Source organism: Mesorhizobium sp. Cs1299R1N1, from assembly GCF_037179655.1.
GTDB classification, from domain to species: domain Bacteria; phylum Pseudomonadota; class Alphaproteobacteria; order Rhizobiales; family Rhizobiaceae; genus Mesorhizobium; species Mesorhizobium salmacidum.
In genome coordinates, this window is sequence record NZ_JAPYKR010000012.1 from 1 (window position 1) to 53,683 (window position 53,683).

The 53,683-nt window shown below is 63.2% G+C and carries 66 protein-coding genes, 1 tRNA gene and 1 riboswitch (1 of these 68 cut by a window edge); of the genes, 47 read left to right on the top strand and 20 right to left on the bottom strand.

The window, feature by feature from the left end:
- The first annotated feature begins 438 nt into the window (after positions 1-438).
- The 5 genes from O7A70_RS24250 to O7A70_RS24270 all read left to right on the top strand — a co-directional run bounded on the left by O7A70_RS24250 (position 439) and on the right by O7A70_RS24270 (position 4,601).
- Complete coding sequence (locus O7A70_RS24250; protein WP_337142663.1) at positions 439-1,398, top strand: AraC family transcriptional regulator; 960 nt, start codon at positions 439-441, stop codon at positions 1,396-1,398.
- Positions 1,399-1,503: 105 nt separating this feature from the next.
- Positions 1,504-2,061, top strand: coding sequence for a GNAT family N-acetyltransferase (locus tag O7A70_RS24255; protein ID WP_337142664.1), 558 nt, complete (start codon positions 1,504-1,506; stop codon positions 2,059-2,061).
- Between the two features lie 222 nt (positions 2,062-2,283).
- A complete protein-coding gene (locus tag O7A70_RS24260) occupies positions 2,284-2,799 on the top strand; it encodes a hypothetical protein (protein WP_337142842.1) in 516 nt (171 codons plus the stop codon).
- Between the two features lie 81 nt (positions 2,800-2,880).
- The gene (locus O7A70_RS24265; protein WP_337142665.1) at positions 2,881-3,498 is read left to right on the top strand and encodes a C39 family peptidase; all 618 of its coding nucleotides are present in this window, start codon (positions 2,881-2,883) and stop codon (positions 3,496-3,498) included.
- A gap of 23 nt (positions 3,499-3,521) precedes the next feature.
- Positions 3,522-4,601 carry a D-alanine--D-alanine ligase family protein gene (locus O7A70_RS24270; RefSeq protein WP_337142666.1) on the top strand — a complete coding sequence of 360 codons (1,080 nt, stop codon included), beginning with the start codon at positions 3,522-3,524 and terminating at the stop codon, positions 4,599-4,601.
- Between the two features lie 54 nt (positions 4,602-4,655).
- Here O7A70_RS24270 and O7A70_RS24275 read toward each other — a convergent pair whose 3' ends face one another.
- Both O7A70_RS24275 and O7A70_RS24280 read right to left on the bottom strand, forming a co-directional pair.
- Positions 4,656-5,657 (bottom strand): aldo/keto reductase, encoded by a 1,002-nt coding sequence (locus tag O7A70_RS24275; RefSeq protein ID WP_337142667.1) that lies wholly within the window; start codon positions 5,655-5,657, stop codon positions 4,656-4,658.
- A gap of 87 nt (positions 5,658-5,744) precedes the next feature.
- On the bottom strand, positions 5,745-6,053 hold the full coding sequence (locus tag O7A70_RS24280) for a hypothetical protein (RefSeq protein WP_337142668.1): 309 nt from the start codon (positions 6,051-6,053) through the stop codon (positions 5,745-5,747).
- 263 nt (positions 6,054-6,316) lie between these two features.
- On the opposite strand from O7A70_RS24280, the gene O7A70_RS24285 reads away from it, so the two are divergent.
- Both O7A70_RS24285 and O7A70_RS24290 read left to right on the top strand, forming a co-directional pair.
- Positions 6,317-6,559, top strand: coding sequence for a hypothetical protein (locus tag O7A70_RS24285; RefSeq protein WP_337142669.1), 243 nt, complete (start codon positions 6,317-6,319; stop codon positions 6,557-6,559).
- Between the two features lie 92 nt (positions 6,560-6,651).
- Positions 6,652-7,728: a sensor histidine kinase gene (locus O7A70_RS24290; RefSeq protein WP_337142670.1), complete on the top strand. Its 1,077-nt coding sequence runs from the start codon at positions 6,652-6,654 to the stop codon at positions 7,726-7,728.
- A 63-nt stretch (positions 7,729-7,791) separates the two neighbouring features.
- On the opposite strand, the gene O7A70_RS24295 is transcribed toward O7A70_RS24290, so the two are convergent.
- The 7 genes from O7A70_RS24295 to O7A70_RS24325 all read right to left on the bottom strand — a co-directional run bounded on the left by O7A70_RS24295 (position 7,792) and on the right by O7A70_RS24325 (position 11,115).
- Positions 7,792-8,037: a DUF982 domain-containing protein gene (locus tag O7A70_RS24295; RefSeq protein ID WP_140510650.1), complete on the bottom strand. Its 246-nt coding sequence runs from the start codon at positions 8,035-8,037 to the stop codon at positions 7,792-7,794.
- Positions 8,038-8,145: 108 nt separating this feature from the next.
- Positions 8,146-8,352 (bottom strand): hypothetical protein, encoded by a 207-nt coding sequence (locus tag O7A70_RS24300; protein ID WP_337142671.1) that lies wholly within the window; start codon positions 8,350-8,352, stop codon positions 8,146-8,148.
- 270 nt (positions 8,353-8,622) lie between these two features.
- Positions 8,623-8,913: a hypothetical protein gene (locus O7A70_RS24305; protein WP_140510654.1), complete on the bottom strand. Its 291-nt coding sequence runs from the start codon at positions 8,911-8,913 to the stop codon at positions 8,623-8,625.
- Between the two features lie 170 nt (positions 8,914-9,083).
- Positions 9,084-9,329 (bottom strand): hypothetical protein, encoded by a 246-nt coding sequence (locus tag O7A70_RS24310; protein WP_337142672.1) that lies wholly within the window; start codon positions 9,327-9,329, stop codon positions 9,084-9,086.
- Positions 9,330-9,547: 218 nt separating this feature from the next.
- Positions 9,548-9,621: transfer RNA gene (locus tag O7A70_RS24315), tRNA-Gln, on the bottom strand.
- A gap of 35 nt (positions 9,622-9,656) precedes the next feature.
- Complete coding sequence (locus tag O7A70_RS24320; protein WP_337142673.1) at positions 9,657-9,953, bottom strand: hypothetical protein; 297 nt, start codon at positions 9,951-9,953, stop codon at positions 9,657-9,659.
- 253 nt (positions 9,954-10,206) lie between these two features.
- Entirely contained in the window at positions 10,207-11,115 is a 909-nt protein-coding gene (locus O7A70_RS24325) for an alpha/beta fold hydrolase (RefSeq protein ID WP_337142674.1), read from the bottom strand.
- 196 nt (positions 11,116-11,311) lie between these two features.
- On the opposite strand from O7A70_RS24325, the gene O7A70_RS24330 reads away from it, so the two are divergent.
- Complete coding sequence (locus O7A70_RS24330) at positions 11,312-11,608, top strand: hypothetical protein (protein ID WP_337142675.1); 297 nt, start codon at positions 11,312-11,314, stop codon at positions 11,606-11,608.
- A 115-nt stretch (positions 11,609-11,723) separates the two neighbouring features.
- Here O7A70_RS24330 and O7A70_RS24335 read toward each other — a convergent pair whose 3' ends face one another.
- From O7A70_RS24335 to O7A70_RS24350, 4 genes are all read right to left on the bottom strand, one after another.
- Positions 11,724-11,969 carry a DUF982 domain-containing protein gene (locus tag O7A70_RS24335; RefSeq protein ID WP_337142676.1) on the bottom strand — a complete coding sequence of 82 codons (246 nt, stop codon included), beginning with the start codon at positions 11,967-11,969 and terminating at the stop codon, positions 11,724-11,726.
- An 11-nt stretch (positions 11,970-11,980) separates the two neighbouring features.
- Positions 11,981-12,217, bottom strand: coding sequence for a DUF982 domain-containing protein (locus tag O7A70_RS24340; RefSeq protein WP_337142677.1), 237 nt, complete (start codon positions 12,215-12,217; stop codon positions 11,981-11,983).
- 118 nt (positions 12,218-12,335) lie between these two features.
- Positions 12,336-12,779, bottom strand: a complete 444-nt coding sequence (locus O7A70_RS24345; RefSeq protein WP_337142678.1) for a GFA family protein — start codon at positions 12,777-12,779, stop codon at positions 12,336-12,338.
- Positions 12,780-13,009: 230 nt separating this feature from the next.
- Positions 13,010-13,189 carry a DUF3606 domain-containing protein gene (locus O7A70_RS24350; protein ID WP_015317039.1) on the bottom strand — a complete coding sequence of 60 codons (180 nt, stop codon included), beginning with the start codon at positions 13,187-13,189 and terminating at the stop codon, positions 13,010-13,012.
- A 593-nt stretch (positions 13,190-13,782) separates the two neighbouring features.
- Between O7A70_RS24350 and O7A70_RS24355 the strand changes: the two genes are divergently transcribed.
- Complete coding sequence (locus O7A70_RS24355; RefSeq protein ID WP_140713693.1) at positions 13,783-14,211, top strand: DoxX family protein; 429 nt, start codon at positions 13,783-13,785, stop codon at positions 14,209-14,211.
- Between the two features lie 98 nt (positions 14,212-14,309).
- Here the strand turns inward: O7A70_RS24355 and O7A70_RS24360 are convergent, their stop codons facing one another.
- Together O7A70_RS24360 and O7A70_RS24365 are read right to left on the bottom strand one after the other, a co-directional pair.
- Positions 14,310-14,615, bottom strand: coding sequence for a hypothetical protein (locus O7A70_RS24360; protein ID WP_027141487.1), 306 nt, complete (start codon positions 14,613-14,615; stop codon positions 14,310-14,312).
- A 90-nt stretch (positions 14,616-14,705) separates the two neighbouring features.
- Positions 14,706-14,975, bottom strand: a complete 270-nt coding sequence (locus tag O7A70_RS24365; RefSeq protein WP_140510672.1) for a hypothetical protein — start codon at positions 14,973-14,975, stop codon at positions 14,706-14,708.
- Between the two features lie 453 nt (positions 14,976-15,428).
- On the opposite strand from O7A70_RS24365, the gene O7A70_RS24370 reads away from it, so the two are divergent.
- The 13 genes from O7A70_RS24370 (at position 15,429) to O7A70_RS24430 (ending at position 24,138) form a co-directional block, all read left to right on the top strand.
- Positions 15,429-15,821 (top strand): hypothetical protein, encoded by a 393-nt coding sequence (locus tag O7A70_RS24370; protein ID WP_337142679.1) that lies wholly within the window; start codon positions 15,429-15,431, stop codon positions 15,819-15,821.
- Entirely contained in the window at positions 15,814-16,209 is a 396-nt protein-coding gene (locus tag O7A70_RS24375; RefSeq protein WP_337142680.1) for a hypothetical protein, read from the top strand. Before O7A70_RS24370 ends, O7A70_RS24375 begins: the two co-directional genes overlap by 8 nt.
- The gene (locus tag O7A70_RS24380; RefSeq protein ID WP_337142681.1) at positions 16,166-16,873 is read left to right on the top strand and encodes a terminase large subunit domain-containing protein; all 708 of its coding nucleotides are present in this window, start codon (positions 16,166-16,168) and stop codon (positions 16,871-16,873) included. The genes O7A70_RS24375 and O7A70_RS24380 overlap by 44 nt, the downstream gene beginning before the upstream one ends.
- Positions 16,874-16,939: 66 nt before the next feature.
- Complete coding sequence (locus tag O7A70_RS24385; RefSeq protein WP_337142682.1) at positions 16,940-17,293, top strand: hypothetical protein; 354 nt, start codon at positions 16,940-16,942, stop codon at positions 17,291-17,293.
- A gap of 126 nt (positions 17,294-17,419) precedes the next feature.
- Positions 17,420-17,815, top strand: a complete 396-nt coding sequence (locus O7A70_RS24390; protein ID WP_337142683.1) for a hypothetical protein — start codon at positions 17,420-17,422, stop codon at positions 17,813-17,815.
- On the top strand, positions 17,725-20,043 hold the full coding sequence (locus O7A70_RS24395) for an SGNH/GDSL hydrolase family protein (protein ID WP_337142684.1): 2,319 nt from the start codon (positions 17,725-17,727) through the stop codon (positions 20,041-20,043). Before O7A70_RS24390 ends, O7A70_RS24395 begins: the two co-directional genes overlap by 91 nt.
- A gap of 81 nt (positions 20,044-20,124) precedes the next feature.
- Positions 20,125-21,207, top strand: a complete 1,083-nt coding sequence (locus O7A70_RS24400; RefSeq protein WP_337142685.1) for an acyltransferase family protein — start codon at positions 20,125-20,127, stop codon at positions 21,205-21,207.
- 521 nt (positions 21,208-21,728) lie between these two features.
- Complete coding sequence (locus O7A70_RS24405; protein ID WP_337142686.1) at positions 21,729-22,460, top strand: glycoside hydrolase family 108 protein; 732 nt, start codon at positions 21,729-21,731, stop codon at positions 22,458-22,460.
- Positions 22,461-22,462: 2 nt separating this feature from the next.
- Complete coding sequence (locus O7A70_RS24410; RefSeq protein WP_027141494.1) at positions 22,463-22,663, top strand: hypothetical protein; 201 nt, start codon at positions 22,463-22,465, stop codon at positions 22,661-22,663.
- A complete protein-coding gene (locus tag O7A70_RS24415; RefSeq protein WP_337142687.1) occupies positions 22,660-22,899 on the top strand; it encodes an ABC transporter permease in 240 nt (79 codons plus the stop codon). Before O7A70_RS24410 ends, O7A70_RS24415 begins: the two co-directional genes overlap by 4 nt.
- A complete protein-coding gene (locus O7A70_RS24420) occupies positions 22,884-23,078 on the top strand; it encodes a hypothetical protein (protein ID WP_337142688.1) in 195 nt (64 codons plus the stop codon). Before O7A70_RS24415 ends, O7A70_RS24420 begins: the two co-directional genes overlap by 16 nt.
- A gap of 103 nt (positions 23,079-23,181) precedes the next feature.
- On the top strand, positions 23,182-23,499 hold the full coding sequence (locus tag O7A70_RS24425; RefSeq protein WP_337142843.1) for a hypothetical protein: 318 nt from the start codon (positions 23,182-23,184) through the stop codon (positions 23,497-23,499).
- 168 nt (positions 23,500-23,667) lie between these two features.
- Positions 23,668-24,138, top strand: a complete 471-nt coding sequence (locus O7A70_RS24430; RefSeq protein ID WP_337142689.1) for a GNAT family N-acetyltransferase — start codon at positions 23,668-23,670, stop codon at positions 24,136-24,138.
- A gap of 148 nt (positions 24,139-24,286) precedes the next feature.
- Here the strand turns inward: O7A70_RS24430 and O7A70_RS24435 are convergent, their stop codons facing one another.
- Positions 24,287-24,994, bottom strand: a complete 708-nt coding sequence (locus tag O7A70_RS24435) for a hypothetical protein (RefSeq protein WP_140510677.1) — start codon at positions 24,992-24,994, stop codon at positions 24,287-24,289.
- Between the two features lie 231 nt (positions 24,995-25,225).
- Between O7A70_RS24435 and O7A70_RS24440 the strand changes: the two genes are divergently transcribed.
- The gene (locus tag O7A70_RS24440; RefSeq protein ID WP_337142690.1) at positions 25,226-26,740 is read left to right on the top strand and encodes a glycosyltransferase family 39 protein; all 1,515 of its coding nucleotides are present in this window, start codon (positions 25,226-25,228) and stop codon (positions 26,738-26,740) included.
- A 186-nt stretch (positions 26,741-26,926) separates the two neighbouring features.
- Positions 26,927-27,445 carry a peptide-methionine (S)-S-oxide reductase MsrA gene (gene msrA, locus O7A70_RS24445; protein ID WP_337142691.1) on the top strand — a complete coding sequence of 173 codons (519 nt, stop codon included), beginning with the start codon at positions 26,927-26,929 and terminating at the stop codon, positions 27,443-27,445.
- 190 nt (positions 27,446-27,635) lie between these two features.
- On the opposite strand, the gene O7A70_RS24450 is transcribed toward msrA, so the two are convergent.
- Positions 27,636-27,935: a hypothetical protein gene (locus O7A70_RS24450; RefSeq protein WP_337142692.1), complete on the bottom strand. Its 300-nt coding sequence runs from the start codon at positions 27,933-27,935 to the stop codon at positions 27,636-27,638.
- Between the two features lie 278 nt (positions 27,936-28,213).
- A riboswitch (TPP riboswitch) is annotated at positions 28,214-28,327 on the top strand.
- On the opposite strand from O7A70_RS24450, the gene O7A70_RS24455 reads away from it, so the two are divergent.
- The 8 genes from O7A70_RS24455 (at position 28,318) to O7A70_RS24490 (ending at position 35,110) form a co-directional block, all read left to right on the top strand.
- Positions 28,318-28,926 (top strand): YkoF family thiamine/hydroxymethylpyrimidine-binding protein, encoded by a 609-nt coding sequence (locus O7A70_RS24455; RefSeq protein ID WP_337142693.1) that lies wholly within the window; start codon positions 28,318-28,320, stop codon positions 28,924-28,926. (Overlaps the previous riboswitch by 10 nt.)
- Positions 28,927-29,032: 106 nt before the next feature.
- On the top strand, positions 29,033-29,788 hold the full coding sequence (locus tag O7A70_RS24460; protein WP_442921212.1) for an ABC transporter permease: 756 nt from the start codon (positions 29,033-29,035) through the stop codon (positions 29,786-29,788).
- Positions 29,785-30,552 carry an ABC transporter ATP-binding protein gene (locus O7A70_RS24465; protein ID WP_337142695.1) on the top strand — a complete coding sequence of 256 codons (768 nt, stop codon included), beginning with the start codon at positions 29,785-29,787 and terminating at the stop codon, positions 30,550-30,552. The genes O7A70_RS24460 and O7A70_RS24465 overlap by 4 nt, the downstream gene beginning before the upstream one ends.
- The gene (locus tag O7A70_RS24470; protein ID WP_337142696.1) at positions 30,545-31,561 is read left to right on the top strand and encodes an ABC transporter substrate-binding protein; all 1,017 of its coding nucleotides are present in this window, start codon (positions 30,545-30,547) and stop codon (positions 31,559-31,561) included. Before O7A70_RS24465 ends, O7A70_RS24470 begins: the two co-directional genes overlap by 8 nt.
- A gap of 243 nt (positions 31,562-31,804) precedes the next feature.
- Complete coding sequence (locus tag O7A70_RS24475; protein WP_337142697.1) at positions 31,805-32,440, top strand: methyltransferase family protein; 636 nt, start codon at positions 31,805-31,807, stop codon at positions 32,438-32,440.
- Between the two features lie 284 nt (positions 32,441-32,724).
- Positions 32,725-32,889, top strand: a complete 165-nt coding sequence (locus tag O7A70_RS24480; protein ID WP_023768317.1) for a DUF3309 family protein — start codon at positions 32,725-32,727, stop codon at positions 32,887-32,889.
- 533 nt (positions 32,890-33,422) lie between these two features.
- Positions 33,423-34,673, top strand: coding sequence for an aconitase X (locus O7A70_RS24485; RefSeq protein WP_337142698.1), 1,251 nt, complete (start codon positions 33,423-33,425; stop codon positions 34,671-34,673).
- Positions 34,670-35,110 carry an aconitase X swivel domain-containing protein gene (locus tag O7A70_RS24490; RefSeq protein ID WP_337142699.1) on the top strand — a complete coding sequence of 147 codons (441 nt, stop codon included), beginning with the start codon at positions 34,670-34,672 and terminating at the stop codon, positions 35,108-35,110. Before O7A70_RS24485 ends, O7A70_RS24490 begins: the two co-directional genes overlap by 4 nt.
- Positions 35,111-35,118: 8 nt before the next feature.
- Here O7A70_RS24490 and O7A70_RS24495 read toward each other — a convergent pair whose 3' ends face one another.
- Positions 35,119-36,147, bottom strand: coding sequence for a LacI family DNA-binding transcriptional regulator (locus tag O7A70_RS24495; protein ID WP_337142700.1), 1,029 nt, complete (start codon positions 36,145-36,147; stop codon positions 35,119-35,121).
- Between the two features lie 350 nt (positions 36,148-36,497).
- Here O7A70_RS24495 and O7A70_RS24500 point away from each other — a divergent pair, with 350 nt between their 5' ends.
- The 14 genes from O7A70_RS24500 (at position 36,498) to O7A70_RS24565 (ending at position 50,690) form a co-directional block, all read left to right on the top strand.
- Entirely contained in the window at positions 36,498-38,111 is a 1,614-nt protein-coding gene (locus O7A70_RS24500; RefSeq protein ID WP_337142701.1) for an extracellular solute-binding protein, read from the top strand.
- Between the two features lie 80 nt (positions 38,112-38,191).
- Positions 38,192-39,052, top strand: coding sequence for a carbohydrate ABC transporter permease (locus tag O7A70_RS24505; RefSeq protein WP_015317068.1), 861 nt, complete (start codon positions 38,192-38,194; stop codon positions 39,050-39,052).
- Entirely contained in the window at positions 39,049-40,008 is a 960-nt protein-coding gene (locus tag O7A70_RS24510; RefSeq protein ID WP_337142702.1) for a carbohydrate ABC transporter permease, read from the top strand. The genes O7A70_RS24505 and O7A70_RS24510 overlap by 4 nt, the downstream gene beginning before the upstream one ends.
- A complete protein-coding gene (locus O7A70_RS24515) occupies positions 40,005-41,096 on the top strand; it encodes an ABC transporter ATP-binding protein (RefSeq protein WP_337142703.1) in 1,092 nt (363 codons plus the stop codon). Before O7A70_RS24510 ends, O7A70_RS24515 begins: the two co-directional genes overlap by 4 nt.
- Positions 41,097-41,099: 3 nt before the next feature.
- Positions 41,100-42,161: an ABC transporter ATP-binding protein gene (locus O7A70_RS24520; protein WP_337142704.1), complete on the top strand. Its 1,062-nt coding sequence runs from the start codon at positions 41,100-41,102 to the stop codon at positions 42,159-42,161.
- 35 nt (positions 42,162-42,196) lie between these two features.
- Entirely contained in the window at positions 42,197-43,294 is a 1,098-nt protein-coding gene (locus O7A70_RS24525) for a Gfo/Idh/MocA family protein (protein ID WP_337142705.1), read from the top strand.
- A gap of 74 nt (positions 43,295-43,368) precedes the next feature.
- Complete coding sequence (locus O7A70_RS24530) at positions 43,369-44,283, top strand: sugar phosphate isomerase/epimerase family protein (RefSeq protein WP_337142706.1); 915 nt, start codon at positions 43,369-43,371, stop codon at positions 44,281-44,283.
- 55 nt (positions 44,284-44,338) lie between these two features.
- Positions 44,339-45,283 (top strand): sugar ABC transporter substrate-binding protein, encoded by a 945-nt coding sequence (locus O7A70_RS24535; RefSeq protein ID WP_337142707.1) that lies wholly within the window; start codon positions 44,339-44,341, stop codon positions 45,281-45,283.
- A gap of 58 nt (positions 45,284-45,341) precedes the next feature.
- Positions 45,342-46,346: an ABC transporter permease gene (locus O7A70_RS24540; protein ID WP_246673646.1), complete on the top strand. Its 1,005-nt coding sequence runs from the start codon at positions 45,342-45,344 to the stop codon at positions 46,344-46,346.
- 2 nt (positions 46,347-46,348) lie between these two features.
- Positions 46,349-47,131: an ATP-binding cassette domain-containing protein gene (locus O7A70_RS24545; RefSeq protein WP_337142708.1), complete on the top strand. Its 783-nt coding sequence runs from the start codon at positions 46,349-46,351 to the stop codon at positions 47,129-47,131.
- A gap of 10 nt (positions 47,132-47,141) precedes the next feature.
- Positions 47,142-48,323: an aldose 1-epimerase family protein gene (locus tag O7A70_RS24550; RefSeq protein ID WP_337142709.1), complete on the top strand. Its 1,182-nt coding sequence runs from the start codon at positions 47,142-47,144 to the stop codon at positions 48,321-48,323.
- 85 nt (positions 48,324-48,408) lie between these two features.
- The gene (locus O7A70_RS24555; protein WP_337142844.1) at positions 48,409-49,491 is read left to right on the top strand and encodes a fatty acid desaturase family protein; all 1,083 of its coding nucleotides are present in this window, start codon (positions 48,409-48,411) and stop codon (positions 49,489-49,491) included.
- Between the two features lie 28 nt (positions 49,492-49,519).
- The gene (locus O7A70_RS24560; protein WP_337142710.1) at positions 49,520-49,831 is read left to right on the top strand and encodes a MocE family 2Fe-2S type ferredoxin; all 312 of its coding nucleotides are present in this window, start codon (positions 49,520-49,522) and stop codon (positions 49,829-49,831) included.
- A 58-nt stretch (positions 49,832-49,889) separates the two neighbouring features.
- The gene (locus O7A70_RS24565) at positions 49,890-50,690 is read left to right on the top strand and encodes a 3-methyl-2-oxobutanoate hydroxymethyltransferase (RefSeq protein WP_027141523.1); all 801 of its coding nucleotides are present in this window, start codon (positions 49,890-49,892) and stop codon (positions 50,688-50,690) included.
- Here the strand turns inward: O7A70_RS24565 and O7A70_RS24570 are convergent.
- The gene (locus O7A70_RS24570) at positions 50,655-52,172 is read right to left on the bottom strand and encodes an HAL/PAL/TAL family ammonia-lyase (RefSeq protein WP_337142711.1); all 1,518 of its coding nucleotides are present in this window, start codon (positions 52,170-52,172) and stop codon (positions 50,655-50,657) included. The genes O7A70_RS24565 and O7A70_RS24570 overlap by 36 nt on opposite strands.
- Complete coding sequence (locus O7A70_RS24575) at positions 52,169-53,170, bottom strand: ornithine cyclodeaminase family protein (protein WP_337142712.1); 1,002 nt, start codon at positions 53,168-53,170, stop codon at positions 52,169-52,171. Before O7A70_RS24575 ends, O7A70_RS24570 begins: the two co-directional genes overlap by 4 nt.
- Before the next feature lie 114 nt (positions 53,171-53,284).
- On the opposite strand from O7A70_RS24575, the gene O7A70_RS24580 reads away from it, so the two are divergent.
- Positions 53,285-53,683 carry the 5' portion of a DHA2 family efflux MFS transporter permease subunit gene (locus O7A70_RS24580; protein ID WP_337142713.1) on the top strand. The gene runs 1,035 nt beyond the window's last position, so the window shows 399 of its 1,434 coding nt (coding positions 1-399); the start codon lies at positions 53,285-53,287; its stop codon lies off the right edge, out of view.

Consider the following 53,683-nt stretch of genomic DNA (forward strand, 5'->3'; position numbering starts at 1 on the left):
CGCTCTTTGACGTATCCATGCCAATGCGAATAAGTTTATCCACGGACGGTCTCCCTTGTTGAGATCTGCAACGACCTCATTCTGGCACATTGCGATGCCGTCGGGGGCCGTCCACCCCAACACGGACCCAGATGTCCGCTCCGCTCCGGTTCTCGGAATCCGCCATTTTCGGCTCGGCCTGACCTGAATCTCAACACACCCCAGGCCGTGACGGCTCGCGGGTTGCCGCGCCAGGCGAGGCCGGGTGATTCCCATCCCGCATTCCGGGTATTTTGGAAATCGAACGCGGGGCCGGCGAATCGGATCGGATGCTTGATCTGGGCGGCACTGAAATTGTCCTGCAGGGCATGGATAACGCCGCCTCTGGACAAGAGGCAAATCGGTCCCATACGGTGCGGCTTCAGGGAAGACGCGTGCGCGGGAAAGGCCGGTTGGTCATTGAAAAAGAATGTCTTCTCGTCGGTCGACCTGCCGCCGCATCTCGACGACCGCGCGCGCTTCGCGCTCTGGCAGGACATCCATGTCGCGGAGATATGGTCGGTCGAATACGCCATCTCCGGCAACGTGCCGTTCCAGGCGGATATCGAAGCCACCGCCATCGGGCCGCTGGTGCTGGGGCGGATGGCAGGGACGATCAGGCATGCCAGCCGCAAGACGCGCAACATCGCCGATGACGGCCGCGACGGCTACCTGCTGCTGGTCAACGACGGCGACACCAAGCTGAGCGGCGCGCAGACCGGCCGCGACTACAGCATCGGCAGGGGCGAAGGCGCGCTGGTCTCGGCTTCGGAAGCGCTGGAAATGACCGGCGGCGACCGCAATGTCTGGACCAATGTCGTGGTGCCCCGCGAAATCCTGGAAAATGCCTTCCCCCACATCGAGGATCGCCTGGCGCTGACCATCGGCGCCGACAATGAAGCGCTCGATATGCTCAAGCGCTATTGCGGCTTCCTGGAAGCGGGACCGGCATTGCTCTCGCCCGACCTTGTCGCCCACGCCACCGAGACGATCGTCGACCTGATCGGGCTGGCGACCGGCGCCAAGGGCGAGATCGCCGAGCTGGCGGGCGTGCGCGGGCTGCGCGCGGCAAGGCTGCAGGCCATCCTGCAGAAGATGCGGGACAACTTCGCCGATCCCGCCATTTCGGCCCAGCACATCGCCCAGCATTTGCGGCTTTCCGCGCGCTATGTCCATGATCTCTTGCAGGAAACGGGCTCCAGTTTCGCCGAGCATATTCTCGAACTGCGCCTGCAGAGAGCCCATCGCATGCTGCGCGACCGGCGCAACGACAGCATGCGGGTCAGCGAGATCGCGTTGTTGAGCGGCTTTTCCGACGTCTCCTATTTCAACCGCTGTTTCCGCCGCCGCTTCGGCTCGACGCCGAGTGGCGCCAGGTAGAGCGATTCATGGAAGGCGCTGCCATGATCGCATCGCAATCGGCTGCATGACTGGAGGCAATCCCGTCCTGCCGTTCGTTCCGGCCAGCACAAGCGATGACAGCCCATGCCCGAGAATTATCGCGTTGACTCCCGGCAAACCGGCAGCCGCCGCACCACCCGCCTGCTGCTGCGGCAGCCGACGGCAGCCGATGTTGCGTTTGTGACGCGGCTGTTCGCCCGGCCGGAGCTGGTTGCGCATAGACCTGATCCCAGCCCTGACACGGCGCGGCAAAGCACCGAGCGGCTGCTGCGCGACATCGACCATTGGCGCGAGCATGGATTTGGGCGCTGGGCGATCGAGGTGGACGGCGTGCCGGTCGGCTTCGGCGGCGTCACGGTGTCGAAGGACTTCAGGGGGCTCAACCTGTCCTATCATTTGCACCCCGAAAGCTGGGGGCATGGCTATGCCACCGAGGTGGTCCGCGCGGCGCTGGCTTTCGCCTTCGAAGACCTGCATGCCGAGAGGGTCATAGGACTGGTGCGCACGGCCAATGCCGCCTCGCGACGCGTCCTGGAAAAATGCGGCTTTCTCTTCGAAGGCCAGGTGACGCTGCATGGCGCGCCGACCAATCTCTTCGCCCTCGAAAGAAGGCGGGAAACAACCGGCACATCCGGGCGATGACAGGGCAGCCAGCCTTCCCGCGCCGGCACGTTCGCAAGCAGCTCGAGATGGAGAAGACTGGTTCCGATCAGCTTTGCCGATCGCTGCCCTGCGTTGCCAATTCGGTGGCTCCGATGCTAACCGTGAAAATGGCGGACGGGAATCGGCGAAGCAATGCGCGCCGCCTTTCTCAATAACGTCTCGAACAGAACATCTATTGCCTACTGTGGAGAAACAATTTTTATGCAGAAATCAACCAGGGCGATCCGTGTAGCCGCGCCGTTGCTTGCGATTTTGGGCATGGCCGCACCATTCATATTACCATTTACTCATATATCTTCGGCGCAGGCCCAGGAGGAATATCTTCCGACCCAGAAGGACTTTGTCGGCAAATGGCAACTCAGCGGCGCGACCACCCGGCCGCCGCGCGACTTGAAGGATGCGCCCACGCCGGAACAGGAAGCGGCCGCCAATGAGTTCCAGCAGACGGTGACCGCGTTTTACGGCGCGTTCGATTATCTGGAGATCACCGCGGACGGCCGCTACAATTTCCATCAGCCCGGTGACCCGACATCGGGTTCCTGCGTCTGGTGCGGAACCTGGTCCTTCAACAAGAGTTCGGCGTGGCTCAAGCTGGACACGGCGCCCAGGCTCGATATCTACGCCAAGGGCGGCGACATACAGATGACCTACACCGCCGAACCCGATGAAAAATCGAAATACGCCTGGCTGGTGTTCGGCTGGACGAAGGTTGAGTAGACGCCGTGCGACGCGCCGGGAAATTCGGCGGGTCCGAGCGGCTTTTCACCCATCTCGTATTCGGCGGCCCGAGGAGTCCACATGAGTCCATTGCCTGACGCCGTGCCGTTTTTCAGTCAGTGGGAGACGCCCGACATGACGCTGGCGGTGCTCGCCGACGGCGCCGAAGCCGCGTTGCGGCGGGATCCGCTGTGGCAGGGATCGGGTGCCGCCACGCTCGACGAATACGCGGTCTGGGCCGCCAATGTCTGCGGCATGGCTTGCCTCAAGATGATCCTGGCGACGCGCGGCCAGATCGTGCCGACGATCGAGCTCGCAAGACGGTGCACCGGATATGGCGGTTATGTCGTCAATGAAGGCTCGATCAAGGGCCTGATCTACGCGCCCTTCGTCACTTTCGTGAAGCAGGAATTCGGCCTCGAGGCCGAAGTGATGACCAATGTCGCGGCAGCGGACGTCCCGGGGATCCTCGCCCGGTCGCGCTTCTTCATCGCTTCGGTCAGCAGTTCGATCCGCTGGCCGGAGCGCGAGCCGCCGTCGAAGGGCGGTCATCTGGTGCTGGTCACGGCGGCGTCGGACGATGGTTTTCGCTTCCACAACCCGTCCGGCCATACCAACGCCACACAGGCGGACGCAGTGTTGGCGCCCATCGATTTCGATCGTTTCTTCGCCAATCGCGGCATTGCCGTCAGCATTTGATTTTTGACAGTTGAGGGATTTCGATGACCGGAAAGATCAGGGTTGCCATCCTCTATGGCGGTCGCTCGGCCGAGCACGAGGTGTCGCGGCTGTCGGCGGCCAATGTGCTGAAGACGATCGACCGGACGCGCTACGAGGTGGTGCCGATCGGCATTTCCAGGGACGGCAGATGGCTGCTGCAGCCGGCGTCCGAGGCCGTTGGCGAAGGGGCAGGGGCTCCAGTGTCGGAGGACGGCGTGGAAGTCGCCCTGCTGCCCGGCGGCAAGGGCCGGCTGATCTCGGCGTCGCACAAGGAAACGGACCTGCCGCCGGTCGATGTCGTTTTTCCCGTGCTGCACGGTCCGTTCGGCGAGGACGGCTCGGTGCAGGGCTATGCCGAGGTTGCCGATGTCGCCTATGTCGGCTGCGGCATCCTCGCCTCGGCCGCCGCCATGGACAAGGACGTCGCCAAGCGGCTGCTGCGCGAGGCCGGCCTTGCCGTCGCCCGCTCGGTCACCGTGCTTAAAGGCGATGTCGGTTCGTTCCAGGAAATCGCCGGGGCGCTCGGGCTGCCTTTCTTCGCCAAGCCGGCGCGCCAGGGCTCGTCCTTCGGAGTGAGCAAGGTAAACGACAGGGAGGGCTTCGAAGCAGCCATCGAAACCACTTTCCGCTATGACGGCAAGGCGCTGATCGAGGAGTTCGTCGAAGGCCGCGAGATCGAGTGCTCGGTGTTGCAACGGGCAGACGGCTCGCTCACGGTGTCGCTGCCAGGCGAGATCATCCCGGCCGGCAAGCATGGTTTCTACACCTACGAGGCCAAATATCTCGATGCAGAAGGCGCGGTGGTCAAAGTGCCCGCCGATATTCCCGCCGCGGTCGCCGACAGAGCGAGGGACATGGCGGGACAAGCCTTCAAGGCGCTGGGCTGCGAGGCCATGGCGCGCGTCGACTTCTTCCTGCGCGCCGACGGCTCCCTGCTGGTCAACGAGGTCAACACGCTGCCCGGCTTCACCGACATCTCGATGTACGCCAAGGCGCTGGCGGCGATCGGCATCGGCTACAGCGAGGTCATCGACGCGCTGATCGAGCACGCGCTGGCAAGGCATGCGGTGCGCACAGTCTGAAGTCTTCGCCGATCGAGATACAAGCCAGGATGATCCCGTTTGCGCTCTAAGCCCCTACCGATCGACCATCGCCATGCCGCGCTCGGTGTAGCGCGGGCCGGAGATTTTTCCCGGCGCCAGGGCATCGTCGAGCGCGGCCATTTCGGCGGCGTCGAGTTTCAATGATGCGGCGGCGACGTTTTCCTCCAAATATCTGATCCGCTTGGTGCCGGGGATGGGCACGATGTCGACGCCAAAGCCGTTGCCCTTCTCCAGCAGCCAGGCCAGCGCGACCTGGCCGGGCTTGACGCCCCGGGCTGTGGCGATGTCGCGCACCTTGGCCGCCGCGTCGACATTGGCGTCGTAGTTTTCGCCCTGGTAGCGCGGGTCGTTGCGGCGGTAATCGCCCTCGGCGTAGTCCTCCGCGCGCTTGACCTCGCCGGTGAGAAAACCGCGGCCGAGTGGCGAGAACGGCACCAGGCCAATGCCGAGTTGCCCGAGCAGCGGGATGATCTCCGGCTCCAGATTGCGCTCCCAGAGCGAATATTCGCTCTGCAACGCCGACACCGGGTGAACGGCATGCGCCCGGCGGATGTTGGCGGCACCCGCCTCCGACAGGCCGAAGAACCGCACCTTGCCTTGTGCGACCAGCTCGCCGACAGCGCCCGCGACATCCTCCAGCGGCACCGCGGGGTCGACGCGGTGCTGGTAGAGCAGGTCGATATGATCGGTGGCGAGACGGCCGAGCGAGGCTTCCACGACCTCGCGGATATGCCCGGGCCGGCTATCGACTCCCACCTGTTTACCGTTTTCGATGCGGAAGCCGAACTTGGTGGCGATGGTCACCTTGTCGCGCTTGCCCTTCAACGCCCGGCCGAGCAGGGCCTCGTTGGTGTACGGGCCATAGACCTCGGCGGTGTCGAGGAACGTGCAGCCGAGTTCGATGGCGCGGTGCAGCGTGGCGACGGATTCGGCCTCGTCAGCCGGGCCGTAGGACTGGCTCATGCCCATACAGCCGAGACCAATGGCCGAGACTTGCAGCCCCTGGCTGCCGAGCTTGCGTGTGTCGAGGGTCATGGGTGGAACTCCGAGAGGGAAGGAAGGAGGTGGCCGGAATTATATAAGGCGCTCGCTCAATTCCCACAGGGTGTCTCGGGCTTTTGGTTATTGCATCGAGCCTGATCGATGAAGATCGAGATGGACCATCGCACTCTCATCGCCGTTCTCGACCAATCCGTTTCCAGGCGGAGCCAATCCGTTGCTCAAAGCGTCGAATTCGATTGCGGCGCCAAGCAGTTGGGCGGCCTGCACGACCAGATGTTCAATGTCCTCGAGGGCAACATTCTCGGCAAGGTTCCTGACCCTGATCCTCTCCGCCACCACCGACACGTTGATGATGCCCACCGTCTTGAATGCTGTGCAGACGGTCGAATAGACGTCTTCACGCAGCATTGTGGAATAGTCGTATCGCATCGAAACCTCCCAAGGCGAGTTGGTTTCCTCAAGGCGGCAAGATGCGCCCGATACCGCGTACTGACAAGTTAAAACTGAAGAATCCTCAAATAAAATCAGTTAGTTAGCAGAGTTACACGAAGGCCCAACCTGCGTTCAATGAGCATCATTGATACCGTGCTGCATTCGCCCATTGGCAGCGCTTGACATAAGATGAGGAAGTTCCTAACTGTAAGTGCAATGAGGCATTTACTAACTGCGCAGATCTTGCGCGGGAGGCGGATATGGTTGAACTGGAACGCCCGGAACGATTGCAGGTGATGTTGACCCAGGATGAGCTGGCAGCGCTGGAAAACTGGCGTTTCGACAAGCGCATGCCCAGCCGTTCGGCTGCGGTACGCGAATTGCTGCGCCGTGGCCTTGCCTCCGACGGGTTCCTGACGGCAGAGATGGGGGCCAAGTCGCAGGAGTTCGGCGTGCTCAGGCCCAATGGCGATGGCAAGAGGCCGCCGGAACAGGCGGAGTGAAATGCGTTAAGGCCTATCCATCCTCGCGCCGGCGATTGCCTTGATCCGTTTGCGCCTTATTTGATTGGGGGAAGATGCAATTGCGGGTGGCGATGAACGACGTCGACGGCAGCGACAGACAGGGGGCGACCGCTGATGCCCGGCTCGCGGCAATTGTCGATTCCTCCTTCGATGCCATCATCAGCAAGGACCTGAACAGCATCATCCAAAGCTGGAACCAGGCGGCGGAACGCATGTTCGGCTACACCGCCGAGGAGGCGATCGGCCAATCCATCCTCATGCTCATTCCTGATCACCTCAAGAACGAGGAAATCGAGATCATCAGCAAGATTCGCAGCGGCGACCGGGTGGCGAGCTTTGAGACGACGCGCAAGCGCAAGGATGGCATGCTGATTTCCGCCTCGCTGACGATTTCGCCGATCAAGAACGACAATGGCGAGATCATCGGCGCCTCGCAGATCGCCCGCGATATTTCCGCCGCCAAGGAGAGCGAGCGCCGCATCAGGCTGCTGATGCGGGAGGTCAACCATCGCGTCAAGAACCAGTTCGCGGTCATCCTGTCGATGGTCAGGGAGACCAGCAAGCGCTCGACCGATCCAGGCGAGTTCGAGGAGTTGATCCGCGCCCGCATCATGGCGCTGTCGCGGTCGCACGATCTGCTCGTCACCTCGGAATGGGCGGGGGCGAGCCTGTTCGACCTGATCCAGGAACATCTCAAACCCTTCGGCCTCGAGGAGCAGATACTGCTCTCCGGCCCGGTCCTGACGCTGCAGTCGAACGCGGTGCAGAACCTCGGCATGGCCTTCCACGAACTGGGCACGAACTCGTCTAAATATGGCGCCTTGGGCAGCGAAGGCGGCCGGGTGGAGATCACCTGGACAATCGACTCCGGGACGCAGAATCCCGGCTCCGTGGGCGAGCGTGAATTCCAGTTGACCTGGGAGGAGACGTCGACGCCGCATCCCGGCGACCGGCGGGACCAGACCACCCGCAAGGGGTTCGGCACCGTTGTACTGCAGCGTGTGGCGCCGCAGTCGCTGGGCGGCTCCGCCATTCTGGAGCGGTCGCCCGGCTATCTCAAATGGCGGCTGAGCGCCCCTTTGGCATCCATCGTCGTGGCGCAGATCGGTAGCGAGGCTGACGGCGTTTCGCCGGGTTCCGGCATCTAGGGCGATCCGCCGGTCTGGAATGCCGCCCAAAATCCGTGGCCCAAAATCCGTGTCAGGCTCGACCTACTCGACGAGGATATGGGCTTCGCGCGCGGCCTCGACAAAAGCCTCCCTGGCGACGTCGGGTGGCACGTCGCCGCTCGTTGCGCGGCGGCAGGCGCGCAGCGCGGACTGATGTTTCAGGCTGCCGGCATCGCGCCAATGTGTCGTCAGCAACTCGATGGCCTGTTGTGTGTTGGACAGGTTGCGGGTGGCTCCGGTAACGCCGACCGAAACCACGACGGGCTTGGAGAACCACGCGGTTTGCATTGGAACCTGGACCCTGTTGCAGGCATGGAACGTGTTTGGCCGCGCGAGGTTTCATTGCCGCCGATCACTGTAGCGTGAACTCTCCGGCATCTCCCGGCGAAACGATGCCTAGAGGATGTTGGTCGTCACCTCGACGACAATCGCGGCGCCTTCCAGTCCGCCGTTGGGAACATGCACGACGCGCGAGACCCTGAGATCCTGTGGGCTTCCGTCGACCGACAGGGAAACGCTCTCGCCAATCCGCGGCACAGCCTGGAAAGTGGCGTTGGTGGCGTCAGGCCGGTTGTCGATGGATATGCGGCAGTTGACGGTCATGGATATGTCTCCTTTGTCTGGCCATGCCGGTCGTTAACGCCGGGTCCCTGAAATGGTTTCAGGTGGGCCGGGTCAAACGCCCGCCGATGTCTACCCCGTTCGCCAACTGGCGACGTTGTCGCGGCCCGGCGGCTTCGGCATCCGGACTTGTCGTTGCTGGCGGGCTTCTAAAGCGCGTCGCGTCGAAACGGATTCATGCGACGCGCTTTAGGTCCTTATTTTGATGCATGTCGGTCCCCCAAAACCGAGGTCACATTTGGGCGACATGCATTAGTTGCTGGCTCTCGGAACGAAATAGTTGGTGGTGACCGCATCGCTGCCGGTTCCCCGCGTGACTTGAACCGCGGCATAGCCTTCCGGTGGAATCGAGCCAGTCGCCGTCTGGTCGACCTGCTTGCATCGGCCGACCATTTCGCCGTTCGGCCACGGTGCCAATCTGGCTTCAAGTGCCGCTTGGCATTCCTCCATCGATGAATAGACGACCGGGCGCGACTCCGTGGGCCGACAGAGCGATGCGCTGCATGAAAGCATCACCATCACCGCCACGGTTCCCGGATCCATGGAATTCTCCTGTTGGCCGACAATGAACGCGCAACAGGCCGCGAGGTTTCATGCGGGCCCAGCGCGCCGCGACGGCTAGAGTCAAGCACGAGGTCTGATAGCGCACTCACGTTTTACAAAGGCCCAGCGCCTCGGTCTCCGGGCCTTCGGGTAGAGGAATACTGGGAACGTTAAAGGCCGAACGAGGGTATCGTCCAAGCGTTTTCGTACCCAAGGTGCGGCTTGGCATTCGTTGCGTCAGTCTGGGTTGATGTGGCGGTTCCCGTTGCAGTGCAGTCCAATTTTGCCGCCACTGACGCCTTGATCGACAAACAAGCACATGCCTTGGCAGCAGTGACGGTTGCCTTTTTTCCATGCGCCGCGGCGACACTCGACCCGGCGAGGACAAGCGCCAGGCAAACGAAGGCGATCTTCATGAGGATCTCCTATTTTAGTGTTGGCTAATTTAAAGTTAACGTAACGTTAACTGGCCGTCAATCGCGAGCGAGGTCCTGGGGCGGAAGCCACCTTCCTCCTGCCCGGAAGGATCACGGCCGGTTCTTTACCTGTCCCGGATTGTGTCCGAATTGATGGGAGAGGATCGGGAGCGACCCGGCCTGATTCCGTTCACGCCAGTCGCTCGGGATTAACTGCTTGGTTCCCGCTCATGGGCTCGAACCACGATTCACGCCTTCAAAGGGCGCTGTCCTACCATTAGACGAAGCGGGAAAGGCTGGACGTTATGGCGCCCAGGCAGCTTGCGGTCAATTCGGGAAATTGTTGACCGGCTCTTCGCAACGATAGACCGGGCAGTCGCCATCGCGGGACGGGACATAGGCCGACATCGGCACTTCAGGCCAGTCGCACTCATTGCCGAATTGCCTGACATAGCGGTCATAGGTGTTGCGGCCGGTGGTCAGCACCACGGCGCGATGGCTCTGGATCATGGCCCGGATCTCGCCGCAGCCCATGGAGCGGCTGTCGGGGCGGGCATCGGCCAGACCGGTCGTCGTGAGCACGGCGCCGATGGCCGTCAACAGGGTCAGAACGCGAGCGGACATGACGGTTCTCTTTGGTTTGACAAAATTGCCGGTCCGGATTCGCACTGGAACGGCCGCTTGCATTGTCGCACACAACCCCTTTCGTGTCCGTTGGTTCCGCGACCGGCCGTGCGGCGCGCGTTCGGGCGCGGCGCCGGCGGCCATGGTTTCGAGGAGTGTCCGCGCATGCCCGATCCTTTCCGGCCCGGTGGACCCGAAGACGACGATACGTCGGAGGAATCAGTCGGCTGATCCGGGGTGCCCGTCGCGGTGGTTAACCGGCGCCAGCCTTGACCTCGCCGAAGAAATCGATCAGCGCGCCAGCCGTTTGCCCGGGCCCTTCCTCGGGGAAGAAATGTCCGCCTGACATCGCGCGGCCCCGCACGTCATCGGCCCAGTTCCGCCATAGCGCCAGCGGTCCGCCTTCGCCGGCATACCATTCGGCGAGCGCGCCTTGCCCGCTCCACAAGGCCAGCACCGGGCAGGCGATGCGCCGGCCGGTGGCTTTGTCCGCCCGGTCGTGGTCGCGGTCGAGCGTTGCCGCCGCCCGGTATTCCTCGCAGATCGCGTGGATGTGGGCGGGGTCGCGCAAGGCATCGACATAGGCCTGGCGGATGCCGGCTGGAAAGACATCGGGCGGCGAACCCCAGCCGCCCAGCGCATTGTCGACGATGGCGTCGGCGGCGCCCGCCAGGATCTTTTCCGGCAAGGGCTCGGGCTGCGCCAGCAAGGACCACGGCCAGTAGCCGAGGGCCAGCCGGGCATCGGCCCTGTCCCAGGCGTCGGCCGTGGGCACGACGTCGAGCACGGCGAGTTTTTCGACGCGGTCGGGATGGTCGAGCGCCAGACGGTAGGCGACACGCCCGCCGCGGTCATGGCCCGCGACCATGAAGGAGGTAAAGCCGAGTTTGGCCATCATCGCCACCATGTCCGATGCCATGGCCCGCTTGGCATAGGGCGCATGATCGGCGGTCGACGGCGGGCAGGCGCTGCGGCCATAGCCGCGCAGGTCGGCGCATATGACGGTGAAACGCTCGGCAAGCACCGGCGCAATATCGCGCCACATCAGATGGGTTTGCGGAAAGCCGTGCAGCAAAAGCACCGCCGGTCCGGCACCGCCGCCGCGCACGAAAATGTCGGCATCCCCGATGTCGACGTCCATGGCTTGGAACTGCTCGAACATAGCTGGCCTCCGGCACAGGCAACGACTGGAGGACGGGGTTGGTTGCAACGCCTTTCGCGCAAGCGCCGACCCAGACGGGGCCGGTCCCGAGAATAGGCCTCTTCGCCAATTCATCGGGCCAACCTTTTGGGCCGACGGGCGTTGTCTCCATGAAGGGAAGGCCGCCGCGGGCGGCCATTCAACGAAGGAGGCCGAGATGAAACCTCTCGCCATTGCATCATGCGCCGCGATGCTGGCCCTGGCGGTGCCGGCAGCGGCACAGGCGGCTCAACAGATGCCGAACCAGCAGACCGACAAATGCCGGGCACAAACGGACCAGGGCGGCAAGCAGCAGCCCGGCGGCGGCGACCTCAGCGAAAAGCTCAACGATTGCGGCGGCGTGCTGAAGCCGCCGCCCACCGGCGACCAGGGCATGGCCGCGCCGGCGCCCGACGAAGGCAATACCCCGATAATCAAGCCGGGCGAAGTGCCGCCCCAGCCGCCGAAGCAGTAGAGCTGGTCAGACGACATCGTCATCGAGGCAGCGGAACCTCGCAGATCAGGAACAATGATCGAACCAGATTCCACAAGAAGCAGGCGAGTTCGCCTGCTTTTTGGATTTGCTTGACTTACCTGACCAGAAGGCCGGCGTGATCGCAGAGCGCGGTGAAGGCCTCCTGCGCCTGTGCCACGCCTTCATTGTTCTGCAGCGCCGACTCGATCTTTTCGCGCGCGGCTTGGTAGAAAGGGCCGCGCTTGGCTTGTGGCCAGTCGATCAGGATTTCACTGGCGTCCTGGAGCGTGGCCACCTCACGAATCGTGTCCGACCCATGCGGCTTGACCCGCAGCGGTGTCGACAGCATCAAATCCGCCATTTTCATTCCCGCTATTGGAGGATGCGCGCTTCGCGCGCGGCGTCGATCATCGCCCGCATCGCCTTTTCCGGCGGCGCCCAGCCATCCAGGGCATCGCGGCAGCTGCGCAGTGCCGCCCGGTAGCCCCGGCCTTGCCGGGCCGGCCAGTCACCAAGGCACTCCAGCCCCTCCCAGGCGCTGCGCACCACGCGCTCCTGCTCAGGGGCGAATTTCAGGCGGATCGGTCGGGGAAACATCTTGTCGTTCAACAGTCGTCTCCATGAATTGTGCATGTGGGCAGAAGCCGACATGCACCGAGGAAGCGGCGGATAACGTGGCCGACAGGAGAGGGTTCCAGGCCCCGACGATCAATTTTCAATCTCGCTTTCAGTCGCGCGCGACGGCGTCCGACAATGGCCTGGGCGCGGGCAGATCCGCGCCCTGTGCTTGCGGCCGGTCATGCTCGAACTGCTCGGCGCCAGGCAAGGCATGCAGCCAGGCTTCGCGCCAGCCGGTCCACAATTCATATTGGGGTGCCAGGTCCGTCGGCGCGACGTCGAGGCTGCCGAGCATCACCTCGGCCTCGTTGTCGTCGACCCAGGCGACGCGGCTGCCGCAGGTCGGGCAAAAGCTGCGTGTGCCGTAGCTGGCCACTTGGCCCGATGTCTCGAAAGCATCGCGCGGCCAGATCGCAAAGGCCGAATAGACCGAACCGCCCGCCTTGCGGCAGTCCTTGCAGTGGCAGAGGCCGACCCGCGACGGCTGGCCGGTGACGACGAACTGCACGCCGCCGCACAGGCAGCTACCGGTCCTGCGTGTTGTCTCGGACATGGTTGCGGCCCCTCCCTTTTTCGCCAGTCTGGCTTCGTCAGTTTGGCTTCGTCAGTTTGGCATACCGCGGGCCGGGCGGGACAGATGCTCGTCTGCCATTTCGTTGGCCAGGATGAGAAACCGGGAAAAAGACATCCTGTTCACCGTACCGCCGGGCCCGGTTGACGCGGCCCGCAGCATCCTCCAACGCGACGCCGGCGAAATGGTTGCCGCCTCGCGGCCGCCTTCTTCTATCCGCGCGCGGCCATGTGGTTGTCGAGCTTCTTGCGCGAGGGGCCGTAGCGCTTGATGATGGTCTGCGCCTCGCTCTGCGGAATGCCGTATTTGCGCGCGAAGGCGGCGACCTCGTAAGTCTCCTCGCTCGAGACCAGCTTGCGGTCCTGTTTGGTCTTCGATTTGTCGTCGGGCATGTCGGGCCTCACTTTCTGTAAGCCGCATGGTCGCGCGGACGTCTGGATGTCGCGGTCAGACATAACACGGATCGGCCATGCTGGTTCCATGGCGGATGGCGGTGACCGCCGGGCACTTACCGCCGGCCCCGGTTCAGGCCGATGGAGCGGCCGGAGCCGGCGCCACGGCTGTCGGGCGCCCCGCATTCGGCGCAGGGCGCGCTGGCACCGGGGCAGCCGCGGGAATGCGTGCCGGCGGGACAGCAAAGGCCGTTTGAACTCGCCCAACGCGGGCACTGGAAAACCTGTCCTGTGCCGCCGCAGCCATCGCACTCCAGGACCGGCGACCGGACCAGATAGGACTTCGTCCCCAACCTGACGTTTGCGCCCAAAACTCGACCCACCCAAAATTACTGCACGGAACACGCCGTGCATTAGCCCCAGCTAACAATATCATGTTGCCGGTTACGGACAAGTTTCAGGATCGTTAATTGTTCGTGAGCGCCCGGCGCGTGTTGCGGCGGCCGGCAAACCGAGAGAAAAATCGCTGGGTGATGTCGGATCCGCGCGCGGCGGTGCGTCCTTGGGGCTGATGAAACTGGAGGAATACAACCATGCCGTCGCAAATCACACAATCGCCGTGGCAGACCGCGGCCCTTCTCGTCGCCCGCCTGATCTTCGCCGCCGTCTTCCTGATGGCGGTGACCTTCAAGTTCATGGGCATGGAGGCCACGGCGGGTTATATCGCGGCCGCCGGTTTCCCGTTCCCGCTCTTCCTCGCATGGTGCGCGGCGATCCTGGAGGTTGCGCTGGTGCTGTGTTTCCTCAGCGGTGCCTTCTTCACCCAGGCCGCGCTGGTCGCCGCCGCCTATGTGCTGTTCCTGGCCCTGGCCTTCCACGGACCCAGCCATTGGGCCGGCAACCAGGCCGAATTCGGCTTCTTCGTCGACCATTTTTCGTTCCTGGCCGGACTGCTTTTCGCGGCGGTCCATGGACCGGGAAGAATTTTGGCGCTGAACCTGGGATGGCCGGGCAGGGCTTAAGAGCCCGCCCGGGGCAGAGCCCAGGAGCCCGCCCGGGGCAGGGCATAAGAAGCGCGCCCGGGGATGACGCTCGCCGGTGGCAGGGCGTAAGGAGAGCCTTACATCTGGTCGTTATAAGGCTCCTTCATCTGGCCGACCATGCGGGCCAGCTTCGAAAAGGACGGCATGTCCGCCTCCGGCTGGCACTGGTTGGCAAGTTCCAGCAGCCGGATCGGGAAGTTGACGGCGTCGCGGCTCGACGCCGACATGCCTCCGGACCGCTCTTCGCCGGTTTCCAAGGCCTCGGCCTTGCGGAGCGCGATGTCGATCTCTTCCGATGTCAGCACTCCCTTTTTGACAAGGACGTGGTTGATCGAGGCGACGGCCATCAGCAGGCCCTCGAGTTGCAGATTGGCGACGTTCATGGCGATTGCTCCAGTGGCTGGGTTCCAAACGCGCGAGCGGCATTTCCGATCCGACGTGGAGAAGCGCCGCGGTCTTTTGGCGACATGCGTCTACTCCTCCGTCAGGCGCTCGCCATATTCGCGCCACAGCGCCCTGACCTCAAGGCTGCCGAGGCGCGGGATCGAGGGGTCGCCGCAATCTATGGCAACGGTGCCGATGTCGTAGTTGGGGTAAGCGCCGGCGACGAAGCGGATCGCTTCGCCAAGCGAATGCACCCGGATGATCGGATCCGCCTGGCCCTGGCCAGTGCTGCGCACACCGGAAACCGTGGCCGGAGCGTGCCGCATCCTGAAGACGGATGCCATGGCTGGTCTGTCCATCGTCCTCTCCACAAGGCCGTGCGACGGGAATCATTCCATGAGCTGCCGCTGATGATTTCACAGGAGCCGGCTGATGAAAAGCCGGATGGCCAATTGTGAATTTTTTCCTAGAACCGTTGACCGCTGAGGGCAGCCATGCTATAAATTCGTCCATGGTGCTGATTTGCGCCAATGACCCGCCGCTGAGGCGGGTTTTGTTTTTTGGCGCCATGCCAGGGGACGTTACCGCGGTTACAAATTTGAATGCTGGCGGGACAGCGCCCCCCTCTGGCCTGCCGGCCATCTCCCCCTCTTGGGGGGAGATCAGATACAATCGCGACCTTCGCCAACCGCCTGCGCTCCAAGACTGGGCGAGGCGTCCAATCTGCCAATCTCCCCCCAAGAGGGGGAGATGTCCGGCAGGACAGAGGGGGGCGCCGTAGAGCGCTACCTCCGCGAGATGCGAGACAACCCATGACACGCTACGCCACCATCATCACCGGTGATGACGGCCTTGAGGTCGTCAGCGCCATCGGCGAATTCGAGGGCGCGGCGCCTCGGGCGCGCCTCGGCCGTGTCGAAGCGGTTGCGCCCGGCGTGCTGATCGGCATGGTGCGGGATGCGGCGGGCGGTTTCTGTTTTCCGCAAGCAGGCATCGGCGGGCAGCTCATAGGCCTCGCCAAGGCGCGGCTCAAGGCTGCAAGGCCCGTTGGAGTGGCGAGGCTCGCACCGGCCGCGAAGCCGAAGCGCGGCGGGAAGGCCAGGAAGAAATCCGCCCGCTCGAGAAAGCCGGCCAGGCGGGCCAAGCAGGCGCTGCCGGAGGCTGCCGCCGGTGATGCCAATGCCGTGGCGCAGATCCATGACTGACGAAACCGGGCCGCCGCGCGCCAAGGCAAGGCCGGCGAGGCGTAAATCCGCCAGCCCGGCAGCCGCGAAGAGACCCCGCCCGAAGCGGACGAAGAAGACGCTGGGCGACGATTTTCTCACCGCCGTGCGGGCCGATTTCCGCATCCACGGCGCCGGTGTCCTGGCCGAGGTGCGCACCGACAAGCCGGACCAGTATCTCAAGATCGTGCTTTCGGTACTGCCCAAGGACATCGATGTCGCCATCAACCAACTGGACACGCTGAGCGATGAGGACATTCGCAACCGAATCCGCGCCCTCGAAGCCATCCTCCGGCCGTTCCTCGACGCCGATCCCGGCGCCGCTGATGCCGGCGAGCGCGGAATATCTGGCGCTGCTGGCGGAGCTTGACCGCCGGCAGCGCGCAAACCAGCTCGCCGCCTACAAGCCGTATCAGCGCCAGGCAGAATTTCATGCGGCTGGCGCGGTCAATCGCGAACGCCTGTTCATGGCCGGCAACCAGCTCGGCAAGACAAGGGCAGGCGGCGCCGAATGGGCGATGCACCTGACCGGGCGCTATCCCCGGTGGTGGCAAGGTAAGGTTTTCGAGACGCCGGTGCGGCTGTGGGCCGCCGGCGTCACCGGGGAGGGCACGCGCGACAACCCGCAGCGCGTGCTGGTCGGCCCGCCGCAGCAGCAGGCGGCGTGGGGCACCGGCATGATCCCGGCCGATGCGATCGCCGACACCATCATGGGGCGCGGCGCGCCCGGCGCGCTCGACAGCGTCGTGGTGCGCCATGGCGGCGGCGGCGATGTGCAAGCCGGCGAGAGCGTGCTGTCGTTCAAGAGTTTCGAAAAAGGCCGCGAGAAATGGCAGGGCGAGACGCTGCACGGCGTCTGGTTCGACGAGGAACCGCCGCTCGACATCTATTCCGAAGGCCTGACCCGCACCAACGCCACCGGCGGGATAACGATCGTCACCTTCACGCCGCTGCTCGGGATGAGCGATGTGGTGTTGCTGTTCTTGTCGGCGTGGGAGATTGAGGGGATGGGCGAAACCGCTCCGAAACCATGATTTGCAATGATGCTTTGGCGGCAACCGGTGGTCGAGTAGCGTGCGGCGCGGCTTTCGGGAACCGACATGCGCCAAGTAGCAAAACTGCTTCTCCTGTCTGCACTGCTTTCAGCCTGTACCGGCAGCGGCGATTGGCGCGCCAACGCGACTACTGCCGCCGAAGGCAAGATGCGTGACCTGGTAAGCGATGCTTCCGCCACCTTCACGCACGTCCAGATCACCGGCGACAGTTCGACCGGCCAGACTTGCGGTGTCATCACCGCTAAGGTTGGCGCCTTCACCAAGGAGGCGCGCTTCATCGTCTATATCGACAATACCGCCGGCCCGTTTGTCGAGCCGGGCATCGGCCAGTCCATGTCACGCGCCGACTTCGACTGGGCTTGGCAGAACGACTGTCTGAACGAAGGGTATGAGTCCTGAGGGACTGCCTGGCCTGATCTTTGCCGGACTTGGGTTGAGTTCGGCCGGCGCCAGTGTTGGCCGCTAGAACTCAGTGCAAACAACATCATACGGCCGGCGTCTCGCAAGATGATACAAGGGAAACCAATGTCCCGTCACGTCACCTTCATGACCATCGACGATGCCGCGCATTATTCGCCCGGGGAACGCGCGGCGATCGTCGCCGCCTATCCCGAGCATGAGCGCGAGGCCCGCGCCCGGGATATTCCGGTGCTGGGTTCGGGCCGCATCTTCCCGGTCGCCGAGGCGCTGATCGCCTGCGAGCCGTTCCGGCTGCCGCGCTATTGGCCGCGCCTCGGGGCGCTCGATTTCGGTTGGGATCATCCTTCGGCCGCGGTCGAGCTCGCCTGGGATACGGAAGCCGACGTCGTCTATGTCACCAACGCGAACCCGTGCGCCTGGCGACCACGGTCAACATTGCCCTCCAGGGGCTGCAAACCATCGATGGCGTGGCCACCGCCGTGGGCGACCGCGTGCTGGTGAAGGACCAGGTCACGGCAAGCGAGAATGGCATCTACACCGCCAGCGATGGCCAGTGGTACCGCGCGGCAGATGCCCGTAGCGCACGCACAATTCAGAAGGGCACGACCGCCTTTGTCCAGGACGGAGCCTCGAACGGAGAGATTACGTTTCGGTTCAACACGATGGACCCGGTCATCGGCACCGACGCAATCGACATCACAGGGGACGGCGATGCCCTTCTCAGGGCGGACCTTCTCGACGAAGACGATATGGCGTCCGACAGCGATTCGAAGGTCCCGACGCAGCAAAGCGTCAAGACCTACGTCGATGGAAAAGTGTCGCCGCGATACACTACCGAGTTCGGCTTTGTGGACGACGGTATCACCAACAATGATGCCGCGTGGAACCTTGCCGTAGCAAGTTTGACGCAGGGCCAGATACTCGTCACCGTCAAGCAGCATGCCACGCACAATTACAAGTTCTTCGCTGTCGGGGATTTTACGGCGCTGGCGATTGATGCTACCAGCGGCCCGACTTTCACCGGCGATTTCGTCTACAACTACGGTACGACGAACATCAAAGCCGGCAATCTGAAACTGCTCAACACCGGAGCAACTTCGTGGAAGCGTGGTTTCGACATAGTGCCGAAGCCTGACAACAGGCGGCCCAAGGAAACCTTCCTTCACGCGCAGAATTTCGACCCAGCGGCGGTCGTGCCGATTGACCTTTCCAACGCAAGTCTTGAACGCATAGCATGGCCGGCCGGCGACACCTGGGCAGTCGGGCCAGCCGGGGCAATGCAGACGGCGGCACAGGCATCCTTCGACCTTGGCACTATCGCGACCGCCTTCTGGTACGGGGCTTTTGTGCCGGCCAAGTCGGGAGGTGAGTACAAGGCTTGCTGGCACGGCAACGGCACCACTCGCGGCATCATGGTCCGCACTGAAGCCGGATATCGTATCGCCTACGGCACGACCCTTGCCGAGGCCGTGACTTACACGACACGCACCTATGGTGTCGGTTCCTCCTCCGCTTCCCTTCCGTCCGTAATGAACAACGACAACCAGGACGGCTATCGACTACCCAATGCCACGCTTGGGGTGCGCATTATCAGCCCCACGAAGTTTTGCTTTACGCTCAATGGGATAGACATCACGACACAGCAAACAACCGCTAGCCCAATCGTTGATGTGGGGATGGTAGTCTTTCAAAACCCCGGCGAGACTGGGAGCGTCGTTACCGACAATTGGGTGCGGGTGGATAATGGGCCGGCTCCGGTGCCGAACGGCCAACGTATTCTCATCTTCGGCGATAGCATCACGGATGGCGTCAATCCCGGCTGGCCCGAGTGGCTTGCCTGGTTCCTGCAGGGCTCGTGCGGCCTGCAAGTCGATTACGTCAACAACATCGCAGTGGCGGGGCAGACGGCAGAACAGCAAGACACCATTATGGCTGGCATGAGCTTGTCCGGATACACATTGGCGATTGGCATGGTAGGCACGAACAACATTCAGGGACAAACGGCCAGCTTCCCGACCGTCATGCAGAGCATCATAAACCGTCTGGCGAATGCCTTCATCCCACTGGTGGTTGCGGTGCCGCCGATGTTCTACAACAGGGCCGATGCAGTTCGGAATGGCGCGGTCGGCCAAAACTCCGTTAATGGTGGGTTCGGCTCGTATTATCGAAACGTCATCATGAAGACCATCGCGGATAAGGCAGCTCAAGGCTATCTGGTCGGGATGGTCGAAGCCGCGCAAGCCATGACGCCAGCTCTTGCCTATCATCTCGCCTGGAACGCTACCGGGATGATGCAGACTGGGGCCGTATTCGACAATATCCATCCAGACATGCAGAATCGTATCGCCTTCGCTTTCGCCCTGGCGCGCAAAGCGATGGCCCTTCTCGCTCCGCCCTATGACAAGAGCTTGCCGTTTACCGCCATTCCAGCCAGCTGGTACAGGAACAGCTGGCAGGCTCTTACCACGCCAGTTTTTTGGCTGGATGCCACAGGCAGGAAGCATCTGGACGGGATCATCAACACGGCCGCCGGCCCAACTGCGGATGGCACCCAAGTGTTGCAGTTGCCAAAATACATGTGGCCGCAGCGGGCACAATGGCAACCGGTGATCACACAGAAGGCCAATGTGCAAAGCTGGCTGGATGTTACCACGGCAGGGGTGGCTACTGCTTACGGGGTCGATGCGACAAACAAATTCATCCGGCTTGGCGACGTGAACTGGGATTAATGCAGAGTCAGGAGCGGCCAACATGGTTGCCGCACGCGGCCGTCGCTGGTATCGCTCTGCCGCGGGGAGAAGGCAGGATCGGTGCTCTATAAGAACATTCAAGGCCTACGAGCAGTCGCAGCATTGATGGTGGTGATAAGCCATATCTATTGGCCTATCCTGCCGATGCGCATTCATTGGACACAACAATTTGTGACTGCGGTCGGCCCCGGCGGCGTCGACCTGTTCTTTGTGATATCGGGCTTCGTGGTGTTCCTCGCCGCTCAAAGGCTTGGTGACAAGGCGGAGGTCGTTGGTCGGGTGAGCGCATTCCGCGAGTTCGCGATTAAGCGAGTATTTCGAATCTATCCTATTTATTGGGTGGTGTTTGCTATCGCAACGCTTCTCATGCCATGGGTAGAGTTCTCGCCGGCCTTCATCAAGGTGGCACCTACATGGCAGCAGGTGCTTCTGATCAACAGCCCCAACAGTCGCGTTCAAGCGGCGTGGACGCTGCAATACGAAATGTATTTCTACGCCATGTGCGCGCTCGGGATCCTGTTCTTTCCTCGCAGGATTGCTCTGATACTTGGTGCATGGTTCGCGATGGTTGCCGCTGCTTCGATGGCGTCGTGGTTCGGAGTCTCTACATCGTCTTCGTGGCTGAATATCCTCGCGTTGGAGTTTGGCTTTGGCATCGTGATTGCCCTTCTGGCCTCACGGAAGTATTCGGAATATGCAGTCGCAGCGATCGGAGTGGGATTGGCTGGCTACCTCTGGGGCGCGATATATTTCAATCTCAATGGGGGGTGGACCCTGCCGAGTTCGTGGCGCGTCGTCTGCCTCGGCCTTCCGAGTGCGCTGATCGTCTATGGTTTCGTCGCCCTCGAAATCAGGCAGATGTGGACGTTCTCGAAAGGATGGATCGCGCTAGGAGATGCTTCGTACTCGCTCTACCTATGGCATCAGGTGCTTTTCGCAACAATCGCTGCGTGGCTTGTTGCTGGCGATCTGATCAATAGACTGCCAGCCCCAATCTACGGCGTTGCATTCGTCTGTGTGGCGGTGCTGGTCGGGTTTCTCAGCTTCAATCTAATTGAACAGCCTATCAACAAAAGCGCATGGCTTGCGCGTCTGGCCAAGGGATCGAGTGGAATTGTGGCGCGTGAGCCGGTGCCCGCCTAAATTAGAAATGCCGACTGCCCTTTCGCTCTCAGGGCGCGCCGACCAGGTTTTTGAGGTGGTCAGCCTCATCCTTGGTCATTTTCCGGTATTGCCAGCGGTCACCCGACCAGCGGCTCATGATAGGGACGCCGGACACGTCCACCCCATCTTCGACCGTAACATACGCATTAGGGGGCCGTCCTTGCTCAGCCCGAGATGTTCTTCCTGACCAAGCCAGACGAAGAAGACCATTGCGGCCAAGAAGACTGCAAAGCTGCCGTGATCCGCTCTGATTGCCTGAGCGTGACCATCGAAGTGAAATAGCTCATCCGCTTCCTTGCGCAATCAACCGCCAGCAGTTCGTGCGCCCGCTGACAAACTGCGTCACCCGGACCCATTCGCCTGAAGTCGGCTCCCTGCCCAGCCGTTACCGGCCCAGCGTTGCCGCTGCCTTATCAAAGGTTCCGGCCTGAACATCGGTTCGCTTCACGGCCACGCCGTCCACTGTGAACTGCATCTCCTGACCATAAAAGGAAATCCCCATGGACCGCAACTTCGCGCGGGCGCTTGCGCTCGTCTTGAAATCCGAGGGCGGCTGGTCGGACAATCCGGCCGATCCGGGCGGCGCCACGATGAAGGGCGTCACACTCGCCAACTTCCGCCGCTACGTGAAAGCCGACGGCAGCAAGGCCGATCTGCGCAAGATCGGGGATGAACAGGTGGCCACGGTTTACCGCCGCTTCTACTGGGATGCCGTGGCCGGCGCGGAACTGCCCGACGGCGTCGACTACGCTGTCTTCGATTTCGCCGTGAACAGCGGCCCGGGCAGGGCGGCCAAATACCTGCAGGCAACCCTGGGCGTCTCCCAGGATGGCCGCATCGGGCCAGCCACGCTCGCCGCGGCCAGGGCAAGACCGGCCGGCGTCGTGATCGACCAGCTCTGCGATGGACGGCTGGCGTTCCTGCAACGCTTGCCGACATGGGCGACATTCGGGCGCGGCTGGTCGGACCGGGTCAAGTCGGTGCGGTCGCAGGCCTTGCTGATGTCGGCGCCGGCGGCCGTGTCCGCGCAGCCCGCAAAGTCGGCGCCGGAAGCGGCTCCGCCCAAGGCCGCGATGCCCGAGGGCAATGCGCCGGCACCCAGGCCGGCGTCGCCGGCGCCTGACAGTTCGGGGATGCCGATGGCCGCGAAGACAGGCGGGATCATCGCCGCCTGCCTGATCGTCCTCGCCGCCTGGCGCCATATCGCTATCGCCCTTGAAGGGATGTTTTGACCATGGCCACCGTCACCCAGCCGACTATCCGTCCAACCAACAAGCTGACGGCTGCCACGATTGCTGCCGCGGCCATCTCTGTTTCCGGCGTCTTCGTGCGCAATGTCTGGCCTTCCTGGTATGACGCCGAGACATGGGCGACGCTTCTGCCGATCGCGGTCTTTGCCGTCGGCTACCTGGTGAAGGATGAGCCAAACCGATGAACACGCTGCTTAATCTCCTGCTCACCAATCCGACCATTCTGGGCGTTGGTGCCGCGATACTGGCGGCATTCGGCTGGGGAGTTCGTCAGCGGCTGGCCGGCGAACGGGCGGAGCGCGCCCGACAGGCCGCCACCGAAGCCGAGGCGCGCGAGGTTGCCGACCAGGTCCAGAACGACATCGGTGCGCTGCCCGCCGCCACCGCCCGAAAGGAGCTCAAATCATGGGCAAGGGATTGATGCTCGCCTCCGCCGTGGCCGCGCTGGTTGGCTGTACCACCGCCAAGGGCGGATTTTGCGCGGTGTCGGGCCCGCTGCGCCTGTCGGCGGCCGCGATCGACGCGCTGTCGGATGCCGAGGTCAAGGCGTTGCTGGCGCACAACCGCAAGGGCGAAAGACTGTGCGGATGGAAGCCATGACCGTCATCTTCCTTCCGATGGGCTCGGTCCTGCTGCTTGGCGGCGTGACCATTTTCAGCGCCGGAACGATCTTCGGGTTTCTCGTTGCGAGGGCGGTGAAATGATGCACGATCTGTTCGACCTGCTCGGCATCAAGGGGCCGGTGGTTGCCGCCGGTCTTGCCGGCGGCGTCCTGCGGGCTTTGTCGCGTCATCGCTACAAGCTGCGCGAGATGGTGGCGTCGCCAATCTGCGGCGCGCTCGCCGCGGCCTATCTGACGCTGCCCGTGGTCCAGTATGCCCGCGCCACCGGGCTGCCGCTGGCCAGTGACGACACGACAACGCTGGCGGCTGCTTTCCTCATCGGCGTCTGCGCCATGTGGATCTCGGATATATTGTTCGAGGTGATTGTGCGGAAGTTCAGGCCAGCGGCGAAGGAATGATCCCGGGCCTTGCCCGGCGTTGAGAATCCGCGGCTCGGTCGAGCCAAAGCCCGCCTTGGCTCGCGCCGGGGCGGGCTTTTTGCGTTTGTGGCTGCTCGACGGCAGTTGCTATATCCCAATGCAAGGCTGCCGAGTTCGCGGCGGCATTGGTCCGGCACAGGCTTGTGGATGCAGATTGAGAGATATGACGGGGACCGCGAGGCGCTGCTGTCGCTGTTTGCCCTTGCCGACGATTCGGCCATGCAGATCTACCGCTATATCGATGAGGGCGAGGTGCTGGTTGCTCGCGAGGGCGGCGAAATCGTCGGCCACGCGCAGATCATCGATACCGGCGATACCGGCGCCTTCGAACTCAAGAGCATCGCCGTCACTCAAGCGCGGCAAGGTGAGGGACTGGGCAGGCTTCTCGTGGCCGCGGCAATCACTCGTTGCCGCGAGCGCGGGGGCCAGCGCCTGATTGTCTCGACGGCAAGCTGCGACATTGGCAATCTGCGCTTCTACCAATTGCAGGGCTTTCGGATGAGCCGGATCGTGCGGGACGCTTTCGGACCGTCGACCGGCTATCCCGAAGGTATGCTCGTGGATGGCATCCCGCTGCGCGACCAGGTGGTCTTCGAATATGACCTCGGCGCCGATTGAGGATGGCGGATGCCCACCTGCGTTGCAGTGCCATTAGACTAGCGACAGCCATGGCAAGACTAGCGACAGCCATCGCAGACAATCAATAGCCCGCTCCGGTTCGCCGGGCGGCTATTTTTTGCGTTTCGGCCAGATACCTTGGCAAGTCCTAAGCCAGGATGTTAACGGCGCGGGCCGCGACCAGCGCGATCGTCAGCAGCGAGATCATGGCCTCGGCCATCATCAGCAGCTTGGCGCGTTGGGAGAGCGGCAATGTGTCGGTTGGCGAAAACGCGGTCGCATTGGTGAAGGCGAGGAAGAAATAGTCGACGAAGCCCGGCAGCCAGTCGCGGATTTCGCGGTCGCTCAGGGTCATTTGCGGAAACAGGAAATCGGCATGGGCGCGTGTGACGAGGCCGCAGGTCGGCGGCCCGCCCCGGTCGGTGCTCCAGAACCACAAGGCAAAGACGATCACGTTGGTGACCCAGATGTTGAGCGCGTCGACCAGCAGCGTCTGGCCGCTGGAGCCCGCATGGCCGGCCAGCAAGGCACGCACCAGAAGCGCCAGCGAGCCGCAATTCATGACGCTGACGAGGCCGGTCATCACCAGGGCCGTCCTGCGGATCATGACGCGAAACCGGCCAACCAGATACCAGTGCTCCTCCTCGACCGCTTTCTGGGTGGCGACCTGCGTCCAGGCGGTGGCTACGGACAGGGGTACGAGCAGGGCGGCCTCCAGCGCCGGCGCCAGCCAGCGGGGGCCGAACGAAAGATCGTTGATGACCAGAAGCTGCAGGCAGATGATGACAAGGACCGCCGCGCGCGCCAGCCAGAAGTCGAGCGCGCGGTGGTGGATGACGGCATGCTGGTGACGCATCGAGTATCCGGGATGTTCAAGTGGGATCAGTGTGCGGGCTGTTCTGCCCGGCGACGGCAGTGAGAGACCGTAGATCCCGCTCAATCTTGGTCTTGCAATGACCTGCAAGTATACTTTTTTGTAAGCTTTGATGTTTGGGGCTGTTCGGCAAACCAGGCGATGTGGTCTAAGCGCCGCATGGCGGGAATTGACGACTCCATCGATCGTTGGATGCCGGCAGGGCTGCCTGCCGTGGAACTGGACTCGTCGTCGGTCTGGTCCGCCCTGCTTCGGCACCCCTGGGGTTTGCTGGCGCTTTTGTGCCTGGCGCAGACCCTGTGCTGGACGGTGGTGCCAACACTCATCAATCCCGCACCGCCCGGTGATGTCGTGGAAGGCTTCATGTGGGGCCGCGAATGGGTGCTTTTAACCTACAAGCATCCGCAACTGCCCGGCTGGCTGCTCGAGACCAGCCATCTTCTGACCGGATCGTTCCGCTGGCCGCAATATCTGCTCGCTCAGCTGACGATTTCGGCCACCTTCGTCCTGGTCAATCTGCTGGCCCGCGACATGCTCGGACAACGGCGCGCGCTGGCTGCCGTGCTTTTGATGCCATCGATATATTTCTTCGGCTGGCCGACGCCGCAATTCAATCACGACTATGCGCAGATGCCGTTCTGGGCCGCGATCTGCTGGCTATTGTGGCGCGCCGGCCGCGGCGACGGGCCAGGCTGGTGGCTGGCGCTCGGACTGGTGTCCGGCGTCGGGCTCTACGCCAAGTTCTCTACCGGCCTGCTGCTCGCTTTCGGCGCTCTCTGGCTGCTGTACGAGCCGCGCGCGCGCAGCCGGCTGGCGACACCCTGGCCATGGCTTGGCCTGGCCGTTTTTCTCGTGGTCGCCGCGCCGCTGGCCATCGCACTCTACCGCATGGATTTCCTGCCGCTGACCTATTTCGCCGGCCGCGATGCGTGGGTGAGCGAGCACCGTGCGCGGCTCTACTATATCGGCGTCCAGATCGCCGGATTTTCCGGCTTTCTCCTGGTGTTGGCGCTATCAGGGCTCTTGCGGCGCTCACCAGCCCCGCAAGAGCCGGTCGAGCGCGGCACGCTCGTCTATCTCCTATGGATGGGGCTTGGGCCCGCGGCGCTGGTCATGGTGGCCTCGCTGTTCACCGGCGCCGGCGAGGCCTGGGGCGCGCCGATGTACAATCTTGTCGGCATCGTAGCGTTGGCCTTTCTCGGTCACCGGCTCGGCGCCGTCGAGATGCGAAAGCTGGCGATCTGCGCCTTCATCTGCATCGTCACCATGTCGGGCGCCTATGCGGCAATCCGCTGGACGGACTGCAATGTGCGCGGGCGCATGGACGCCGTCTGCTGGCCCGCGCAGCCGATCTCGGACGAGGCCGAGGCAATCTGGCACGCGGCGGCGCCCGGCCAGCTCGACATCGTCGGTGGCGACACCAATCTTGCCATGCTGGCGGGCCTCAATGCCTATGACAAGCCGTCGATCTTCACCGACCTCGATATGCGGTTCGCACCCTGGATCACGAGGCAGCGGTTGCGCGACCATGGCATGCTGATGATTTGGCGTGGTCATGGCGTGCCGCCACAGTTGCGGGCATGGTTGGACAACATCCCGGTCAAGACGGTTCTTTTCAACTGGTCGCGCGAGGCGCCGCCGGTAGCGATCAGTTTTGCCGCCATTCCGCCTGGTACGCGATATCTGCCGGTTGCCGCCAGCAGCCGGACCCGGCATCCGCGCGTCTAAGGCGGGCAGTGTCATGCGCCGGTTCGTTAGGGGCGCCTTCCATCGGTATGACCGAATGGCCGCTCGTCTGACTGGACGAACCAGGCGACAATGCCCATTTATGGGGATATCCAAATTTGATGTCGCGCAATTCCCCGGGGAAAGCCGCTACACTTTTCCTGGGATTGCCTTTTGAGGAGACGTTACATGGCGACTTCGAGCGAACGTGCAGTGCTTGCCGGTGGCTGCTTCTGGGGCATGCAGGATCTGATCCGGCGCTTCCCGGGCGTCCTCGCCACCCGTGTCGGCTACAGCGGCGGCGACGTGCCGAACGCCACCTATCGCAATCATGGCACGCATGCCGAAGCCATCGAGATCACCTTCGATCCGGGGAAAATCAGCTTCCGCCAGCTTCTGGAATTCTTCTTCCAGATCCACGATCCGACGACGCGCAACCGCCAGGGCAACGATGTCGGCATGAGCTATCGCTCGGCAACCTACTACACCAGCGAGGAGCAGAAGCGTGTGGCGGAGGACACCATCGCCGATGTCGATGCCTCCGGCCTGTGGCCCGGCAAGGTTGTCACCGAGCTCGCGCCGGTCGGTGCGTTCTGGGAGGCCGAGCCCGAGCACCAGGATTATCTGGAGAAATATCCCAACGGCTACACCTGCCATTTCATCAGGCCAAGCTGGAAACTGCCGGTTCGCGAAAAGGCAGTTTCATAAGATTTTTTGGCGGCGGGCAGAAGCTCCCGCTGGTTGCCACAAGACCATATCAATAGCGGTGTTAACCACCGTCCGGCGGTTGACAGTTCGAATCGGCGCGAGGGGTGCCGCCGGCCGGTCGTGGCGGACACTGAAATCGATGCGCATGGAAATCGCGGAACCTCAGTCCGCGATTTCCATGCTTCGAAAACTATTTCCCGCAGTTGCTGTCGTTAACGGTCGGCTCGGTCGCATTGCCATTGGCATCCCTCTGCGCGCCCTGCGGGTTGTTCGGGCAATTCTGGTCCGCGTTGGAATTCATGTCACCCGGCGCGATGGTCGTGCTGTTGGTTGCGCCCGGATCGATTGTATTGGGGGTAGCTGGGTCCACAGTGACCGACTTGCCGCTGCCGCCGGGCCGATCCGCGCCGGCTGCGCTATTGCTTTGCGCCATGGCGGATGTTGCAAGGGCAATGGTGAAGGCCGAAGCCGCGAGGATTTTCATAAGCATGGTTTGTCTCCATTTCTATGAATTCGTCGCCAGAGCGGTTCACGGGCTTCGCGGAAGCAACTGACCGCTCTATCTCTTTGTTTTGACGCAATTCCGGCCAGAAACCGCTTCACACTTTTCCTGCGATTGCGTCTGGTGGGACAACCCCTCGGCATTGCGAAGGTTTCAGACAAATTTCCGAGCCGGCGGCACCCGGTTGCGTCTGCGCTGGCGCAATGCTTTTGGCGCAGCTTGCTGAAAAAACAGCTTCCCCAACCGATCGAATGGTGCTTTAACGCCGCCATCCACAGGGGTGCTCCGTACGGTCGGGGCTGAGACGGGGGCGGCAAGCCCACAGACCCTAGAAGCTGATCTGGGTAATACCAGCGGAGCGAGGCGGGCGATGTTTTCAGGTGCACAGGTTTCCCTATATCCAATGGCCGACGATTTTGTCGGCGTCATCCTTGGTGCGCTCGGCGCGCTCGATCCGTATCGCGACAAGCTCAGGATCGAGACCGACGACATCTCGACCCTGCTGGTCGGGCCCCCCGAGGTGTTGTTCCCGGCGCTGCGCGACCTTTTCGTGGCTGCGTCCGGCAGCGGCAAGCATTGCGTGCTGTCGGCCACCATTTCGCGTGGCTGTCCGGGGGAGCCGGACGATCCAATCTGCCGCTCCGACACGTTCGGCGGACCCGCCGGGCCACTCGGACCACGCAAGCAAGCGGCCATCACCGCCGTGCGCGGCGCGCCCGTCACTGGCCAGCCAGCGGCCGCGCAGTTCTCGCTCTATGTGATGGGCACGGACGATCACATGGACGAGATCTATGGCTGCATCGATTTCCTGAAGCAGTCCGGCGTCTACGATCGCTCCAAGAATTTCTGCACCAAGCTGCGCGGCGATGCCGGCGCGATCTTCTCGGCGCTCGATGAAGCGTTCTGCCGCTTCGGGCCAGGCGCCGGCCACGTAACCCTCGACGTCACGGTTTCGGCCAACAGTCCCACTGCCGTCTGAACCGCTCGCGCCGAAGCGCGCGCGCCGTCAAGGTTATCCTCTCGTGGTTTCATCGTCATTCAACCCGCGTCAACTCGCGGGCTTCTTCGCCCAGGCAGCGCCGGCCGTGATAACGATCGGTCTGGTGCTCGTGGCTTGGGAACTCTACGCAAACCATTCCGGCATCAAGCCGACGGTTCTGCCGGCGCCCTCGCGCGTCTTCGAACAGGCGATGCTCAATCGTGACGCGCTGCTCGACAATGCCATTCCCACCATCCGCGCCACGCTGATCGGTTTTGCCTGTTCGCTCAGCGCCGCCTTCGCGCTGTCGATGCTGGTCGACTTCTTCCAGCCTTTGCGGCGCGCGCTGTTTCCCGTGTTTATCGTCAGCCAGACTTTGCCGCTGGTCGCCATCGCGCCATTGGTGGTGCTTTGGTTCGGTTTCGGGCTGACGCCCAAGATCATGCTGGTGGCGCTGGTCACCTTCTTCCCGATGCTGGTGGCCCTCGTACAGGGCTACGAGGCGACCGAGGTCGAGATCGGCCAGATGCTGCGCGCCATGGGAGCAGGGCGCTGGCGGGTCTTCATGCTGGCACGGTTGCCTTCGGCGCTGCCTTATTTCTTCGCGGGCCTCAAGATCTCCATCACCTACGCCGTCGTCGGCGCCATCTTCGCCGAATATGCGGGCGCGGCCAAAGGGCTGGGCATCTACATGCTCAACGCGAAGAACAATTTCCGTCCCGACCTGGTGCTCGCCGCCGTCGGCGTCAGCGCCGCGCTCACCCTCGTCCTGTTCGGACTGACGGCGCTGCTCCAGCGTCTTGCCATGCCCTGGGAACAAGCCGCTGGCAGGCAAGCCGCCGGAAAAGGCCCGCAAGCATGAGCCGGCTCGAATTGCGGCATATGCGCAAGGCCTTTGGCGGGCTCGAAGTGCTCGCCGACATTTCACTGCGCGTGGATGCCGGCGAATTCGTCTCGATCCTTGGGCCTTCGGGTGCCGGCAAGTCGACGCTGTTCCAGCTTTTGACCGGCGCCGAGCATGCCGAGGGTGAGATGTTCTTCGACGGCGCGCCGCTCGACGATCACGGCAGGCATTTCGCCTTCATGCCGCAGCGCGACGCGCTGATGCCGTGGCGGCGCATCCTCGACAACACGACGCTCGGGCTCGAGGTGCAAGGCGTCAGCCGCAAGGCGGCGCGGACGCGGGTCGCGCCGCTGTTTGCCGAGTTCGGGCTTGCCGGATTCGAGCGGCATTTTCCAGCGCAGCTTTCGGGCGGCATGCGCCAGCGCGCGGCGCTGCTGCGCACTGTCGTGCAGGAACGCGACATGTTGCTGCTCGACGAGCCGTTCGGCGCGCTCGATGCACTGACCCGGGCGGCCATGCAGCGCTGGCTCGAACAGATGTGGCGGCATCATCGCTGGACGGCGATGCTGATCACCCATGATGTGCGCGAAGCCGTGTTCCTGTCCGACCGCATCTATGTGCTGTCCGCGCGGCCGGCCCATGTCGTGCGCGAAATCAAGGTGCCGCTGCCGCGCCCGCGTGATCCGACCAGCACCGCCACACGGCAGGCCGGGGCACTCGAGGCCGAAATCCTCGATATTTTACTCAACCTCCAGCCATCCAAAGGACATGACCATGACTGACTTGACGCGCAGGCAAGCTCTGCTGCTCACCCTTGCCGGCAGCGTACCGCTGATCACCGGATCGAGCCGCTCCTTCGCGGCAACGCGGAAGGTTACCGTCGCGCTCGACTGGACGGTCAACACCAACCACATCGGGCTGTTCGTCGCCCGCGACAAGGGCTTTTATCGCGAGGCCGGCCTCGAGGTCGACATCCTGCCCTATAGCGATACCGGTGCCGGCACGCTTGTCGCCAACCGCGTCGCCGATTTCGGCATCAACGGCACCATCAGCCTGTTCACCCAGAGGACCGCTGGGGCCGACTTGAAGGGTGTCTATGCCGTCGTGCGGTCCGAGACAGGCCGGCTGGTGTTCAATGCGGCGCGCAGCGAGATCAAAAGTCCGAAGGATCTGGATGGTCTGACTTATGGCGGCTTCGGCAGTGCCTGGGAGAACACGCTGATTTCGACCATCATCCGGCATGATGGCGGCAAGGGCGATTTCGAGACGGTGACGCTCGGCACTTCCGCCTACGAGGCGCTGGCCAACGGTTCGGTCGACTTCACGCTGGAAGTGTCGACCTGGGAGGGCGTCGAAGCCGAACTCAAGGGCGTCAAGCAGCGCAGCTTCGTCTACGCCGACCATGGTGTCCCCGACGAGCACACGACGCTTATCTCTTCGAGCGAAGCCTATCTCCAGGCAAATCCCGAGCTGGCGTCGTCCTTCATCCAGGCAACACGGCGAGGTTATCAGTTCGCGGTCGATCATCCGGAGGAAGCCGCCACGCTGCTGATCGCCGCCAACAAGGATGCCCTGAGCAATCCGGCGCTGATCCACGCCTCGCTGAAGACACTGATCGAGGGGCACTATCTGCGCGGGCAAGACGGCACCATCGGCATCATGGATCCGGCCAAGATGGAAGCGATCGGCTCCTATCTCCTTGCTGCCGGCATCCTGCACGACGCCGATGGCAAGATCGTCGCGCAACGTCCCGATTTTGCGAAATATTTCAGCAATGTGTACCTCAGATAGGCATCAATGCGGAAACCGCGAAAGGATCGTCCGATGGTGGACGTCGGGATGTCGCCAAGGTTGCGGCCCCGACAAACCCCCGGTGCGGCCCTCACCTTCGATCCGGTTTGATGCCGATCTGATCTTCTCGGTTAACGGCCCGGCAATGGTTGCGTGCGAGGGTCGCCCCGAGGGATCATCGGGATGCTTGCCTTGCTCATGTCAAAAAGCGACACACTTTCGCCTGCAGCAGATAACCGGTTTTTGTCCGCGGCGCGCAAGCGCGAGATTCTGCTCGACCTGCGCGAAGGTTTTTTTCGTGTCTGCGCCTTGGTGTGCGCGGGGCTGTTCGTCTATCGTGGCGTCTATCAACTTATCGAGGATCCGACCCGGCTCAATGCCGCGCTGGTGGCGATTTCCGAGATACTCACCTTCACCTGGCTGCTTCTGTCGCGACGTCCGGTGACGCGTGACTGGAATCCGCTGACGGTCATCGTTTCGGTGTCAGCCAGTTTTGGCGTTGCGTTGATCACCCTCCAACCAGGCATTGCACTCATCCCCCTTCATGTCGCCGCGCCGTTACAGTTCATCGCACTGTTGTTCGTTATCTGGGGCAAGATCTCGCTGGGGCGCTCTTTTGCGATCCTGCCCGCCAATCGCGGTGTGATGACGGGCGGTGCCTATCGGCTGGTGCGGCATCCGATCTATGCCGGTTACCTCGCCGGCCATGTGCTCTACCTCCTGTCGGCCTTTTCCTTCCACAATCTCGCGGTCTATGCGGTAATTACCTATCTCCAGCTTTACCGCATCTTGCGCGAGGAGGCCTTGTTGGCCACCGTGGCGGAGTATCGCGCCTACATGGAACGCGTGCACTACAGGCTGTTCTATCGGCTATTCTGAGACCAAGATCGCCAAGGCACTGTTGGCGAACCCATTTTTGGGCTGTTCAGGGGCGGGTCGCCTCAACATCGCCCAGTGAATCAAAGACTCCCGGCAAAAGCCAGGGTTGTCAGCAGTCCGAGCCCGCCGTCCAGCGGGCTTTTTTGCGTTTCGGGGCTGAATGTTCCGCAGCCGCAATGGTCCGGCGGAACGCCAGCCCCCCGAAAACGTTCTTACCTTGCAACATCCGAAATGGCGCGATGTTGAAACAGCGCGAAAGCGCGCATTCAGGAGCAGGGAAGGCCATGGGTCTAGGAACGATACTGATCATTATTCTAATCCTCGCGCTGCTCGGCGGCTTCAGCGGTCTCGGCGGTGGCCCGTTCTACGGAACCGGTTATTATGGTGGTGGCGGTCTCGGACTTGTGTTGCTCATCGTCATCATCCTGGTGGTTCTTGGACGCATTTAGCAGTTCGATCACGGCGGCAATCGCAATCGCGTGACCACGTTCACGTCGCCGGGCACCGGATTGTGATGCAAGCAAGCCGGCTTGTGATCCGGCATTCCGCGGGACTCGCGTATGGTGACTGCGGTCCACACCCCCCGTGGAAACAAGAGGAGAAGGTCCCACCCTTTCGTCCTCCTCCAAGGCCCGCCCCGGCGTCCCCGGAGCGGGCTTTCCTTTTTCATCAAGGCGATTGCCTCGAAGTGCTGGCTCGCCGCAGGGTGATGCTGGGCCACTTGCGGTGAAGCGTCCGCCCGCGCCGATCGCTGACAGAGTTCACATAGCCGCGCGTGCTCTCGACGAGCCGCTCGGCGCGCTCGACAAGGCGTTGCGCTTCCATGCAGTCGGCTGTCATCGCCGGTTTCACAGATGTTCCACGTTGCAAAAAGTGTAGTAAGGCTGAAGCTGCGAATCTCCCCCCTCGTGGGGGAGATGCCCGGCAGGGCAGAGGGGGGCGCTGTCCCGCCATAAGGTTGGGTAGAGTCCGGAGCACACCGATGACTTTGGAACTGAGTGCGCTGGACAAATCCATGCTCGGCGGTGAGCAAGGCCCTTCGGTCGCCGCCGCCATGAAGATCCTCATCGTCTTTTCCAAAGCCATCGGCGCCGGCAGCCTGCTCGACATCACCGGTGCCCATATCGATGGCTGCCTCTACCACGGCAAGGCAGGACTCGATTTCGTCGAACGGCTGGTCGAGGGCGGCGGCCGTGTGCGTGTGCCGACAACGCTGAATGTCGGCTCGTTCGACCTTATCCATCCCGGCATGGTGAAGATGACCGTCGCGGAAGAAGTGCCGGCGCGGCGGTTGATGAAGGCGCATCTGGAGCTTGGCTGCCAGGCGACCTTCACCTGCGCGCCCTATCAGACCCGCTTCCGGCCTGAGTTCGGCCAGCAGATCGCCTGGGGGGAATCCAACGCCATTGTCTTCGCCAATTCGGTGATCGGCGCGCGCACCAATCGCTATGGCGATTTCATCGATCTGTGCTGCGCCATGACCGGGCGCGCACCGGCCTGGGGCCTGCATCTGAGCGAGAACCGGCGCGGCCGTATCCTGTTCGAACTCGACATCGCCGGTTCAGAGCCGAGCGACAGTCTGTTTGTCGGCGTCGGACTAATTATCGGGCAAGCCTGTGGCGACCGCGTTCCGGTGATCGCGGGCTTGCCGAAACCGCGTGACGAGGATCAGCTGAAAGCGCTTGGTGCCGCCGCGGCAACGACAGGCGCGGTGGCGCTATTCCATGCCCTCGGCATCACACCGGAGGCCGGAACCGTCGACGAGGCCTTTCAAGGCACGGTGCCCGAGGAGATTGTCCGCATCAACCGTGCCGACATCGACCATGCGTTGTCCAGGCTGTCGATGGTGCCCGATGGCGCGCCGCTCCGTGCCGTGTCGCTGGGCACGCCGCATTTCTCGCATGACGAATGGATGCGCTTGCTGCCGCTGCTGCGTGCGGTCGCGCCTGACAGGGGCATTCCGATCTATGTCAACACGGGCCGCGCGACGCTGAGCCGGCTGCGGGAGGAAGGGTCGCTCGACGGTATGGAGGCGTTCGGCCTGATCCCGGTCGCCGACACCTGCACCTACGTCACCTCGATCCTCGAGCGGCTCGACGGCGTGGTGATGACCAATTCCGGCAAATGGGCGCATTACGCGCCGGGCAATATCGGTGTGACCGTCGCCTTCGCCGATATGAAGGACTGCATCCAGTCCGCCGCGGCCGGCCATGTCGTGCGGGGTGCGTCATGACGCAGCCGATTGAAGTGAAGGTCGTTGAAAGAGCCGGGACATTCCAGCTGACCGGCGCCGCCGAGGGGGAGGCTTTGGTGTTTTCGCAGCCGCTCAGCTTCTGGGGCGGCATCGATGCCGAGACCGGCAATATCGTAGATCGTTCGCATCCGGGCCTTGGCCAGAATGTCGCTGGCAGGATCCTCATCATGCCAGGCGGTCGGGGATCGTCATCCTCATCCTCGGTCTTGGCCGAGGCGATCCGCAGAGGCACGGCGCCCGCGGGTATTTTGTTGGAGCGGCCGGACCCGATCCTGGCCGTCGGCGCCATCGTCGCCGAGTTCCTCTACGGGATCAGCATGCCGCTGGTGGTCTGCGACATAGCCGGTATCGGTTCCGGCGAACGCATTGCGGTTGGTGTTCGCGAGGACGGTAGGGCGAGCGTGCGCAAGATCTGAGACTTGCCTCAAATCTCCGGGATGTTTTCCTTGAAGATTACCTGCAGCCTCGGCTGGTGCAGTTCATAGGGTAGGCCCCTGACCGCATGGGTCAGGATGTTGAGCGCCTCGCGGGCTTCGACCCGCGGATTCTGGTCGATGACCGCGTCGAGCGTGCCGTCGAGCAGCAGTTCCTTGGTGCCGTCCGTCGCCTCGTGGCCGAGGAAAACCATGGATTGCGCACGGCCGCGCTCCTTGAGCGCGCGCGCGATGCCGGTGTTGCCGGCGCCGACATTGTAGATCGCGGCAAGGTCGGGATGCCGTTCCAGAAGGGCCGACGCCTCCGAATAGGCCTTTTCGCGATCGTCTAGCATTTCGCGCATCTCGACGATCTCGAGATTGGGCGATTCCTCGGTCAATATGTGCCGGAAGCCCATCTCGCGTTCCTCATGACCGCGATAGGAGAGCGAGCCGGCGAACAGCGCCACCTTGCCGGGGCGCCCAGAACCCATGAAACGGTTGAGCAGATAGCCGGCCAGCCGCCCGGCGGCGCGGTTGTCGATGCCGATATAGGCGACCCTGGGCACATGCAGGATGTCTGAGGCGATGGTCACCACCTTGACGTCGTTGGCCGACAGCGAGCGGATCGCCTCGCGCACCGTTGGATGGTCGAGTGCGATGACGCCGACGCCTTGCGTCTGGCCGCGCAGATCCTGCAGCAGGCGGGCGAGCCGGTCGGGATTGAAGCCCTCTATGGTGGCGATGTGGACGTCGAGATCGGGGCGCGCCAGGGCCTGCGCCTCGATGTGGCGGTGCAGCATCTTGATGAAGGAATTGGTGCCCGCCGGCAGCGCGAAGTCGAGCCGGATGATCTCGCCGGGCATGGGTCGCAGCGACGCTCCGTTTGGGCTCTCGGCGATGTAGCCGAGGCGCTGCGCCATTTCGAGCACGACCTCGCGCGTGCGAGCCCGCACGCCGGGGCGGTTGTTGAGCACGCGGTCAACGGTGGCGGCGGAGACGCCGGCTTCCCGGGCTATGTCAGTCAGGGTGGAACGCACCGTCTTTCATCTCCTCAATGCATCAAGATCAAGCAATGCCGGCTGCAGATGATGTCAGCCTCGTTATCCGCGATTCTGATGGGAAATGATGTATCCGGCCTTAGCCGATGCGCAAGCCGTTGGGCTAAAATCGAGTCACCCGGTACGATCATGCAGGGAAAGGAAACACATTTTCCATCAGATCGAGGCATCTGGAGAGGTATAGGAATCCCGGTATGGTGCATTTCCCTGCCTCGTTGCCATGTTGTGAGGTATTTTGATTATTTATGATGTTGACAGCCTTCCGATACTGCCGTCAATATCCCTCATGGGCTCGTGGAGGAAACATTGGGCCTGAGGGAGGAATTCCAATGTCTGATCTGATCCGCATCTCGCGGCGCCGGTTGCTGGCGTCCGGAGGAAAGGCGGCGGTGTTCGTAGCCGCTGCAGGTATCGCACCGCAATTCATCCGTCCCGGCCGCGCCTTCGCGGCCGATGCCCTGGCGCCCGGCATGATCGGCGGGCCGACGGGCTTCGATGGCGCCGAGCGCTACCAGTATGGCGCCGACACCCCTGAGGGTCGCGCCGTCGAGGCCGCCAAGGCGCTGAAGGGCGCCGGCAAGGCGCCGGCCAAGATCGTGCTTGGCCTGTCGGACGGCTCGATCGGCCAACTCACCCAGCCTTTCCCTGCCGGCGCGCCGTCGATCAAGGAGCTCTGGGAAAAGGAGACCGGGATCCCGATCGAGATCGTCGGCCTGCCGAACGGTCAGGAATTCACCAAGACGATGCAGGACATCTCCACCAAGGGTGGGGCCTACGATATCTATTCGACCGAGTGGAACCGCCTTGGCGATCTCGCCGAGACCGGCGGCATCGCCAAGCTCGACGATTTCGTCGCCCAGTACAAACCCGAGTGGGACGATCCCAAGTCCGGCTATGTCGACGGCGCCAAGGGCGCGTCGCTGCTCAACAAATATCGCGGCTCGAACTATGGCGTGTCGCTGGACGGCGACTTCCAAACCTGGGTCTACCGCACCGATCTGTTCGGCGACGAAGCCGAGAAGAAGGCCTTCAAGGACAAATACGGCTACGATCTGGCGCCGCCGAAAACCTGGAAGCAGCACGGCGATATCGCGGCCTTCTTCCAGCGCCCGGATAAGGGGCTGTTCGGCTCCACCGACCTGCGCAACCAGGGCTGGGGCTACACCAACTGGTACCAGCGCTATGTCTCGATGGCCTCGCCCAACCAGTTCCTGTTCGGCGACGACGGCAAGCCGCTGATCAATTCCGAATACGGCATCGCCGCCACCAACGAATATGTCGAATCGCTTGCCCATCATTCGCCGGACGCCATTTCATGGGGCTGGCCCGAGCAATACGGCAATTTCGCCAAGGGCGGTGCGGCGATGACCTGCGCCTTCTCCAACCTGCCGAAATTCCTAGATAATGCCGGCAACAAGGATTCCAAGGTCACCGGCAAGATCGGCTCGATGCTGCCGCCCGGCCGCGAGATCGACGGCAAGCTGATCAGCCGCTCCGTGCTCTGGTTCTCGCTGACCGGCATGGTCTCGTCGCAGTCGAAGAACCAAGAGGTCGCCTATCTCCTGCTGCAATGGCTGGGTTCGGCCCGCATCTACGCCTGGATGAGCGCCAACCCCGGCGGCTATCTCGATCCGTTCCGGCTTTCGGACTTCTCCGATCCGCTGGTGCGCCAGACCTATCATGCCTACCACATGGACGTGGTGCGCGAGACGGTCGCCCGCACGGTGCCAACCATCAACTATCCCGGCGCCACCGCCTTCCACAACGCGCTGGACGAAAACCTCATGGCCTCGCTGACCAAGGCCAAGACGTCGGAACAGGCGATGGCCGACACGGAAGCCGAGTGGAAGAAGATCGCGCGGCGCATCGGCGAAGACAAATTGCTCGAAGCCATCAGGACCAACAAGGAGGCTTGGCCGACCGTTCTCGATCCGATCAGCTGATCCGTCTCCCTGGATCAGAGACGGGGGGAGGGGCGAAAGTTCTTCCCCTCCGCAACCGACGCCACCAGCAAAGCAGCCAGATGAAGCGTTCCGTCCCCTTCGAGATATTCCGCTACGCCGCGATCCTCGCGGCGATGGCTGTCACGCTGGTGCCCATCTTGTGGATGGTCTCGATGGCCTTCAAGCCGATCGCCGAATGGTCGGCGACCGGTGCCGACCTGACATGGTGGCCGAAGAACCCGACGCTCAGCAACTTCCAGTTCGTATTCGGCGAGTCCACCAACAATCTGATCGTCGCGCTCGACCGCACCGCGCTGAAGCCGATCCTGTCGTCACTTCTGTCGGCGGTGTTCGGCACCGCGATCGCCATGTCGGCCGGCACCGCCGCCGCCTACGGCCTGTCGCGCTTCGGCTCCGGCCAGAACCTGCCGCTGGCGCTGATTCAGCTCAGGCTGTTTCCGCCGATGGCCGTCATGATCCCTGTCATGATCATGTGGGCCTTCCTCAACTTCACCGACAGCTGGTGGGGGCTGGCGCTGATCTATGGCATCGTCACGCTGCCGTTCGCCTTCTGGCTGATGAAGACCTTCTTTGACGACATGCCGCGCGAGATCGAGGAAGCCGCCTTGGTCGAGGGCTGCTCGCGGCTGCGCGTCTTTACCCGCATCACGCTGCCGATGATGCGTGCGCCGCTGGCGAGCGCTGCCCTCTTCGTCTTCATCCTCAACTGGTCGGACTATCTGATCGCGTTGCTGCTCACGACGCGCGAGTGGGTGACGATCCCGGTCTACATGGCCTCGCTGTCGTCCTCGATGACCGGCCAGCTCTACGGCGCCAAGGCGGCGCTTGGGCTCATTGCCGCCGTGCCGCCGGTCATCATGGGAATCGCCATCCAGCGCCATCTGGTGCGCGGGCTGACTTTCGGAGCGCTCAAGCAATGAGCGCCGTGACCGCAACGATTGCGGAGGACGAGATGGGCGCCGTGCGCGGCAGGCCAGCCCTGCGCGACGAAGGCACGCGGCTGGGCTTTCGCCTGACCTTGCCGGCGCAGATCCTGGTGCTGTTCATCTCGGCCTTTCCGCTCTTGATGCAGCTCTACATCAGTGTCACCGACTGGTCGCCGCTTTCGGGCCTCGGCTGGTGGAACGCCTGGGAGATGTGGAACAGCTTCGCCAACTACACCGACCTTGCCGCCGACGCACGGTTCTGGAGCGCGCTGAAGCGCACGGCCATTGTCATGATCGTCTGCGTGCCGGCGGAATTCCTGTTGGGCCTCGCGCTGGCGACGCTGTTCGCCGACGATTTTCCCGGCAAGCGCATCTTCTATTCGATCCTGCTGATGCCGATGATGGTGGTGCCGGCGGTGGCCGGCTACATGTTCTTCATGCTGTTCCAGTCGGGCGGCCCGGTGAACGACATCCTGTCGGCAATCACGGGCACGCAAGTCACCATTGCCTGGCTGTCGGACCCGACCCTGGCGCTGATCGCGGTGATGATCGCCGACATCTGGCAGTGGACGCCGCTGATGTTTTTGATCCTGCTTGCCGGCCTGGTCGGCGTGCCGGAGGACCAGATCAAGGCGGCGACCTTGCTCGGCGCCAATCCCTGGCAGCGCTTTATCACCATCGTGCTGCCGAAAATGAAGACGATCATCATCATCGCGCTGGCGATAAGGGTGATCGAGAACTTCAAGATCTTCGATACGCTCTACATCATGACCGGCGGCGGCCCCGGCGTCGCTACCGAGACGATCTCCGTCTACATCTACAAGGTCACCACGCAGGACCTGATCTGGGGCTATGTGGCGGCGATCGCGCTGGCCATCCTGGTGGTGCTCTCCATCGTCGCCGTGTTCGCCATGAAGCGCATGGCGCGGGCAAGGCAGGTGCCGGCATGAGCACGATCCAGCTCAAGCACCTCACCAAGACATTCGGCGACTTCACGGCGCTGAAGACGATGGACCTCGACATCGCCGACGGCGAGTTCATGGCGCTGCTCGGGCCGTCCGGCTGCGGCAAGTCGACGACGATGAACATGATCGCCGGCATGGAGGAGCCGACCAGCGGCAAGATCCTGTTTGGCGAGCGCGACATGGCCGGCGTGCCGATGGGCCGGCGCGGCGTCGGTTTCGTGTTCCAGAACTATGCCATCTTTACCCACATGACGGTGCGCCAGAACCTTGCCTACGGACCGAGGATGGGTGGTGCCGCCAAGGCCGAGATCGACCGCCGCGTCGGCACGATCGCCGAGCTGCTGCAACTGACGCCGCTGCTCGACCGCAGGGCCAACAGACTGTCGGTCAACATCTTGCAGCGCGTGGCGATCGGTCGGTCCGCAATCATGGAGCCGGCGATCTTCCTGCTCGACGAGCCGCTGTCCAATGTCGACGCGGCCTTCCGCGCGGTCATGCGCACCGAGCTGAAACAGCTGCAGCGCCAGTTCAGGCAGACCATGGTCTACGTCACCCACGACCAGCTCGAAGCCATGACCATGGCCGACCGCATCGCCGTCATGGACCACGGCGTGCTGCAGCAGGTCGGCACGCCGCTCGAGGTCTACAACAATCCGGCCAATGTCTTCGTCGCCCGCTTCATCGGCGCGCCGGGCATGAACCTGCTCAAGGGCAGGCCGGCGGAGAGTGACCGGGGTCTGGTCGTCGATCTCGGGCCGCTGGGTGTCACACCGCCGCTGCCGGACGAGCTGGCGGCCAGCTTGCGCGGCGCACGCGGCGAGGTTCTCTACGGCTTCCGGCCGGAAGAGGTGACCCTGGCGCAAGACGGGCGCGGGCTGGCCATGCATGTCACCTTCGTCGAGCGCATCGGCGCACGCACCATCGTTCATCTCGGCCAGGGCGAGGGCGCCGTGAAAGCGGTGTTCGACAATGATGTCGGGCTGTCGATCGGACAAACCGCGGTCGTCGCGCCCACGGCGTCATCGGTACGCGTCTTCGACGCCGCCAGCGGCGTTGCGATGAGAGCGGGCTGAAACATGGCCGACATCGTCTTCCGCAATGTCACGAAACGCTACGGCACGACGCTCGCCGTCGACGATGCCTCGTTCACCGTCAACGACAACGAGTTCTTCTGCTTCTTCGGGCCGCCGCTGTCGGGCAAGTCGACAATCCTGCGCCTGGTGCTCGGCCTGGAAACGCCGGATGCCGGCGAAATCCTCATCGGCGGCAAGCCGGTCAACGCGGTGTCGCCGGCCGAGCGCAACGTCGCCATGGTGTTCCAGAACCTGGCGCTGTTCCCGCATATGAGCGCGCTCGACAATGTCCGCTTCCCGCTGGTCGAGCGCCGGGTCGCCGAGCTCGATATCAAGAAACGCGTCGCCGATGTCGCGGCCAAGCTGCATATCAGCCATATCCTGCACAAGCCGCCGGCGCAGCTTTCGGGCGGCGAGCGGCAGCGCGTGGCAATCGCGCGTGCGCTGGTGCGCGATCCCAATGCCTATCTCATGGACGATCCGATCTCGGCGCTCGATGCGCGACTGCGCGAGGAAACGCGCGTCGAGCTGAAGCGCATCCAGCGCGAGCTCGGCAAGACGCTGATCTATGTCACCCACGACCAGGAAGAGGCGATGTCGATCGCCGACCGCATCGCTATCCTGGACAATGGCCGTATCAGGCAGATCGGCGCGCCGGCCGAGATCTATGACCGCCCGGCCAGCACTTATGTGGCGCGGCTGCTGGGTTCGCCGGTCATGAATATCCTCAAATCCGTTCGCGGCGAGAGCGGAGTCGAAGCCGCCGAAGGCGTGATCCGCATTGCCGACAAGACGGCTCCCGCCGATGCCGTCGAGATCGGACTCAGGCCGGAAGATATCAGGGTCAAGCCGTGGGCGGATGGCGGCTCGGGTCGCCCGGCGCGGGTGTTCGAGGTCGAGCCGCTTGGCGGCTACACCGTGGTGACGCTCGCCGCCGGGCAGGCGCGACTGAAGGCCTTGCTGCGCGGCCAGCCTGACATCAGGCCTGACGCGATGGTGGCAATATCCTGCGAGCCGGCACGCGTGCATTATTTCGGACAGGGCGGAGGCGCGTTGGCAAGATGAATGCGGCCGCGAGGACAGGATTTCGGGAGGAAGGCATGACAGGCAAGGGCTTCGAGCCGGACGTGAAGGTCCGCACGAAGGAATACCGGATCGGCTGCGTCGGCGCCGGCATGATCATGGCCGAATGCCATCTGGCTGCCTACAAGGAGGCGGGATTCCCGGTGGTGGCGATCGCCTCGCGCACCAAGGCGAATGCGCAAAAGGTCGCCGACCGTTGGAGCATCCCGACCGTCCACGATACGCCCGAACAGCTGATCGAGGACGCAAACGTCGAGATCATCGACCTCGCCTTTCCGCCCGACCAGCAGCCGGCGCTGATCCGCCATGCGCTGAAGCAGAGCCACATCAAAGGGATCCTGGCCCAAAAGCCATTGGCGCTGTCGGTCGAGGAAGCCGTCAGGCTGCGCGACGAGGCGGCGAAGGCCGGCAAGATCCTCTCGGTCAACCAGAACATGCGCTACGACCAGTCGATGCGCGTGTTGAAGCAGATCATCGACAGCGGCGCTCTGGGCGACATCGTCTTCGCACAGATCGACATGCATGCCATCCCGCACTGGCAGACCTTCCTTCAGGGCTATGACCGGCTGACACTCGCCAATATGAGCGTGCATCACCTCGACGTGCTGCGCTTCCTGTTCGGTGATCCCGACGAGATCACGACGCTGACGCGCAAGGATCCGCGCACGGCGTTCGACCATTCCGACGGCATCACCGTCTCGACCTTGCGCTTCCCATCCGGCGTGCTTGCCGTGTCGCTGGAGGACGTATGGTCGGGTCCGCGCCAGGACGACTACACGGACGATCAGCACATCAACTGGCGGGTCGACGGCACCAAGGGCGTCGCCAAGGGCACGATCGGCTGGCCGACGGGTGCCGCCTCGACACTGACTTACGCCTCGGCCGAGACGACCGGCGGCGAGTGGATCAGCCCGAGCTGGGAGACGATGTGGTTCCCGCATGCCTTCATCGGCGTGATGGAGCAGTTGCAGCACGCCGTGAAGACGGGCACGCCGCCGGCGCTCACCGTCGCCGACAACGTCAAGACCATGGCGCTGGTCGAGGCGGGCTACCGCTCGATCGCGTCGGGCCGCACCGTCAAGCTTTCCGAAATCTCGACAAACTCAACCAGCTGAAATCACTGGCAGCTGAAATCACCGGCAGCTGAAATCACTGGCAACTGAATCGCTTACTGGGAGGAATTCACATCATGATGCAGGCAGGCATTTTCACGGGCTATTTCCCGTACGGTCTCGAAGAGACGGCGAAGAAAATCCGCGGGCTCGGTTTCAACACGGTGCAGCTCGACCTGCATTTCAGGGATGTCGACCTGTCGGCCGGCCAGATCACCAAGGACAAGGCCAAGAAGGTGCGCGACGTCTTCCGCGACCACAACCTGCCGGTCTGCTGCGTGTCGGGCTACACCAACATCATTCATCCCGACAAGGCCGAGCGCGACAAGCGCGTCGGCTACCTCAAGGAGATCATCCGCAATGCGCGCGCGTTCGGCTCGCCTTACGTGATTTCGGAAACCGGCACCTACAACACCGAATCCGACTGGGTGCATCACCCCAAGAACAAGACCGAGGAAGGGTTCGAGGAGTGCCGCAAGGTGATCGCGGACCTTGCCCAGACGGCCTATGACCACGGTGCGGTGTTCCTGCTCGAAACCTACGTCAACAACGTCGTCGGCTCGGTCGAGGAGACGGTGAAGATGTTCGCGCAGGTCGACCATCCCGGCCTCGGCCTGCTGATGGACCCGACCAATTATTTCGAGACCCACAACATCGACCGGATGGATCAGATCCTGAACCAGGTGTTCGACACGCTGACCGACAAGATCAAGATCGCGCACGCCAAGGACGTCAAGCGCTCGGGCGACGACAAGTCGGAGAAGCATGCCGACATCGGCGACGCCGACGCGATGGAAAGCCACACCTTCCGCGGCGTCGGCGAGATCGAACTGCCGGCGCCCGGCCTCGGTTCGCTGAACTACGACCTCTATCTCCAGCGGCTGGCCGAGAAGCATCCGAACATCCCTGTGATCATCGAGCATCTGTCGGAGGACGACGTACCGCGCGCCAAGACATTCCTCGATGGGAAATTCCGCGCCAACGGCCTGTGATGGCCGGCCGCGCCGCCGGTGCATGGCGGCGCGGCTTCAAACAAGGGAGGAAAGAATGTTGAAATTCGCATTGAAATTGGCCGCCGCCGCGACAGTGCTCGCCGGCATTGCCCTTGGCACGGCGGCGCAGGCGCAGGACGGCCAGAAGACCTTCTATCTCTTGTCGCATGGCGGCCCGTCGGATGCGTTCTGGATCGACTGGAACGCCGGCGCGACCAAGGCCTGCGACCAGCTCAAGGTGACCTGCAAGATCTCCTTCAGCGGCGGCGACATGGCGGCGCAAAAGGAGGCCTTCAACTCGGCGCTTGCCGCCAAACCCGACGGCATCGCCACGACATCGGCGCAGCCCGGCCTGTGGACCGAAGAGGTGAAAGCGGCAAAGGCCGCCGGCATCCCGATCGTGTTCTTCAACACCGACGATCCGGCGACAGGACGGCAGGCCTATGTCGGGGCCGACCTCAGGGAAGCCGGCGTCACCTGGGCCAAATATCTGGTGGACAAAAAGATGGTGAAGCAGGGCGACAAGGTCTTCCTGCCGGTAGAGGTTCCCGGCGCCAGCTATCAGCAACTCGAGACCGAGGGCATCGCCAGTGTTTTCGATCCGTTGGGGATCAAATATGACGTGGTCGACTGCGGCACCGATCCGGCTGGCATCATCGCCAAGATGACCGACTACATGGTCGCCAACAATCCGCCGGCGATCATCGCGCTCGGCGATTCCGTGGCGGCCAGCGTCAAGCGCGTCTTCGATGGCGCCGGTGTGCCGGCAGGCAAGATCCCGGTCGTCGGCTGGGGCAATTCCAAGGAGACGGCGCAGGCCGTCAAGGACGGCTTCGTCAACGCCGCCGCCTGGCAGTACCCGTCGGCGCAAGGTTTCATGCCGGTGGCGCTGCTCGGGCTTGCCGCCTCTGGCGAGCCGATCGGCTACGACGTCCACACTTTCGGTCTCTACGATGCCTCCAGCGTCGAGCCGATCCTGAAACTCTACGACAAGAAATGAGAAAACCAGCGCCCGCTGCGAAGGCGGCGGGCGTCTTTCAAGCATGGTCCAAGCAGTCATGACAATTGCCGCAGAAGACGACGCGCCGAGGGTGAAGGGCAGATCGCGCCTGATGCGCTCGCCGCAATTCTCCTCCTTCGTCATCCTCATCATTTTGCTGGCGGTGTTCGCTGTCGCCGACGCCAATTTCCTGTCGCCGCTCAACATCTCCAACATGATGGCATTCCTGCCCGAGCTCGGCATCATCGCGCTCGGCATGACACTGCTCTTGACGGCGGGCGAATTCGATCTTTCCGTAGGCGCGGTGTTTGGACTGGCGCCAGTGGTGGTGATGCTGCTGGTGCAGAATGGCGGCGTGGATATAGGTGTCGCGCTTCTGGCCGGACTCGTGCTGTGCATCTCGATCGGCGCGATCAACGGGCTGATCGTCACCAAGATCGGCATCTCCTCCTTCCTGGTGACGCTGTCGATGCTGCTCGTCGTGCGCGGGGCAGCGCTCTACATCACGCAAGGCTTTCCGCTGAAATCCTGGGACCAGCCGGGCTTCTTCGTGACGCTGCTCGCCGGCAGCTTCAACATCGGTTCGTTCCGCTTCTATACCTCGCTGTGGTGGTTCATCGGCCTCTCGCTGTTTGCCATCTACATCCTGCGTTACGCCAAGCTCGGCAACTGGATCAGTGCGATTGGTTCTAATCGCAACGCGGCGGTGGCGCGCGGCGTTCCCGCCGACACCGTCAAGATCTGGCTGTTCATCGCGACCTCGGTGCTGGCCGGCCTTGCCGGCATGATCAGCGCCTTCCGCATCTCGGCCGCCTCGCCGGTGGCCGGCACCGGCTATGAGCTGGAGGTGATTGCCATGGTGGTGGTCGGCGGCACGGCGCTGACCGGCGGACGCGGCACCATCCTTGGCACAATCGTCGGCGCGCTGATGCTGCGCGCCATCCGAAACGGCATCGTGCTGATTGGCGTGCCGGGGCTCGCCTACAACATCTTCGTCGGCCTTATCATCCTCGCCATGCTCATCCTGCACGCTTTGCTGCAGAAGAACGCCGCAAGGGGCTGACGATGATGCAAGACGTACTTCGGCTGCAGAACCTGCAAAAGTCCTTCGGCAGCGTGCGCGCGCTGAAGAACGCCTCGCTGATACTGCGGGAAGGCGAGGTGGTGGCGCTGCTTGGCGACAATGGTGCGGGCAAATCGACGCTGATCAAGGCGATTTCGGGCGTGTTCCCTGTCGACCGGGGCGATATCTTTGTGCGTGGCGAGAAGGTCTCGATCCGCTCGACGCGCGATGCGATGGATCTCGGCATCGAGACCATCCATCAGGACACGTCGCTGGCGCCGGACCTCAGCATCGCGCGCAATCTTTTCCTCGGCCGCGAGCCGGTCAATTTCGGTTGGCTCGGCGTGTTCGCGCCGCTCGATCTCGCGAAGCTGCGCAAGGCCGCTTCAGAATTGCTGAAACGCGTTGGCATTTCCAAAAACCTCGACGCCGACGCGCTGGTCTCGACGTTGTCGGGCGGCGAACGTCAGTCGATCGCCATCTCGCGCGCCATGCAGTTTGCAGCCAAGGTCATCATCCTCGACGAGCCGACCAACAATCTCGGCGTCGAGGAAACCCACGGCGTGCTGCGTTTCGTCAAGGAGGTGCGCGACGCCGGCCATTCGGTGCTGCTCATCACCCACAACATCCACCATGTCTTCCAGGTCGCCGACCGCATCGTCGTCATGCGGCGGGGCGAGATCGTCGCCGAACAGACGGTCGCCGACACCGATCTGCTGACCGTGGAAAGCATCATCACCGGCGCCGACATGTCGGCCCTGCTCAAGGAGGCGAGGGCAAAGTGAAGGGCGTCGCATGGTAGAGCTCTACGGCAAGACGCTGTCGCGCCGGCAAGTGGCCGAGCGATCAGGCATGCTGTCGCAATTCGCCGGCGTGCGGCTGATGACGCTCGGCGACGGTGTGGAGCGCGGCATCCGCATGCTCGAATTCCGCACCGGCTCGGGCCTGCGCTTCACCGCGCTGGTCGACCGGGCGCTCGACATCGCCGATTGCGACTATAGGGGGCAGGCGATCGGCTGGCATTCGCCGAGCGGTTTTCGCAACCCCGGCCTGCATGAGTATGAAGGGGAAGGGGGGTTGGCCTGGGCGCGCTCTTTCTCCGGCCTGCTGGTCACCTGTGGCCTCGATCATATTCTGGCCCGCGAAGACGTGCCGGCCGACAGCTACAACTACCCGGGCAAGAAGACGGTGCTCCATTCGCTGCATGGCCGTGTCGGTACGATCCCGGCGCGGCTCACCGGCTATGGCGAGCGTTGGGACGGCGACCGCTGCGTGCTGTGGGCCGAAGGCCTCGTCCAGCAGTCGACGGTGTTCGGCGAGGATCTGCATCTCATCCGCCGCATCGAGGCCGATGTCGGCGGCAACGAGATCCGGCTTTCCGACCGCGTCGTCAATCACGGCTTCAACCGCACCCCGCATATGTATTTCTACCACATCAATATCAGCCATCCCTTGCTGGATGAGGGCTCCCGCTATCTGGCGCCGATCCGCGACGTCGTCTGGGCCTGCCATGCCGGCGAGCGCTACGAGGCACAGGGGGTCGGCTATCGCACGGCGCCGGCGCCGCAACCAAGCTTCAGCGAGCAGGTCTGGCAGCATGAGATGGCTGCCGATGCCCATGGCGAGGTGCCGGTGGCCGTCGTCAACGACGGGATTGGGGTCGGTCTCGAACTGGTGACGCACAAGGACCAGTTGCCGTGTGCCTATCAGTGGCAGAATTTCCAGGCCGGGCAGTACGCGCTGGGCATAGAGCCATCGACCCACCACGTGCTCGGTAATCTCGCCGCCCGCGAGCGCGGCGAGATGATCTGGCTGGAGCATGGCGAAAGCCGGGCGTACGACGCGGTGTTCCGGGTTCTCGATGGCGCCGGTGAGATCGCAGCGGCCGAAGCCAGGATCGCGGCTATCGCCCGGCAGCCCGCGCAGGATTATCCTCAGCCTTCCGGAAACTTTCCAAGACTGGCCGGCAGGACATGAGCGCGACATTTATCCAAAGCAAGCCCTCCGGCCGGCGGACCGGATTGCCAGCGGTGCGCGACGGTTGGAGGTCAGTGTGACGACGATGGCAAAAAAGCGCGACTACAGCCTTGTCGGCGAAAGCACCAGGGCGGCGATCGAGACCGGGCTTGCCTCGGCCGAATGGTACCATACCGACGTCCCGCGCAAGGCGATGAAGGAACTGATGCAGCGTTCCGACGGGCCGGCGATCCGCGACACCATCATCTGGATTGTCGCGATCCTCGGTTCGGCCGCCGGTATTGTCTGGTTCTGGGGTTCGTGGTGGATGGTGCCGTTCCTGTTCGTCTACGGCGTGCTCTACGGCTCGTCGAGCGACTCGCGCTGGCACGAATGCGGCCATGGCACGGCCTTCCGTACGCGCTGGATGAGCGATGTCGTCTACCACATCGCCTCGTTCATGCTGATGCGCAATCCCGTGCAATGGCGCTGGAGCCATGCCCGCCATCACACCGACACCATCATCGTCGGCCGCGATGCCGAGATCGCCGTCATGCGTCCGCCGGATCTTTTGAAGGCCGCGCTTGCCTTCACCGGCATTCTCGATTTCCGCTATTCGCTGCCGACGCTGGTGCGCCAGGCATTTGGCACGCTGTCGGACGAGGAGAAGAGCTACATCCCCGAGATGGAACAGCATAAGGGCGTGGTCGCGGCCCGCTGGCACGTCGCGATCTATGTGGCGACAATCGCCCTCGCGATCGCGTTGAGGTCATGGATCCCGCTGGTGCTGATCGGTCTACCGCGCCTCTACGGTACCTGGCACATGGTGATGACCGGCCTGCTGCAGCATATCGGCTTGGCCGACAATGTCGTCGACCATCGGCTCAACACACGCACCGTCTACATGAACCCGATCAGCCGGTTCATCTACTGGAACATGAACTATCATGTGGAACACCACATGTTCCCGATGGTGCCCTATCATGCGCTGCCCAGGCTGCACGAACTGATCAAGCATGATCTGCCCGCGCCCAATCCCTCGATGTGGCATGCCTATCGCGAGGTCTGGCCGGTCCTGCTCAGGCAGCTGAAATACGAGGATTACTACCTCAAGCGCGAATTGCCGCCGACGGCGAGGCCCTATCGCGGCGAATTCCACGAGGTCGATATGTCGGCGGCGGCCGAATAGCGATCGCGAATGGTTGCAGGAGATTGAGATGGCGGATTGGCTTGAAGCTTGCGCGGTGGGCGATGTCGAGGAAGAGGATGTCATCCGCTTCGACCATGGTGGGCGGACGTTCGCGATCTATCGCTCCCCGGACGACGAATTCTTCGCCACCGATGGTTTTTGCACGCATGAAAAGGCGCATCTGGCCGACGGGCTTGTGATGGACGACATCATCGAATGTCCCAAGCACAATGGCCGCTTCAACTACAAGACCGGGCAGGCCAAGGGCGCGCCGGTCTGCGTCAACCTCGCGACCTATCCGGTGAAGGTCGAGGCCGGTAAGGTGATGATCCAGATCTGAAGCGGGGGCATGATCAACCGATCGGCATCGCGATGGTAACCAACAGAGGGACGTTTTAATGAGCCGAAAGAGACCGACCGTCGCCGATTTGCGCGCCATGAAGGGCAAGCGTCAGCTGACCATGCTGCGGGTGCTGACCCTGGACGAGGCGGAGGCCGCCGAGCGGGCAGGGGTCGACATCGTCTCGGTGCCTCCCGAACTGGTGCTCAATCCGCAATACCGCGATGCGGCACCCAGCCTGTTCACCATGCCCGGCGACAATTTCTTCGAAATCGGCACCGCGGATGATTTCGTCCGCTGGGCCTTCCGGCTCTATAAGGCAAGCGCCGACGCGGTCTATTGCAGCGCCGGCTACGCAACCATCAAGCGGATGGCGGACGATGCCATTCCCGTCATCGGCCATGTCGGCCTCATTCCTTCCCGCGCGACCTGGACAGGTGGCTTCAAGGCGGTTGGCAAGTCCGCCGACACGGCCATGCAGGTGTTCGAGGCGGTGAAGCAACTGGAGGCGGCCGGCGCCATTGGCGCCGAGATCGAGGTGGTGCCGGTCGAGGTCGCCAAGGCGATCTCGGAGCGCACGTCGCTGATCATGCTGTCGATGGGCGCGGGCACGGGCTGCGACGCGCAATATCTGTTCGCCGACGACATCCTTGGCCAGAACAGGGGTCACATGCCCCGCCACTCCAAGGTCTATCGCAACTTCGCCGCCGAGTATGACCGGCTGCAGGCGGAACGGGTGGCGGCATTTTCCGAATTCGTCGCCGATGTCAACGGCGGCGCCTATCCCGAGGACCGGCACATCGTGCACATGGATCCGGCCGAGCTACGCCTGTTCCTCGACAAGGTCGGCCGGGGATAAGGCCGGCTGCCACGCACTGCCGGCCAGTGCGGCGTTGAGTGCTTCCGCATCGACGCCGAGCGGCCGGTCCTCCTTCAGCGTCAGAACGAACGCGCGTATCGCCGTGTGGACAGCTGATGTGCGTGGCGCCAGCGTCAACCCTTCACGCAAGTCGATTGCCTGTGCCGCCGCCATCAGTTCGAAAGCGATCAGCCGGCGCCACAGCACGATCATGTCCGCGCATTTCGATATCGCCAGCGGCGTCTGCGTGGCGTGATCCTCGACGCCTTCCGACACCGGCAGGAAATCGAGCATCACCGGATTGGCCTTGTGGCGGATGGCGGCCAGGATCGATGTCGCCGTCTTCTGCAGCGGCACGAAGCCGGCCGAGGCGCCACCGGCCGGCGACAGGTACTTGGGCAGGCCGTTGCGGCCCGAACCGGTGAGCTGGATGAAGCGGGCGGCACTTGCGGCGGCGCATTGCGCGATTGCGAGGCCTAGTGTCTCGAAAGCGAGCGCCAGCGCCGCCGTGTGGAAGTTGCCAGTCGACATCACCACGCCGTCGTCGCCCAGCACCAGCGGATTGTCGGCGGCGGCATTGAGTTCGATCTCGACGGCGCGTCTTGCCTGGCCGATCGCCTCGATCAGCGCGCCATGGATCGAGGGCATGCAGCGGATCGACAGCGGATCCTGTATGGTGGTGGGCGCCGGCGCTTCGTCGCGGGCGAGAAGATCGTGCAGCGCCTTGGCGGCTTCCTGCTGGCCGACGGCCGGCCGCGCCATGTGCAGGCGGGGATCGAGGATGGCGCGATTGGCGCCGATCCCTTCCATTGTCAACGCGCCAGCCTGCTGTTGTTGGGCCAGAGCCGACAGCGCGTCCGTGACAACAAGCGCGCCGCTGCCGGCGGAGACGGCGGATGCGTTGATCAGCGACAGCCCATCCTTGGGCGCCAGGCCGATGGGGCCGAGGCGGGCCATCATCAGCGCCTTGACCGCCGGCATGCGCCTTCCCTGATAATCAGCCTCGCCTTCGCCGATCAGCAGGCGAGCAAGCGCCGTCATCAGCACCAGGTCGCCGGCGCCGATCGATCCCAGCGACGGCATCACCGGATGGACGCCGGCATTGAGCGCGTCGGCCAAGGCGACAAAGACTGACGGGGAGAGGCCGGACCCGCCGGCCGACAGCATTGTCAGGCGGGCAAGCATGGTTGCCCGCACGACCTCGACCGGCAGGGCCTCGCCGACCGCGCCGCTGCGGCCATCGAGCAACTGGCGCTGGAAGGCGCTGGCGTCACCCTCGACCGATGTGCCGAGATTGGCGCCGAGCCCGGTGTTCAGGCCGTAGATCTGCTGGCCGGAGGCCGCAGCCTGATCGAGCACTTTTCGCGCCTTCTCCAGCCTGCCGATGACATCGGCTCCGATTTCCACCTTGCGCGCCTCGCGGGCGACAGCGGCGACATCGCCGATACTGACGCCAGCCCCGGTGAGGACTAGCGCGGTCATGCGAAGCGCAACCTTTGGCCGATGCCTTGCGCCTGTGCCTTGGCCAGCATCGCCTTGCCGAGCGCAATGTCGGACAGCGACAGGCCGCGATGCCAGAACAGGATTGTTTCGTCGTCACTTTGCCGTCCCGGCTTGAGTCCGGCGGCGATCTGGCCGAGTTCGGCATGCAGCGTTGCTTCGCTCAGCCGTCCGGCCTCGACATGGGCGCGCAGCGAGCCGAACTTGCCGCCTTTGCACTGGCCCCAATCGTCGACGACCATCTTCTGCATGATGTCGGTCAGCGACAGCTCCACCGCGCTCATCGTGCCATAGGGCACGACCAGCGCACCCGGCTTGATCCATTCTGTCTTCAGCAACGGCTGCGGCTCGGGCAGGCGCGATGCTTCGACGACAATGTCGGCGCCCTTGACGCAGCCCTCCCAGTCGGCGACCGCAGTGACGGGTTTGCCAAGGTCGACGGAGAGTTTTGCTGCAAAGCCATCGCGGCTTTCCGGCCGGCGCGAATGGACGCGGATTTCGTCGAAATCGAAGAGATGGTCGAGCAGGCGCACGTTCCAATAGGCGGTGCCGCGTGCGCCGATATGGGCGAGCACCTTCGAATTCTTGCGAGCGAGGTGTTTGGCGCCGATCGCGGTGACGGCGCCGGTGCGCATGTCGGTGATGACGGTGGCGTCGAGGATGGCGCGCGGCGTGCCGGTGCGCGGGTCGAACAAATTGAGGATGCCGAATTCCGACGGCAGGCCGTGAAGATAGTTGTCGACATAGTCGCCGACGATTTTCACGCCGGCCACGTCGAGCGGCGCCACGTAGCCGCGCAAAACATTGAAATGGCCGTGGAAGGATGGGTCGGGTTCGAGGTGGACACGCGGCTCGATCACCGTCTGGCCCTTGCCTTGCGCAACGAGCCCGGCCTCGACCGCGCCGATGATCTCGGCATCGGTCATGGCAAGCGCTTCGATGTCCAGGGCATTGAGATAGTCGATATAGATGGGCTTCATGCGCACGCTGTTCCTCGGCCACCCGCCCATCCATAACAGGCCGCGGCGCGACACGAAAGTTTGTTGGCTGTTGTCTGGACGCGGTCGGCCAAATGCTGTTCAAAGCGGTCCGTCATGACTGCCGTTTCCGAGACCGAAGCTTCAGCCGACCCAGCCGGGAATTCGCGGCGTGTGGCGCTGATCGTCGCCATCGCCTTTTTCATGCAACTGCTGGATTCGACGATCATCTCGACCTCGCTGCCGCAGATGGGCGCCTCCTTCGGTGTGCCGGCGGTGGCGATGAGCATCGGCATCACCGTCTACATGCTGACCATGGCGGTGTTCGTACCGCTGTCGGGCTGGCTCGCCGACCGTTTTGGCGCACGCAACATCTTCCTCGCGGCAATCGCGCTGTTCACGCTGGCTTCGTTTGCCTGCGGCTTTTCGCAGAACCTGACCGAATTTGTCGTTGCCCGTGCCGTGCAGGGCCTGGGCAGCGCGCTGATGACACCGGTCGGCCGCATCCTAGTGCTG

Bases quoted from the DNA above. Each gene is read 5' to 3' on its own strand.
- O7A70_RS24330 (WP_337142675.1), top strand. From the start codon at position 11,312: ATGAAACCTCTCGCCATTGCATCATGCGCCGCGATGCTGGCCCTGGCG.
- O7A70_RS24435 (WP_140510677.1), bottom strand. From the start codon at position 24,994: ATGCGTCACCAGCATGCCGTCATCCACCACCGCGCGCTCGACTTCTGG.
- O7A70_RS24515 (WP_337142703.1), top strand. From the start codon at position 40,005: ATGAGCACGATCCAGCTCAAGCACCTCACCAAGACATTCGGCGACTTC.
- O7A70_RS24570 (WP_337142711.1), bottom strand. From the start codon at position 52,172: ATGACCGCGCTAGTCCTCACCGGGGCTGGCGTCAGTATCGGCGATGTC.
- O7A70_RS24300 (WP_337142671.1), bottom strand. From the start codon at position 8,352: ATGACCGTCAACTGCCGCATATCCATCGACAACCGGCCTGACGCCACC.
- O7A70_RS24530 (WP_337142706.1), top strand. From the start codon at position 43,369: ATGATGCAGGCAGGCATTTTCACGGGCTATTTCCCGTACGGTCTCGAA.
- O7A70_RS24390 (WP_337142683.1), top strand. From the start codon at position 17,420: ATGTCCCGTCACGTCACCTTCATGACCATCGACGATGCCGCGCATTAT.
- O7A70_RS24285 (WP_337142669.1), top strand. From the start codon at position 6,317: ATGGTTGAACTGGAACGCCCGGAACGATTGCAGGTGATGTTGACCCAG.
- O7A70_RS24310 (WP_337142672.1), bottom strand. From the start codon at position 9,329: ATGAAGATCGCCTTCGTTTGCCTGGCGCTTGTCCTCGCCGGGTCGAGT.
- O7A70_RS24305 (WP_140510654.1), bottom strand. From the start codon at position 8,913: ATGGATCCGGGAACCGTGGCGGTGATGGTGATGCTTTCATGCAGCGCA.
- O7A70_RS24355 (WP_140713693.1), top strand. From the start codon at position 13,783: ATGCCGTCGCAAATCACACAATCGCCGTGGCAGACCGCGGCCCTTCTC.
- O7A70_RS24405 (WP_337142686.1), top strand. From the start codon at position 21,729: ATGGACCGCAACTTCGCGCGGGCGCTTGCGCTCGTCTTGAAATCCGAG.
- O7A70_RS24260 (WP_337142842.1), top strand. From the start codon at position 2,284: ATGCAGAAATCAACCAGGGCGATCCGTGTAGCCGCGCCGTTGCTTGCG.
- O7A70_RS24550 (WP_337142709.1), top strand. From the start codon at position 47,142: ATGGTAGAGCTCTACGGCAAGACGCTGTCGCGCCGGCAAGTGGCCGAG.
- O7A70_RS24370 (WP_337142679.1), top strand. From the start codon at position 15,429: ATGACACGCTACGCCACCATCATCACCGGTGATGACGGCCTTGAGGTC.
- msrA (WP_337142691.1), top strand. From the start codon at position 26,927: ATGGCGACTTCGAGCGAACGTGCAGTGCTTGCCGGTGGCTGCTTCTGG.
- O7A70_RS24270 (WP_337142666.1), top strand. From the start codon at position 3,522: ATGACCGGAAAGATCAGGGTTGCCATCCTCTATGGCGGTCGCTCGGCC.
- O7A70_RS24565 (WP_027141523.1), top strand. From the start codon at position 49,890: ATGAGCCGAAAGAGACCGACCGTCGCCGATTTGCGCGCCATGAAGGGC.
- O7A70_RS24380 (WP_337142681.1), top strand. From the start codon at position 16,166: ATGCCGGCGAGCGCGGAATATCTGGCGCTGCTGGCGGAGCTTGACCGC.
- O7A70_RS24275 (WP_337142667.1), bottom strand. From the start codon at position 5,657: ATGACCCTCGACACACGCAAGCTCGGCAGCCAGGGGCTGCAAGTCTCG.
- O7A70_RS24525 (WP_337142705.1), top strand. From the start codon at position 42,197: ATGACAGGCAAGGGCTTCGAGCCGGACGTGAAGGTCCGCACGAAGGAA.
- O7A70_RS24520 (WP_337142704.1), top strand. From the start codon at position 41,100: ATGGCCGACATCGTCTTCCGCAATGTCACGAAACGCTACGGCACGACG.
- O7A70_RS24535 (WP_337142707.1), top strand. From the start codon at position 44,339: ATGTTGAAATTCGCATTGAAATTGGCCGCCGCCGCGACAGTGCTCGCC.
- O7A70_RS24360 (WP_027141487.1), bottom strand. From the start codon at position 14,615: ATGAACGTCGCCAATCTGCAACTCGAGGGCCTGCTGATGGCCGTCGCC.
- O7A70_RS24465 (WP_337142695.1), top strand. From the start codon at position 29,785: ATGAGCCGGCTCGAATTGCGGCATATGCGCAAGGCCTTTGGCGGGCTC.
- O7A70_RS24385 (WP_337142682.1), top strand. From the start codon at position 16,940: ATGCGCCAAGTAGCAAAACTGCTTCTCCTGTCTGCACTGCTTTCAGCC.
- O7A70_RS24450 (WP_337142692.1), bottom strand. From the start codon at position 27,935: ATGCTTATGAAAATCCTCGCGGCTTCGGCCTTCACCATTGCCCTTGCA.
- O7A70_RS24575 (WP_337142712.1), bottom strand. From the start codon at position 53,170: ATGAAGCCCATCTATATCGACTATCTCAATGCCCTGGACATCGAAGCG.
- O7A70_RS24410 (WP_027141494.1), top strand. From the start codon at position 22,463: ATGGCCACCGTCACCCAGCCGACTATCCGTCCAACCAACAAGCTGACG.
- O7A70_RS24265 (WP_337142665.1), top strand. From the start codon at position 2,881: ATGAGTCCATTGCCTGACGCCGTGCCGTTTTTCAGTCAGTGGGAGACG.
- O7A70_RS24505 (WP_015317068.1), top strand. From the start codon at position 38,192: ATGAAGCGTTCCGTCCCCTTCGAGATATTCCGCTACGCCGCGATCCTC.
- O7A70_RS24545 (WP_337142708.1), top strand. From the start codon at position 46,349: ATGATGCAAGACGTACTTCGGCTGCAGAACCTGCAAAAGTCCTTCGGC.
- O7A70_RS24290 (WP_337142670.1), top strand. From the start codon at position 6,652: ATGAACGACGTCGACGGCAGCGACAGACAGGGGGCGACCGCTGATGCC.
- O7A70_RS24480 (WP_023768317.1), top strand. From the start codon at position 32,725: ATGGGTCTAGGAACGATACTGATCATTATTCTAATCCTCGCGCTGCTC.
- O7A70_RS24365 (WP_140510672.1), bottom strand. From the start codon at position 14,975: ATGGACAGACCAGCCATGGCATCCGTCTTCAGGATGCGGCACGCTCCG.
- O7A70_RS24425 (WP_337142843.1), top strand. From the start codon at position 23,182: ATGCACGATCTGTTCGACCTGCTCGGCATCAAGGGGCCGGTGGTTGCC.
- O7A70_RS24320 (WP_337142673.1), bottom strand. From the start codon at position 9,953: ATGTCCGCTCGCGTTCTGACCCTGTTGACGGCCATCGGCGCCGTGCTC.
- O7A70_RS24485 (WP_337142698.1), top strand. From the start codon at position 33,423: ATGACTTTGGAACTGAGTGCGCTGGACAAATCCATGCTCGGCGGTGAG.
- O7A70_RS24470 (WP_337142696.1), top strand. From the start codon at position 30,545: ATGACTGACTTGACGCGCAGGCAAGCTCTGCTGCTCACCCTTGCCGGC.
- O7A70_RS24335 (WP_337142676.1), bottom strand. From the start codon at position 11,969: ATGGCGGATTTGATGCTGTCGACACCGCTGCGGGTCAAGCCGCATGGG.
- O7A70_RS24325 (WP_337142674.1), bottom strand. From the start codon at position 11,115: ATGTTCGAGCAGTTCCAAGCCATGGACGTCGACATCGGGGATGCCGAC.
- O7A70_RS24560 (WP_337142710.1), top strand. From the start codon at position 49,520: ATGGCGGATTGGCTTGAAGCTTGCGCGGTGGGCGATGTCGAGGAAGAG.
- O7A70_RS24255 (WP_337142664.1), top strand. From the start codon at position 1,504: ATGCCCGAGAATTATCGCGTTGACTCCCGGCAAACCGGCAGCCGCCGC.
- O7A70_RS24345 (WP_337142678.1), bottom strand. From the start codon at position 12,779: ATGTCCGAGACAACACGCAGGACCGGTAGCTGCCTGTGCGGCGGCGTG.
- O7A70_RS24415 (WP_337142687.1), top strand. From the start codon at position 22,660: ATGAACACGCTGCTTAATCTCCTGCTCACCAATCCGACCATTCTGGGC.
- O7A70_RS24430 (WP_337142689.1), top strand. From the start codon at position 23,668: ATGCAGATTGAGAGATATGACGGGGACCGCGAGGCGCTGCTGTCGCTG.
- O7A70_RS24500 (WP_337142701.1), top strand. From the start codon at position 36,498: ATGTCTGATCTGATCCGCATCTCGCGGCGCCGGTTGCTGGCGTCCGGA.
- O7A70_RS24375 (WP_337142680.1), top strand. From the start codon at position 15,814: ATGACTGACGAAACCGGGCCGCCGCGCGCCAAGGCAAGGCCGGCGAGG.
- O7A70_RS24540 (WP_246673646.1), top strand. From the start codon at position 45,342: ATGACAATTGCCGCAGAAGACGACGCGCCGAGGGTGAAGGGCAGATCG.
- O7A70_RS24295 (WP_140510650.1), bottom strand. From the start codon at position 8,037: ATGCAAACCGCGTGGTTCTCCAAGCCCGTCGTGGTTTCGGTCGGCGTT.
- O7A70_RS24420 (WP_337142688.1), top strand. From the start codon at position 22,884: ATGGGCAAGGGATTGATGCTCGCCTCCGCCGTGGCCGCGCTGGTTGGC.
- O7A70_RS24280 (WP_337142668.1), bottom strand. From the start codon at position 6,053: ATGCGATACGACTATTCCACAATGCTGCGTGAAGACGTCTATTCGACC.
- O7A70_RS24455 (WP_337142693.1), top strand. From the start codon at position 28,318: ATGTTTTCAGGTGCACAGGTTTCCCTATATCCAATGGCCGACGATTTT.
- O7A70_RS24555 (WP_337142844.1), top strand. From the start codon at position 48,409: ATGGCAAAAAAGCGCGACTACAGCCTTGTCGGCGAAAGCACCAGGGCG.
- O7A70_RS24350 (WP_015317039.1), bottom strand. From the start codon at position 13,189: ATGCCCGACGACAAATCGAAGACCAAACAGGACCGCAAGCTGGTCTCG.
- O7A70_RS24510 (WP_337142702.1), top strand. From the start codon at position 39,049: ATGAGCGCCGTGACCGCAACGATTGCGGAGGACGAGATGGGCGCCGTG.
- O7A70_RS24490 (WP_337142699.1), top strand. From the start codon at position 34,670: ATGACGCAGCCGATTGAAGTGAAGGTCGTTGAAAGAGCCGGGACATTC.